Source organism: Methylobacterium sp. D54C, assembly GCF_053345595.1.
Genome location: NZ_JBKFAK010000016.1, coordinates 55,222 through 109,938 on the forward strand (window position 1 = coordinate 55,222; position 54,717 = coordinate 109,938).

Sequence of the window (54,717 nt, forward strand, 5' to 3'; positions counted from 1 at the left end):
GCGGTTTGAGCCGTGCCCGGTCCAGGATCTCGGACAGTGGCAGGCCGGTCCACTTGCCGATGCAGCTCCACCCCTCGACGCAGTCATGCCGGGTGATCTGCGTCCGGCAAGAAAGCTTGCGCAGCTCGGCCAGGGAGAGCTTCAGCGGGGTCTCGACGAGGCCGCCCACCTCCAGCCGGTAGTCTGCGAACTTGCGCCGCGCCAGCGCCTTGTAGGCCTTGTCGGGCGGGTCGTCGGTGCCGTTCGGCTTGAACCATGGTGAGATGTCCGCCTCGGCGTACTCGGGCGCGAGCGTCCGCTCAGTGAGGAGCAGCCGTTGCACGAACTGGTTGGCGTCCTCGCCGGTTTTGAGCGTGCGCCGGAACCAGTCGGCCTCGCCGAGGCGGTCGCAGCCCCCAAGCATCGCGGTGCCGGCCGCGGCGGTGGCGCCGAGCAGGAGAGAGCGTCGGCTGGGAGGCTGGATCATGCGCGGTGCTCCCGGACATCATCCCCCGCCGCGGGCTCGATCCGACGCTCGATCACGAACCAGCCGGTGAGCATGCCGCGCATGTTGTTCCAGAAGCCCGACAGCACGACGAGGGCGACGTGGACGACGACGAACAGGACCAGCAGGGCCGCGACGACAAAGTGGACGGTCCGCGCCGACTGCCGCCCGTCGAACAGCGTCAACAGGAACGGGAACGCCGCGTCCATCGCGGGCGACATCGCCAGGCCGGCCAACACCTGCACCGGCAGCAGCACGAACAGGACGACGGCGTAGGTGAGCTTCTGGATGACGTTGTAGCGCTTAGCCTCGTCCCCTTCAGGGAAGCGCAGCGTCAGGTGCTCGCGAACCGAGACGGCGAAAAATGCCGGACCTGGTCGCGCTGCGGGACGACGCGGAAGCGCAACTGCCCGCTGAACAGGCCGTAGAGCAGGTAAAGGGTGCCGTTCAGGACGAAAGCCCAGGCGAAGAAGAAGTGCCAACTGCGGCTGCCGGTGAGGTCCTGGTCGCTCGGCAGCGTCAGCCACGACGGGAAGCCGCGGTCGGCCGCCTCGCCGTCCGCGCTGGTCGATGAGCCGAGATAACCGGTGGTGTCGAACGTGTGGCCCAAGACCGTCGTCACGCCCTTGGGCGGGTCGTCATCGGTCTGGGACATCGCCAGCAGCGGCGTGTCGAAGGTCGAGACCTTGCCCCAATACAGGGCCGGGTGGGCGTTGAAGATCTGCAGGCCGCTCGTCAGCAGAACGAGGAGGCAGAGGGCGTTGACCCAGTGGGTGATCCGGATGACGGCGGGGTGCCGGAACATCCAGCGCCGATGCTCGACCTCGCCGGTGTCAGGGGCGGAGCGCGTCAGGTAGGTCCGTGGCACGTGGGCGACGTATCCTGGTGAACCGCGGGGCGCGGCGACCGGCCCGAAGGTCGAGCCGCCGCGTGCGGGATGGTTACTTACATGCGGTTCATCATCATCTTCCGCTTCATCATCCGGCGCTTCATCATCTTCTTATGCATCATGCGCTTCTTCATCATCATGCGCTCGCTGTGCGTCATGCGGACCTGGGTGACGCCGGCGGGGGCCGCCTGAAGGCCGTTCGGGCCCATCGGGGCGGCCGAGGCGGCACCGGTGCCGAGCGCGAGGCCGCCGAGGACCGAGGCGGCGAGGGCGAGGGCGGTGATCTTCATTCGATGTCTCCTGTACGGGGAAGGAATCCCCTGTCGCACAGGGAGGCAAGGCGATGCACCCGCCGTAAGTTCCTGATTTTCTGAATAAATTACCTGCGGACGATGGCCGTCAGGCACGGTTTTGGGGGCGCCGAAGCGAAGCCTCGCGCCGCGCCCTGGCCGGGCGTATGCCCGCCCGTACGAAGGCGTGTCCTGAAAGGTTTCAGCTTGGGCCGGGAAAGGCGTCCCTGCCGTCATGCCGACGGTGGCATGACGGTGGGATCAGGTCCCGACCCGCCGTGCGCGGCGTCATGCCAGTTCGATGGGGGCCAGGACGCGCCAATCGGTGCGGATGCGCCGTCCCGCCTCGATCCGCACCGTGAACCCCCGTCCATCGAAGAACTCCAGGAGCGGCATGGTCAGGTTGCGGCCGATGCCGGCCGTCTCGCGAAATCGCCCGACCGTCAGCAGGCCCTCGGGATGCTCCCGCGCCACCGCGTCCGCGATGCGCGCCAGTTCGGCGACGGCCTCCGGCAGCGCGTAGTAGCTCTTCGAGACACGCACGAGCCAGCCGAGGCGGCCGACCTTGTCGAGGAGGCGGCGGAGTTCGTCGGGCTGGCGGCCCACGCGCTCGGCGAGCACGGTGAGGCGGGGCTGGTCCAAGCCCGCCTCCTCCAGCACGGCGCGAACGGTATCGTAGACGACGGCGTCGGCCGGACGCAGGCGCGCCACGTGGCCGGGCAGGTGCAGGAGCGCGCCGCGTCGCAGGACCCGTTCCGTCCGGACGAGGCCGTCGAGGGCGGCCGGGAGGGCCGGACGGTCCCCGGCCTCCAGCGTCGATGCGATCTCGTCGTGAGCGAGCCCGGGGTTGTCGGGCTGTGCCATGTGGGTCCGGGCGAGTTCGGACACCACGCGCGCGGCCAGCGCGGCGATCCGCGAACCCTGGAACGCGAGCCGCGAGCCATCCTCCGCGACGACCGCCCCCGCATCCGCGACGAGGGCGTCCAGCGTCGCCGCGGGCAAATTGCGCAGTCGGGCGAGGCGGGCGAGGTCGACCCCGGGTCCGGAGGTGGCGAGGAGGCCTCGGAGGGCGCGGCCGTCATCCACGGTGTCGAGCGCCGCGACGACCGCCCGGCGTTCCGGCGTCCAGAGGCCCCGGCGCGGTCCGTCCACGTCGAGCACCCGACCGCCCCCGAGCGTACGCACGGCCGAGACGTCGCGCAGGACGAAGCGGTCCCCGGCCAGGGCGCCGATCTCGCGGTCGAGCGTGATCACCGCCCGGGCGGTCGCGCCCGGTTCGACCGACCCAGTCCCGGGGAGCAACAACCGTCCCGTCACCGCGGCCGCCCCGAGATGGAGATGCACCGAGGTACGGTGGCGCAGGGGCCGACCCTCGTGCGGCAGCACGCGCACGGAGACGTCGAGGCGGGTCGCCGGGCCGTGCAGGTCCGGCGCCAGGACCCATGTGCCCCGACCCACGTCGTCGAGGGACAACCGGGGACCGGCCAGGTTCAGGGCGCAGCGCTCCCCGGCGCGCGCTGTCTCGGCCACCGCGTCGTGCACGCGCACGCCGCGCACCCGGACCTCGCGCCCGCCGGGGGAGACGAGGAGCCGGTCGCCCACGTGGACCGTGCCGGCATGCACCGCGCCGGTCACGACCAAGCCGGCACCGGGCACGGTGAAGTGCCGGTCGACGGCGAGCCGAAAGCCGCGGTCAGCACCGGTCGGGACGCGGGAACCAGCCGTGGCCTCCAGCAGGCGTGCGAGGTCGTCGATGCCCGACCCCGTCAGCGCCGAGCAGGCGACGACCGGTGCCTCCGCGAGCCCGGTGCCGGCGAGGAGGGCGTGGATCTCCGCGGTCACCGCCGCGATGCGCTCCGGGTCGGCGCGGTCGGCCTTCGTCACGGCGACGATGCCGCGGTCGAGGCCGAGAAGGTCGAGGATGACGGCGTGCTCGCAGGTCTGCGGCATCACCCCGTCGTCGGCCGCGACCACCAGCAGTGCGCAGGACACACCGGTGGCGCCCGCCACCATGGTGCGTACCAGGCGTTCATGCCCCGGCACGTCGACGAAGCCGAGCGGGACCCGCAGGCGACCGTCCCGCGGCGCGTAGGCGAAGCCGAGGTCGAGGGTGATGCCCCGGGCCTTCTCCTCGGGCAGCCGGTCGGCGTCGATGCCGGTGAGCGCCTTCACCAACGCGGTCTTGCCGTGGTCGATGTGGCCGGCGGTGGCGACGATCATGCGGCCTTCTCGTCCGCGGAAGGAGGCGGCGCGGGAGCCCCCCGCGCCGCCTTCCGCCTCAACCCTTGATCCGGGTCTCGGCGAGTTCGGACATGCAGGTGTCGTAGGGCGTGAACGCCACCCGGTCCGACACCGCGAACAGGGTGAACGGCGAGTACAGGAACAGGGCCTTGGCCTCTTCCTGTAGGTAGCGCTCCACCTCGCGCACCACACCCTCCGTCCCGGTCTCCGGCGTATGCAGGAGCTTGTCGTAGAGGGCATCGAACCTCGGGTCCTCCGGACCCTGGCGCAGGGTCGCGTCCTTCCCGAAGAACTCCCGGTGCACGCAGGCCACCGGATATTGCGGCGTCCAGTCGAAGTACCATTCGAGCTTGACGTCGAACTCCTCCGGCAGGTTGCCCCGGTCGCTGACGAAGCGGCAGCCCAGGCCGACCTTGGCGAGGCACTGGCCGATGGCCTCCACCACGCCCTTCCAGGCGGGCGAGGCCACGAAGACCAACTCCCGCCCCCCGAGGCCCAGGCCGTCGAGTGTGCGCTTGGCACCCTCGGGGTCGTGTAGCATCGGCTTCATGTCCGGGTCCGCGCCGTAGCGGCCGGGCTGGATGAAGGCCGGGATCACCGTGCCGTAGCCGTGCGCTCCGTGCTCCAGCACGAAGGCCTGGTCGATGGCGAGGTTGAGCGCCCGGCGGGCCTCCGGGTTGCGCCAGGGCGAGTCCGGACGGTTCTCGTTGAAGACGCCCGTCAGGATCGTCTTCGCCTTCTTCGTCTGGATCTTGCCGTGCTCGCTGGCCGGGAAGGCGTGCGCCTCCTCCGGCGTCAGGTCGAACACCACGTCGACCCGGCCGTCACCGGCCGCCACCGACTTGATGCCCTCGGCCTTGCCGATGACGTTGTCGTAGACGATCCGGACCGTCGGCCTGCGGGCCGGGTTCCAGTACGTCGGGTTGGGCTCCATGACCACGCGGTCGGAGCGGCTATCGATGAGCGAGACGCCCTCGGTGAGCACGAACGGGCCAGTCCCCCACGGACCAGGCGCGTCGATGACTCACCAATGACCTTCGGCCGAACCCGTCTTCGGGTCGACGAAGCCCCACTCGTTCCAGAACCGCGTAGACGGTAGGTGCATGCCGCGCAGCTTCATCAGCGCCGCGGAGTCCCCGCCGGGGAAGCGCATGCGGATGGTGCGGTCGTCCACCGCCTCGCAGGTCACGTCCCGGGCAAAGTTAAGGAAGGCGCCCGGCGGGTGCGGGTTGGTCCATTCCTGGACCTTGTCGAAGCCGAGCTTGAACATCGCCGCGTTGAACGGCTCGCCGTCCTGGTAGACCGCGTCCCGCATCGTGAGTTCGAGGGTCTCTCCGTCGAGCCAGCGCCAGCTCTCGGCGAGGCTCGGCTGGCCGATGCCGTTGTGGTCGACGCGGTTGGCCTCCTCCATCGTGTTCCAGGTGATGGAAAGCCAATTCACCGGCGACGGGTCGACCACCGTCACCGTGTTGTGGGGCCACCAGGGCTGGCCGCCCCCCGGATCCCCGGTCGCTTGCGCTTCCATGTCTCCTCCTGTGTTCGACCCGCGTGGCGTGCGGGCATCGTCCGGCCCATCGCGAGCCGACAAGTTGGAGGGCACCGGCAATCACGCAGGGCCCTCGATAGATCCGCCCGGGTCGCCGGCCATCCCGCCGTCGAACCCACGCAGGAAAAGTTCGCCTCCGCAGGGAGCATCGCCGCCTGCGCGCGATGCATCCTCAGTCCGGGTCGTCGTCCCGCGCCATGCCCGTCGCGGCGACGCGGTCGGCGAGCTCCTTCAACTCCTGGCGCAGGTCGGCGAGGTCGCGGTCGCCTAGCCCGGTGCGGCAGACGACGGCCTGCTGAGCCTCCGAGACCCTGACCTCCAACAACCGGCCCGTCTCCGTCAGGGCGACGAGGACGATGCGCCGGTCCTCGGCACGGGCGCGAGTGACGAAACCCGCCGCCTCCAACCGGTCGACCAGGGGCGTGATCGCGCTGGACGTGAGTTGCAGCCGGGCAGCCAGGTCATGCACCGCCGTAACGCCGTCCTGCCACAGCGCCAGCATGACGAGGTATTGCGGGTAGGTCAGCCCGAGTTCGCCCAGCAGCGGGCGGTAGGCGCGCACGACAGCGTTCGTCGCGGCGTAGAGGGCGAAGCAGAGCTGGTCGTCAAGCCTGAGCCCAGGCTGCTTAGTCGATGTCGCCATTGAGCGGCGCTCCGTTCAGACCTGAATCATTCACGCGTGAACGATGCTGTCAACCCGTCGGTTTCCCTGGCCGCACCCGAGAACGACACCGGCGCGCAGATCGCCCGAATGCGCGGCGATTGGGTCGGCAGGACCGGAAATGGTGAAAGCTTGGCACGAGAGAGCAGGGAGATGGATTAAAGGCCAGCCTGAGACGTTTATATTGCCCTCAAATAGATACGGCAATGTCGTTGCCGTCTTCCGGTCGGCTCTACTTAGTCTAGCCGGCATCAGAAAATGACTTGAAGCAGCTTTGGTTCGGGATGTGACTTGGATGGTACATCGGCGCGCTGCGTTATTGTCTAACTTGCGGCGCGATTGGTGTCAGGAACAAGAGATTGCTGTGATTAAAAACCTGCTTGGTATTCTGGTTGCGAGCACTGCTCTGACCGGCGCCGCCTCGGCCGCCGACCTGCCGCGCCGCGCCGCCCCGCCGCCGGTGTTCACCCCTGTCCCGGTCTTCACCTGGACCGGCGCTTACTTCGGTATCAACGCCGGCTACGCCTACACCGAGTCGGACACGATCCGGACCGTCGGCATCGGCGCCCTTCAGAGCAACGTGAACAACCTGCTGCGCAGCCCGGCCGTCCGCCTGCCGCAGGACGGTTTCTCTGCCGGTGGTCAGGTCGGGTACAATTATCAGTTCACCCCCGGCTCCGGCATCGTCGTCGGTATCGAGGCTGACGCCCAGTACATGGATCTGCAGCGCACCGGCGTGCAGTCGATCTTCCGTCCGGCCTTCAACCCGAACGTCCTGACCAACACGTACCGGACGGACCTGAGCTTCCTCGGCACCGTCCGCGGCCGGGTCGGCTACGCCTTCGACCGCGTGTTCGTCTATGGCACCGGCGGCTTCGCCTACGGCGACGTGACCCAGCGCGTCGGCTTCCAGACCGCCGCGCCGCTGACCTATTTCGGCAGCCGCTCGCGGATCGATACCGGCTACGCCTACGGCGGCGGCATCGAATACGCCTTGCCCACCGACTCGTTCCTGAACTTCTTCCGGTCGAACGCCGTGACGATCAAGGCCGAGTACCTGCGCTACGACCTCGGCAGCCACAACCTGCTGGTCGGCTCCGTCGGCGGCCCGGGCGTCGGCTACATCTCCCGCTTCCGGACCGAGGGCGCCATCGCCCGCGCCGGCCTGAACTTCAAGTTCGGCTCCTACTGAGATCCGGTCGAGCTGCTCCCGGCCTGCGCGCCGGGAGATGCGACGGTGGGCGAGGGGTAGTTGGTCCTCCTCGTCGCCTTCCGCCGCATGAGAGCAGCCCTCCGGCTGACCTTCGTATCCCCAGCCCGATCAAACTGGCCGCGAGGTCGGCTACACCCTGGGAGCCCCCGCTCTTGGGGTGCTTTTTGATACGACTACTTTCCAGTCGGGGCCGCATATGCCGAACGAGTGCTCGGGAGCGGTCGCGAAGGGCTATGGCCGATCAATCGCTGGTGGCCTGCTCCAGTTGATCCCAGAGCGTCCGCTTCGTCCGGGCCTGCGCCGGAAAGCGTCTCGGCCGTAATCCACCCTGAACGGCCATCTTGCTTCCGACCCAATCCAGTCGAAAAGCTCGATCCGCCTCGGCCAAGAAAGCAGACACCCCACGCCCAAGTCACAGCCGACCTGCGGCCGCCAAGCTGGCACGGTCAACGATTTCGATTGCGCCCCGACGAAGTTCGATCAGGCCCGCCTCAGCCCATTGCCCCAGGAGACGGCTGACGACCTCACGAACGCTGCCGACGTCGTCCGCGAGCTTCTGATGGGTCACCGCGGCGACACCCCGCGGATCGGCCTCGGCCAGGAGTCGTTGCGCGAGGCGCTGCTTCAGCGGCGCGAATGCGACCTCATCGATCAGCGTGAACAGGCCCGACATCAGCCGCGTGTAGTCGTCCATGACGAAGCTGCGGAACGCGGCGCTCTCGCCCATCAGGTGCTGGAACGTGCCCACCGGCAACGCCGCCAACTCGGTCTTCTCCTCGGCCACGCTCTGCGCCGGGAACGTGCCGCCGGACAGCAGGCACTGCGTGGTCAGGGCACAGGTGCCGCCGGGGCCGACCTTGTAGATCAGCACCTCGCGCCCGCCCTCGGACATCCGGAAGATGCGCGTGCGGCCTTCCAGGCACATCAAGTAGTTGGCGCACTCGCCATCGAGTTCGTAGGCGATGGCGCCGGCGTCCAGGACCGGGAAGTGGACGGTTCCCCGGGCGATCTGCAGGTGCGCCGGGCTGAGCGCTTGAAGCAGCGGAAACCGGTCGATCCAACGTTCGACCTTCTGGGCATCCGTCATGGCGGCGCAGTCCCCCCGGCCATGACGACGGGCTGATCGTCCGGCTCGCGTTGCGTTTTTCTCCCGCCGCGCCGGACTTGTGTGACCTGGGTCACCGACCGGGTGCAGCGGGCCGGCATAGCATCGCGCCACAACGAACACGATACGGCGCCCGCCATGTGTGGCGCCGCCGGGAGTGAACCGATGCGCCGCCTCGTCCTCAGCTTCATGCTCGCCGTCCTCGCCGCCGGCCCCGCCTCGGCCGAACAGGACCTGCTGCTCGGAGCGGACATGTCCTCGCCCGCCATGACCAAGGCCGAGATGAGCCGCGCCGACGTCGAGGCGATGATCAAGGCCGCGGACGGCAAGCCGGTCGACCTGCACGACAAGTCCCTCTCCGGGCTCGATCTCTCGGGACTGAACCTCCGGGGCGTCAACCTACGGACGGCGCGCCTTAACAAGGCCAACCTCCATGGCGCAGACCTCAGCGGCGCGAACCTCGAACAGGCGTGGTTCCTGAAGGCCGACCTGTCCGGCGCCAAGCTCGCGGACGCGAAGATGTTCGGCATCACCGCTCGCGACGCGAACTTTAGCGGGGCCGATCTCAGCCGATCAATGTCCATCGGCGACTTCAAGGGTGCCAACATGAGCGGCGCGACGTTGGTCGATCTCAAGGGCGGCGCCGATATCAAGAACCAGTCCATGGGCCTGATGCGGGCGGTGTTCACCTCGGTGAACCTCTCGGGCGCAAAGCTCCGGGGTGCCAATCTCGGACGGTCTCGCTTGGAATATGCCGACCTCAAGGATGCCGACCTCACCGACGTGGTGCTGATGGGCTCGGACCTGTCAGGCGCCAATCTAACCGGCGCCACAGTCACGGGCGCGGACTTCAAGAACGTCGACGTCAGCGGAGCCCGGTTGATCGACCTCAAGGGTCAGGCCGAGGCCAAGGATTGGGCGGAAAGGGTGAACGTCGACCGCGCCGTTACCCAGGCGACCAATTGAGCCGACTATCTGCCTAGACGCATCACCAAGGAGACAGACAGTCCATGACCACCCGTCGCTTACTTCTCGGCGCCCTGGCCGCCGCTCCCCTGCTGTTCGGTGCCGCCGCGAATGCCGCCGAGGCGGTCTTCAGCCCCGAGGCCTTCGAGGCGGCGCAGAAGGCGGGCAAGCCGATTCTCGTCCATGTCACCGCGCCGTGGTGCACTGTTTGTGCGGCGCAGAAGCCGATCCTGGCTAAGCTGGAAGCCCAGCCTCGGTTCAAGGACCTACAGGTGTTCGACGTTGACTTCGACAGCCGGAAGGACGTGCTGAAGCGGTTTGGCGTGACGAGGCAGAGCACCCTGATCACCTTCAAGGGTGAGAAGGAGACGGGTCGTTCGGTCGGCGATACCCAGCCGGAGTGGATCGAGGGCGCCGTCGAGAAGGCGTTGTAGGTCGGTCGTGGCCACGACGTTCGGCCTCGCGTTCCTCGCCGGCATCCTCTCGGTGCTGTCACCCTGTGTGCTGCCCTTGCTGCCGCTGGTGCTTGGTGCCGCGGCATCGGAGCACCGGCTCGGCCCCGCAGCCCTCGCCGCCGGCCTCGCGCTGTCCTTCGTGGCTATCGGGCTGTTCGTGGCGACCGTGGGGTTCGCCATCGGTCTCGACGGCGATGTCTTCCGTACCGTCGCGGCCATAATGCTGGTCCTGATCGGGCTCGTCCTGATGGTTCCGGCCGCCCAGACCCAGCTCGCCGTCACCGCCGGTCCGGTGAGCAACTGGATCGAGAGCCGGTTCGGCGGTTTCTCGACAGCCGGGCTCCTTGGCCAGTTCGGGGTCGGGCTGCTGCTCGGGGTAGTCTGGAGCCCCTGCGTTGGGCCAACCCTGGGCGCCGCGTCCCTCCTCGCCGATCAGGGGCGGGACCTGGGCACGGCGGCGCTTACGATGCTCCTGTTCGGTCTCGGCGCCGCCCTGCCGCTCCTGCTCCTCGGCGCGCTCTCGCGCGAGGTGCTGATGCGCTGGCGCGACCGGATGATGGGGCTCGGCAAGGGGCTCAAGGTCGCCCTGGGCGCCATCCTCGTGGCCACCGGCCTGATGATCGCCACGGGCTACGACAAGGCTGCGGAGACCGTCCTGGTCAACGCCTCGCCGGCCTGGCTTACGAACCTGACCACCCGGCTTTGATGGCGGGCACGCCGTAGACACTCTTCGTCAAACCGTGCTTGGGCCGGCAAAAGGCGAGCGGCGGTGAGAGGGTATCGCGGCCGATGGCGGGCGCCGCGCGAACCCTTCTGACGGCTCGCACGTGTCCCTCCGGACGAAGCCATGCCATAGCTATATCCTGAACCGGCCGATGCGCCGGAGCCCGCCGGAATTCGCTTTCCCGCGGCAAGGGAGGAACCGTGCCGAACGTGGGGACTCCTGCAAACGCGGACCTCGCGCGGCTGATCGCGGCCGTGGCCACGGGCGACCGCCTGGCCCTGCGCGCGCTCTATGACGCCGCCGCCCCGAAACTTCTCGGGATCATCCTCCGTATCCTGAGGGACAGGGACGCGGCCGAGGATGCGTTGCAGGAGGTGTTCGTGCGCATATGGCAGCGTGCAAGCACCTATGATCCGAGGACCGGGCCCGCGACCGCATGGCTCGGCGCCATCGCCCGGCACAAGGCCATCGACCGCCTTCGGCAGGACCATGCCACCCGCCTGACCCAGGCCGACGAGGACTGGTTCGAACGCCTCGCCGATACAAGCGACGGCGAGGCGGACCTCGCCCGCCGTGACGCCCTCGCGCATTGCCTCGAAGCCGTCGAGCCCGCCCAGCGCGACTGCCTCGTCCTCGCCTATTGCGAGGGCTGGTCACGCGAGGAATTGGCGGCACGGCACGACCGCCCCGTCAACACGGTCAAGACGTGGCTGCGCCGCGGCCTCATGAGCCTGCGCGGCTGCCTGGAGGCGACATGAGCGGCGATGTTGGCACGGGCGCCGCGCCCTTCTGGGCGGAGGACCCCAGCGGCGCAGCTGGGGAGTACGTCCTCGGGACCTTAGCCGCCGACGAGCGCGCCGCCTTCGCCTCGGCGATGGAACGGGACGCTTCCCTTCGCGCGGCGGTAGCCGACTGGGAGGCGCGGCTCGCGCCGCTCACGGCGACGGCCCCATCGGTCAAGCCCGCGCCCGACGTATGGGATGCAATCGAGGCCAGGATCGGGACGGCTCGCTCACCTGAGGTCGATGCCGGTGGCGCGACTGTCCGCAGGCTGGAGCGCGGGCTGCGGATCTGGCGGTCTGCCGCGGGGGCTGCGACCGCGCTCGCGGCCGGCCTCGCCCTCTGGCTCGCAGTCGGGCCGCGGCCTTCCGCCACCGACCGTCAGTACCTCGCCGTGGTCGACCGCGGCGGCACCCTGCCGGCGCTGATCGTGCGCGTCGATCTCGACGGCGGCACCGTTCAGGTCCGCAGTCTCTCGGCGGAGACCCCGCCGGACCGCAGCCTGGAACTCTGGTTCGTGGGGGCGAATGCCGCGCCGCGCTCGCTGGGCCTCGTCACTGACCCGGCGGCACGCCTGCCCGTGCCGGCCGCCCTCCGTGCCGGTGCGGAGGGTGCGACCCTCGCGGTGTCGGTTGAGCCGAAGGGCGGCTCGCCGACCGGTGCGCCAACAGGCCCGGTCGTCTATTCCGGAAAGCTCCTGCGCGAATGAGGCGGGCTCCGGCCTCCGCCGGCGCCCGCCCCCCGCGATCAGGGCATCAGCACGCCGCTGACGACGTGGATGACGCCGTTCGACTGCATGACGTTCGGGATGGTCACCGGAACGGTGTTGCCCTTCACATCGGTGACGTAGACTTTCTTGCCCCTGGCCGAGACGGCGAGCGGTTCGCCCTCGACGGTGGTGAGCTGGTTCTGTCCCTCGGGCTTCTTGGCGAGCGCCATCAGGTCCTTGGCGGTGTAGACGCCCGGGACGACGTGGTAGGTCAGGATCTTCGTCAGCGTCGCCTTGTTCTGCGGCTGCACGAGGTTTTCCACCGTGCCCGGCGGCAGCTTGGCGAAGGCGGCGTTGGTCGGCGCGAACACCGTGAACGGGCCCGGGCCGTTCAGCGTGTCGACAAGGCCGGCGGCCTTCACGGCGGCGACCAGGGTGGTGTGATCCTTCGAGTTGACCGCGTTCTCCACGATAGTCTTTTGGGCGTACATCGGCGCGCCTCCGACCATCGGGTTCTTGGCGAGCGCCGGCGCAGCGACGAGACTGAGGCCGAGAGCGAGGCTTAGAAGGGTCTTGGACATGGTGTCTCCCTGATACTGCGCCCCTCCAGGGGCGTCGCAGGGTCCTACGGGGATGGGCGGGGGAAAAGTTTCAGGCCTGCCCGACGCCGCCGTGAATACGTTCGAAACCGCGGGTCACTTCGATTGCAGTGATCCGGCGGTATCGGTCAAACTCGACCGAAGCGGGTTTGAAGGCATCTCCTCGGCAAGCGCCAATTTTCTTTATCCACAGGCGTCCACATAGGCTCATTGTCGCAAGCTCGGCCGCTTGCGAGGAACCGTCGCCGCATGTTCCTATTTTGTTCTGTCAGGTTCGCGGAGCAAAAACATGCAAGCCAGCGGCATTACCATTGGCCTGCCCATGCCGGTGCCCCTTCTGGCTCGACCGGTCAGAGCAGGCTTCCCGAGCCCGGCGGACGATTTCATCGAGGATGAGATCGACCTTCAGCGTCTGCTCATCGCCAACAGGCCGGCGACCTTCCTGGTGCGGGTGGCCGGCGATAGCATGGTGCTGGCCCGCCTTTTCGATGGGGACCTAGCGGTGGTCGACCGCTCGCTCACGCCGCGAAACGGCGACATCGTCGTGGTCGACATCAACGGCGAGCGCTCTTTCAAGGTCTGGCGCCGCCAGGGCCATCGGGTAGTCCTGGCGTTCGCCAACCCGCGCTTCCCCGAGTTCCGGTTATCGCCCGGCGCAGAGATCGAGGTCTGGGGCGTCGTCTCCGGCTCGATCAACCCGAGGCGCCGGAGCGAGTGAGCGCCCGGGCCTACGCCCTCTCCGACGGCAACTCTTTCTACTGCTCCTGCGAGCGGGTGTTCGACGCCCGGCTGGCCCGCGTGCCCGTGATCGTGCTGTCGAACAACGACGGCTGCGCAATCGCCCGCACCGCCGAGGCCAAGGCCCTCGGCATCCGCATGGGCGAGCCGTACTTCAAGATCCGCGACATGTGCCGATCCCAAGGCGTGCGAGTCTACTCGTCGAACTACGCCCTTTACGGCGACATGTCGGCCCGGGTGAACACGGTCTACCGGAGCTTCTCGCCGCGCATCGAGATCTACTCCATCGATGAGAGCTTCCTCGACCTCTCGGACGTCCGGGAGCGGGACCGGGTGCCGCTCGCCCGGGACATGCGCGAGACCGTGCGGGCCTGGACGGGCATCCCGACCTGCGTCGGGATCGGCCCGACCAAGACACTGGCGAAGCTCGCCAACCACGTCGCCAAGAAGGTGCCGGAGCTCGGCGGGGTCTGCGACCTGACAGACCCGGTCCAGTACGAGCACTGGATGGTCCGCATCCCGCCGGAGGACATCTGGGGCGTTGGGCCGGCGAACGCTCGCAAACTCCAGGCGCTCGACTGTGAGAGCGCGGCCGACGTGCGCGATCTCGACACCCGTGCCGTCCGCAAGGCCATGACCGTGGTGGGTGAACGTCTGGTGCATGAACTTCGCGGCGTGCCCTGCCTCGATTTGGAGGAGATGGCGCCGACCCGGAAGGGATGCGCGGTGACCCGGAGCTTCTCCGACCGCGTCGAAGACCTCGCCACCATGGAGCAGTCGGTCGCCACGCATGCCGCCCGGCTCGGGGAGAAGCTCCGACGCGAGGGGCTCGGGACCGACCACGTCACGGTCTTCTTCCACACCTCGGAGCATGACCGCGACAGGCCGCAACGGTCGGTGTCAACGGTGGTGACGCTTCCGGAAGCCTCGAACGACACCCGGGTCCTCGTGAAGGCGTGCCTGCACGGCGTGAGGAAGGCCTGGCGCAACGGCTTCCGCTACTCGAAATCCGGCGTGGTCACGACCGACCTCGTCCCACTGGGCGCCTCTCAGCGGGCCATCCCCGGCCTTGGCCAGCTCGACCGCGAGCAGGGCGCGGCGCTCATGGCGGCGCTGGATGCCTGTAATGCGCGTTTCGGCCGAGGCGCTGTCGTGCCGGCTGCGGCAGGGTTCGCGCGCAAACGGGTGTGGTCCACCAAATTCGAGATGCGCTCGCCCCGGTACACCACCCGGATCGACGAACTCCCGACAGTGGCGGCGGCCTAGGCCGGGCCCGATTGGGAGCCGAGAGGGTGGATCTGACCCCAGCTGGTCTTGCGAGCCTCGAAGCCCGGTGCGATCACCGCAGACTTAGCCGAGCGGCCGCCAGTTCGGCAGCGAGGGACGCATCTGATCATTCAGGGCCTCGGTCTAAGCTCTCAGGTCCGCGAACTCTGGCGTCACACTTCCGTCTCTGCCTGTCGGTGTTCGCTCCGTCCGACCTGTGGAGGCGCGGACACTTCCATAGGCACGCCGATTACCGCGTCGGGCGCAGCCGCATCGTCTGCAACGCGTGCGGCCATGCTGACGAGGACACTGGTTTCCAGCCAGGGGGATCGTCACCGCCACGACGAACGCCAAACATTCGTAACGCGTCGAGCGGATTGCTCATCTGTCAATTCATGTGATGTAGTCAGCGTCAGAAGTCGGTGTTTCCACGTCGGATGATACTGCGGGGGGCTTCTCCGGCCGGGGCGAGTGTTGGGCTCGCTGTTGACCCCGAACCGCCGCCGATGGGGGCCGGACGCTGTGTCTCCGTGAGCATATCCCGCGTTGCCCGGGCAGCCGACATCGACTTCTCGCTTAGGCCTGCGACGACCCAGGCCTCCTGCTCCTTGTCGTCGTAGCCGCTCTCAAGCACGACGACGCCGCTGAGCGTCCCCGAGGCCATCGACGAGCTCAGCTCGGTCAATGACTGTCCAATGGTGCGCTGGTCCACTGTGCTGATGCTCTTGCCCTCGCCAGCCTTTTCCTGCGTCGTCTTCGATACGGTGTTCTCGAACTCGTTGACGACACGGCCGGTGGCGACCTCCTGTTTCAGGAAGCGGACGATCTCCCCCTTGGCCTTTTCCTCGGCGATGACGGTCGCCGTATGCACACCCCGCTTGTCAGCGATAGTCACAGGGTGGCTGTACTTCGAGTAGATCCGCCGGACGCCGCCATTGGGGTTGAACTCCAGCGTCACGCCATTGATGCCGGCTTTCCATTCGACGGTGCCATCCGGCCGCTTCTCGACGCTCTGAGCGCTGGCGGCGCCTATCAGCGCCGCATACAACGTGGCCGCGGCCGCAAGCCTGACGATGCCCATCCGATAATCCTCCCTCATGACACGTCCCTCGCGATGCGGGCGCGCACAGACGCGATGCGCGCGATGGTGGCGTTCGGCAGGAGCAGGTTCAGGTAGCCCCGGACTCGGCTGCCGCGTTCCGGGAAGACCAGGACATCACCGAACGACGTCCCCATGGCGTGGCTGGCGACGGCGAAGAACGGGTCCTGCTGAGTCGGCACGCAGTAATTGAAGAACCCTCGCTCCTGGCCCTGCGGGGCCGTCCGGGAAACGTCGGCCTGAAGGGCGGGGTAGCTCCTGAAGGGCTGTCGCGACGCGAAGACCACGGTGCCGTCCTTATCGAGGAACTCCACCACGAGCCTCAGCCGTTGCGCCCTTTGGTCGAAGTGCAGGCACTGGCCCTCCGGAGGGCAGCGCTGGCTGTACCTCTCGTTAGTCACGAATGTCCGGCCCAGGCACTCGGCCATGACGCCGTCCGCGGTTTGGTAGGACGCGAAGCAGGCAGCAACTCCGAGTTGCTCGGAAGGCGTGCGCTCCGACAGGAATGTCCGCTGATCGCCCCCGAACCCCCGGGCGAAGCCGGCGTCGAAGGCTGGAGGCCGGCAATTCGATTGGCCGGACCGCCCCCGGTCCGCGCGGTCGAGCCTCACGAATACCTGCGCCCGCTTCTGCGCGATCAGGTCGAACTTGGCACGCCACTCACGGGCCGCGTCGTCATTCACGCTGTAGGTCAGCGGGATCCGTAGCCAAGCCTCGTCAGCCGAAGACGGCAGGCTTGCATCGACCTGTGGCGTGCCTACCCCAACGCGCACCAGGCCCTCGGCTTTGGCGACGAGGTCCGCATAAAGTTCGGTGGCAGCGGCCTTCTCCTGGCCAAGCGTCTCGACGGTACTGGCTGCCGTCGCGGTGTCGAAAGCCACGACTGGGACCGCGTTGTCCTGCAGCACCTTCAGGAGCGGCTTGACGGCGACGCCGACCCGCGCCGTCACCTCGTAGAGGCCGCCCCGCTGCTCCGTCCTGACCACCTCCAGCTTGCTGACGTAGGCGTTGGTGTAGGAGATCAGCTTCTCGTCGACGACCTCCGAGACCTTCCGGTCCGAGACATTGAGCTCAACCCGCCGGCGGTTGTCGACGAATACGCCGACCACCTGCTGGATGGCCAGCCGCGCGGCGTCCTTGCGCGCCGCGTCCGGGTCGTCGCCGGTCCCCTTGACCTCCACCGTCCGGACCCCAGGATCAGCCTCTGGCGCGGGACGAGGGCCCAACGGCGCCGCTAGGACCGCGGTCTCACCGTCCGAGAACTCGGATGCTGGAGATGCGCCGGCTCGGGTTGGTCCCGGCGAGGGCCTGGCCGGATTGGCGGCGAAATGCCCCGCGTCGTCGAAATCGTCTCGGCCTCTCTCGGCGCGGAACATCGGCTCGCGTCGCCGCTCGGCGTAGTACGAGGGGGGCTGGCCACGCTGAGGTGCGCCGCCCAACATACCGATGATGATGCCAGGCAGGACGGCGCGCGGGTCGACTTGGGGGCCGCCCTGGCCCTGGTTGAAAGGGTCCCGCGCAAACCGAGGGTCGGGCAGAGACGGGCGCCCCTGCTGCGCAGCCTCGCCGAAGGGATTGCGTGCCCGGTCCTGACTAGCAGGGGCGGGGCGAAGCAGCGCCGCCCGCTCCTGCGCATCGAGGAAATCGGCCGGCGCATGGCCCAAAGTCTGGCGATAGGAACGGATCGCCTGACGCGTGCCAGCGCCGAACACCCCGTCGGCGTTGCCCACCATAAAGCCCATTGACACAAGCCGGCCTTGGATGGCCATCAATGCCTCGGGGCGCAAGGAAGCCTCGGCTCGCGCGTCGCCGGACAGCGTGTTCAGGTAGCCGGCCGCCCGCGCCCGGTAACGTTGGGCGATGCACGAAGCGGCCCGGCCCGAGTCTGCACTGACGTTCGCGGCTAGGCCGCAGCCGTCCTCGACCGTCTTGAACCACGCCACGTGCCCGTCCCGCAGCCTGACGCGGTCCGGGCCATCGACACTGAAATAGGCGGCCCAGTACGACGCGCTCAGGGCCCAGTCGGCGTCCCAGGTATTCGGGTCCTGACAGATGGCCCGGGACATAGCCGTCTGGGCGCGGCTGCAGTCAAAGGTTGGTCCCGAGGGCGTTTGGGCAGTCGCTGTGGCGCTGCACAGCAGAGCCGCGAACACACCATACGCGAACGCGCCGATGCGAAGCCTCACAGACCCGCTCTCCCATACCGCGCTGTTCGCTTGATGCCACCTTACGTGTGCATCGATGCCTCGCAAGAGATCAAGGCGTCGTCCATCAAGAGTTGTAGATTGTTACGTTCCGCACGAAGCTGCCCGACGCTTGACAACTCGGTTAACCCTGCGCCCAGCGTGTCACCTCTTGCATGGTCCCATGGATTGCGTACCACCTAGGATCATGTCGCGTACGCTGTCGCGGCGGAGGGATGGCATGTCCGAGTTCGATCAGGTCCCATTCGGTGCGGAGGAGTTCGCTGATAACCCCGAGCCCCGATGCCCATGCCTACTTCTGCTGGATACCTCCCACTCGATGCGTGGCCGGCCAATCGCAGAGCTGAACAACGGATTGGTGGCGTTTAAGGATGAGCTCGCCGCCGATACGCTGGCGATGAAGCGGGTCGAGATCGGGGTGGTGACTTTCGGCCCCGTATCGATGCTGAACGATTTCCAGACGCCGGATATGTTCACCCCACCGAGGCTCGAAACGACCGGGGACACGCCGATGGGGGCGGCCATCGAACGCGGCGTCGAGATGATCCGTCAGCGCAAGGACGCCTACCGGGCTAACGGCATCTCCTACTATCGCCCATGGGTGTTTCTCTTCACCGATGGCGGGCCGACCGACAGCTACACTCGTGCTGCCCAACTCGTGCGCGAAGGCGAGGAGACCAAGGCCTTCTCGTTCTTCGCCGTCGGCATGGAAGGGGCGAACATGGACGTCCTCGCCAGCATATCCAGCCGCCAGCCGCTCAAGTTGAGCGGCCTCCGTTTCCGTGAGCTTTTCTCCTGGCTTTCTTCGTCCTTGAGCGGGGTCTCGCGCTCGCAGGTCGGACAGACCGTCCCGCTGGCTGCCCCGACCGGATGGGCCGAGGTGTGAGCGATGGGGTCCACCCGTGGCGCTTCGCCTTCGCCGTCGCCGAGGGAACGTCGCACGCCACATCTAATACTCCCTGTCAGGACCAAGCCCTGTGCCGGGTGATCGACACAGCCGGAGGTGAAGTGCTGATCGGGGTCGTCTGCGACGGCGCCGGGAGCGCAGCCCATGCCGAGGTCGGGGCATGGCTCGCTGCTCAGACGATGTTGGAACTGGTCGATCTGCATTTCGAGGAAGGCGGCCGGATAACCGACGTGGACTTGGCGTGCGGCCGTGCTTGGGTCGCCCGGGTGGCCGATACGTTGACCCGTCATGCCGCGGCGGAAGGCCGTGCGGTCAGAGATTATGCCTGCACCCTACTCGCCGCCGTTGTTGGGACGACGGGCGCGGCCTTCGTCCAGGTCGGCGATGGCGCCATCGTCATATCTCGGGGTGAGGAAGAGGACTGGTCCTACGTGTTCTGGCCGCAGCACGGCGAGTTCGCCAACACCACGAACTTCGTCGTCTCTCACGATGCGACTGACTCTCTTGAATTCGCCTACGTGCCAGAACGGCTTCAAGAGGTGTCCCTATTCTCGGACGGCCTGGAGAACCTCGTCCTACACCATGCGACCAAAACGGTGTTCGAACCCTTCTTCCGCCGGATGGTCGCTCCGGTGCGTAGGCTCGTCGCGCCGGGCATGGATGCAGGCCTGTCGGCGACCTTGGCCGTTTACTTGGCCTCGCCGAGCGTCTGCGAGCGCACCGACGACGACAAGGCATTGATCCTCGCGTCGCGCCTGCCAGCCGCTTGACGGAACCGACATGAGCAAGGGGGTGCCTCAGGTGGTCGACGACGCAGGTCGACCGATCAGGCTCGGCGCGGTTCTGGGACAGGGTGGCGAAGGCGCCGTCTATGAGGTGGTTTCGCGGCCGGGACTCGTTGCGAAGGTCTACCATAAGCCACTGTCCGGTGAGCGGGCGGACAAGATCAGGGTCATGGGCCTCATGGGCAACGATGCCCTCGGTCGCCTGGCAGCCTGGCCCTCGGGACTTCTGATGGAGGGCAGCGGACGCGCGCCGGTCGGCCTCCTCATGCCGCGTGTCAGCGGCCGCAAGGACATCCACAACCTCTACAGCCCGAAGAGCCGTCGCTCCGAGTTCCTGCGGGCGGACTGGCGGTTCCTCGTGCGTGCGGCGGCCAACACCGCCCGGGCCTTTGCGGCGGTCCACGCGGCCGGCTGCGTCATCGGCGACGTCAATCACGGCGGCGTTCTCGTCGGACAGGACGCCACCGTCACCCTAATCGATTGCGACAGCTTCCAGGTGATGCACGGTGGCCGACGCTTCTTGTGCGAGGTGGGCGTTGAGACGTTCACCCCGCCGGAACTTCAGGGCCGGTCCTTCCAGGGCGTGGTGCGCGATGCGTCGCACGACGACTTCGGCCTGGCAGTGATGGTGTTCCTGCTGCTCTTTATGGGGCGCCACCCGTTCGCAGGCCGGTTCTCGGGCGCGGGAGACATGCCGATATCGCGCGCCATCGAGGAGCACCGCTTCGCCTACGGGCGTCGGCGGTCGATGCTCCAGATGACCCAGCCACCCGGCACTCCGCCTTTGTCCATCGTGGGGCCTCAGGTCGAGTTGCTGTTCGAGAAGGCATTCGCGTCCGATGCGCGACAGGTTGGTCGGCCGGCCGCCCGGGATTGGATCACGGCGCTTGAAGGCCTAGAAGCCGACCTGAAGCAATGCGGCGTCAATCCTTCGCATTGGCATAGCCGCTCGACGGCATGCCCGTGGTGCCCGATGGAAGGCGCAACGGGGGTCGCCCTGTTCCCGGTGGTCGTTCAGAGTGCCGCCGGCACGATGTTCGACATGGCCCGGCTGTGGCAGGAGGTCGAAGCCATCCGGCACCCAGGGGGCGCACCCGCCATAGAGGTTCCGATGCCCGAGCCCAGCGCCGAGGCTCGGAAGCTCGCCGGTCGGACGACCAAACGTCATGCGATGGCTGCGACCGCAGCCGCAATGGTAGCGGTATTAGGCATCGCGTTGGGGCCCGTGATGCTTCTGGCCGCCTGCGTGATGTACCTCGTGGTCCTTGCAGCCAATGGCGGGACCGACAAGCTTCGTCCCATCATTGAGGCCTACGACGCAGCCACTGCGAGATGGGAGAAAGCCGAAAAGGAGTGGCTGCAGAAGGCCGGCCCTGCCCTGTACGATCAGCGTAAGACCGTATTGGTGAGCCTTCGCGAGGAGTGGAACCAAGTACCGACCCTCAGGCTGAAGAAACTCGCCGAGTTGGACAGGGACCGCGAACGGGCTCAGCGCCTCCGCTTTCTGGATGCGTTCGAGATTGAGAAGGCTAAGATCGAGGGAGTCGGCAAGGGGCGTAAGCTGACACTGGCGTCCTATGGTATCGAGACCGCCGCGGACGTCACCCAGGGGAAGCTGACCCAGGTGCCGGGCTTCGGACCCAAGATGCAGGCGCGGATGCTGGCCTGGCGGTCATCCATCGAGAAACGCTTCGTCTTCGATGCGACCCAGCATGTGGACCCGCGCGACACTGCTCGGGTGGAGCAAGACATCCTCGCCAAAAAGACGGAGATCGAGCGACGTATGAACGTCAGCTTGGCCGAATTACGCCAAGCTAGCGCTCAAATCTTGTCGGCTCGCCAACACATGCACAGCCAAATGTTGACGGTTCGCGGGGAGTTCTTGCAGGCATCAGCTAACAAGCAGGCAGTTTCGTAGGTCCAGCCTATTTAAAATCCCACCCAACCACGACATCATTTTCAAGCATAACTCGTCTACTAAATCTGTTCTTGCCTGTTTGTCCGTATTTATAAGTATGATTAGTCTTGGTTTTTAACACCTTCCTATCGATGGCGACTGGGTTTCCGAGAGCATCCACCAGATGATCGACGGTCATGCCTTGCCATACCATTTTGTTCATTATTCTATCGACGATCTCAGCGTCGCCATATTTTTCCGTCAATCTTTTTCGGCGTGCCTGTTGCATTAAATGCCTAATCGCGAATGCCCCGACCGCGATCAATACGACGATGGTTATGAATTCCAAGCGCTTCCCCTCCATCGCCGCGCTCCCTCTATCCTGCCTAAGCAGTAAGGAGCGTCGTAAGTAGCCTTCGAACAAGAGATTATAACCGAGGCCGGAAAGACAACGCTACCTTACGTTTGGGATCTGCGTCGAAAAGGGCAGCGCTGGTGGCTACCTCGCAACACGAATTTAAGGCCGCGAGAGGGCTCACCGGTGCGTTTCCCCTCGACGCTGCATCCCGGGCTGTCCCCATCCGCATCGCCGCGACCGCCCGTCTCGCGCGCCTGGAAACCATAACGCTTCACGGGTCAGGTTACCCGAAACGCGTACGCCACCGAGCCGAACCGCCACCGTCCCGGGCGGCCGACCCGGCGCTCGGGGTTATCCCCCTAACGATGCGGAACAAAACAGGTTCGGCGCGCATGAATCCGGAACTTGGCCCGCAACTTGACGGGGGCTTCCATGCGCGCCCGCGCCCGCACGTACACCGAGAAGCCTAGCTCTGCTTCGAAGACGCCAGCCAAGGCGAAGCCTGGGCCCCGCTCCCCGGCTCGGCCGGCGGCTCCGCGACCGAAGCCGGAGAAACCCGAGGTCCGGATCTTCGTCTCCTACTCGCACCGGGACGCCGACGCCCGCCAGCGGCTGGAGACCCACCTCGCACCCTAAAGCGCGAAGGTGTCACGACCTGGTTCGACGGTGACATGAATGCCGGCGACAAGCTCGATACCGAGATCGCGCGGGAGTTGCGCAAGGCGCACGTCTTCGTAGGCCTGCTCAGCCCCGACTACCTCGCGAGCAACTACTGCTGGAAGATCGAGTACAAGCGCGCCATGGGCCGCCGCGCGAACGGCACGATGCGCGTCGTCGCCGTCGTGCTGCGCCCCTGCGACTGGAAATCAACTACCGCGGCGGGCTTCAAGTTGCTGCCCGAGGATGGGCGCGAAGTCACCCGCTGGCGCAGCGCCGACGAGGCCTTCCTCAACGTCGCTCAAGGCATCCGGCGCGTCGTTGCCGAGGTCCGCAAGACGTTGGCTGGGGCAGCACCCAAGCCGGCCCGAAAGAGGCCAGCCGCCTCGAAACCCGCGACGCGGCCGCCGACAAAGCCCGATCCGAAGCCCCGTCAGAAGCCGGGCCCGAAGCCTGGGATGGTTCGCAGAGGTGCAGGCACGACCGCAGGGACGCGCCGCCCGCCGGCCAAGGGGCGTAAGTCCTCGCCGAGGCCTTCGCGACCATGAAGAGGCACCAATACACGAGGATGGATCTTCCGCAGCCGGCCATACCAGCCATCGGTGCCGAGGAAGGCATCGCGAAACTCGCCGCGCTGACTGTCACGTTCGAGAGGGAAGCGTCGTTTCCCTGCCCTGCATCGAACATAGCCGGGTTCGCGGTCGAGGACTTCCACACACTCTCGGAAGCCCTTCGGAAGCACTGACGCCCTCGCATCGCACGTCGAAGCGGGACGTGCCCGGTACGGCGGTGCTTGCCCGCGGCAGGCGCCTCCAAGTCACGGTGCACCGGGTCGCCGGTGGACAGGTGCGTCCGGCCGGGCGCCGAGCCGTCAGGCCGGTCCGACTTTCGGAGCCGGCCCGATGCCGTCGAGAAGGTCCGGACCCTGACGAGCCTTCCATTTCCGGAAGACCGCCAGGGCGGACTTGTCGGTGATCCCGTGCCGGGCCGGGTTGTTCTCGTCCAGCACGCGGCGCAACCTTTCCGGCACCTCCCGGTGCCAGAACTTGGTGTGGTTGGGGCCGACGTCGCGTCCGAGTTCCTGGTAGGCGCCGTTGCCGGCCCAGCGGAGTCCCTTGGCGCCGAGGAGCACCCCGATCTCGCTGGCCCGGAACCCAAGCTGGCTGCCGATGCTTGCCGCGGTGCAGGTGTAGATCACCGCTGCCTCGGCCGAGACGGTCGGCAGGTCGGGGGACGCTCCGCTCCCGGCGACCCGGGCGAACGCCTCCTCCGCCTTGCCGGTCCTCAGACCATGCAACTCGGTGACGAGGAGCTCGACCCCCCGGGTGAGACGCTCGATCATCTCGCCCTGGCGCTGCAGGCGCTCGCCCTGTTCCCGGACCCGGGCGTCCTGTTCCTGCCGCTCGGCCCGCAGGATCTCGTTCTGCTCCCGGAAGTGCGCCGCGATGGTCTCCCCCACGTCGCGTGCGAACTCCTCCATCCCGCTGAGGGGCTTCCTCGGCGGGAGGTGATGCAACACGCCCATGGTGGGACGCTCGTCGGTCATGCGGCGGCGGCCTCAGGCTCGGCCCGATGGACGGCGTCGAAGGCCACGTCCGCGGCGAGCGCGGCGATGCCGTCACGGTCCACGTCCGGGCGATGCGAGAGTTTCTCCCGCAAGGTGGCATGGGCACGCCGGCGGTCGTCGCGCTCGATCTGGGCGAAGACCTCCTCGGCCTCCGGGTTCTTGATCCCAGCGGCGAGCATCTGGCGCCGGGCCAGGTACGGGTCGCTCGCCAGCGCGCGGATGAACCTGTCGGCGACCTTGCTCTGCGGGACCTTGCCGCGCTCCCAGCGCGTCCAGGTCTTCGGGCCGGTCGAGAGGATCAGCTCCATGTCGGTCTGGCGGAGCTTGTACTTCAGGCGGATCGCGCAGAGCTCCTCGGCGGACAGCAGGCCTTCCAACTCGCGCACGGCCGCGGCATGCGCGAGCTCGTGCTGCGAGATCTGGGAGCCGCGATAGCTGACGTTGCCGCAGGCGGCGCACACCATGCGCCGGTCCTCGAACGTGACCTTTCGCCCGGACCGCTCGACGACGAACGGCTCGACGCGCTCCGAGACCGAGATTTCCTCGCAGGCCTGGCAGGGCTCAAGTGTCATCGGTCGATATCCTTCTTGAACGACGTGACGACCAGGAACTCGGTGCCGTCGCTGGCGGTGGCGACGAGCAGTTTCAGGAACATCCAGTCGGAGCAGTCATCGACCCAGATCGAGTAGTAGTCCGACACCGTGGTCGGGTGGTGCTTCCGGGTCTGCTCGGACTTGGTGAAATGGGCCTCCCCGAGCTCGGTCTGGATGATTGCGTAAAGATCATCCGAGTCCAGGTTGCGGCGCTGGAGCTCGTCGAGGACGGGGGTGAAGAGCTGGCATCCCTCCTCCTCGCAAGCCAGGCGCCTGACCTTTTCAAGCGGATTGTGTGGCGCCATCCAGCCTCCAAGAGGTAGCACCGTGCTACCCGAACTTCAACCGCGACATAGTGCTGAGGTTTCCGCATTCCCGCCTACGGTTCGCCGATGATGGGCGGGACGCGGAGAATTTTACGCGCCTCGTGTGGCGCGGTTCCCAGCGCCGCACGCGGGTTCGCCGATCATGTAGCGACGCGATTCGGTGCAGTTTCGGCGGTCGGGCCCGCCATCCCGGCACGACCGGCACCATGGAGGCGGGCAGGTCTCCCAGGAACTGCCGGGACGTGTTGATCCAGCGCAAGGCCTCCCGAGCCGGGCCAGCCTCATCTCGGAGGTCGGAACGGTCGAGAATGGACATGACGACGGCTGCCGTGGACTTGCCCGGGACGAAACGACCGGCGGCCGCGGCATGGCTGTCGGGCCTGCGCGGGTGGTTGGCCGTCCTGCCGCTCGCCGCTCTCTGCGCCGGCCTCGCCGCGCAGGCCTCCGGCCGGGCGGACATCGCCGCGTCGGCCTGGACCCTTGCGACGCTGGCGGTCCTCGGGGTCCTGATGATCCATGTCGTGACGAGCTTGGCGAAGGAGGACGTCGGCCTCGACCTCGTCGCCCTGCTCTCTATGGGCGGCGCGCTCGCGCTTTCGCAGCCGCTGGCCGGCGCCGTCATTGCCCTGATGTACGCGGGCGGCCAGTCGCTGGAGGCGTACGCGTCCGGCCGCGCCGGCAGGGCGATGACGGCGCTGATCGCGCGCCAGCCGCGAACCGCCCTGCGCGAGGACGGCGGCGTTCTGACGGAGGTGTCCCTCGCGGCGTTGGTCCCGGGGGACCGCATCCTGGTGCGCGTCGGCGACGTCGTGCCGGTCGACGGGCGGGTCGCCGCAGGCCGCGCCGTGCTCGACCGTTCGAGCCTCACCGGCGAGGCGCTGCCGGTCACGGCCCTCACGAACGAGACCGTGCTGAGCGGGACCGTGAACGCGGGCACGCCGTTCACCTTGGTGGCGGAGCGGCCCGCGGCCGGGAGCACGTATGCCGGGATCATCCGCCTCGTCGAGGCGGCGCAGGCCCGGAAAGCGCCGATGGCCCGCTTGGCGGACCGGTACGGGCTCGCCTTCCTCGTGCTCACGCTGCTGATGGCCGGGGGCGCCTGGCTCGCCACCGGCGACCCGCTGCGGGCGCTGGCCGTGCTGGTCGTCGCCACCCCGTGCCCGCTAATCCTGGCGGTCCCCGTCGCCCTCGTCTCCGGCCTCTCGCGCGCAGCCGGCATCGGCGTGCTGATCAAGGGCGGGGGCGCCCTTGAGATGCTGGCCAAGGTGCGCGTGCTGGTGGTCGACAAGACCGGCACGCTCACCCACGGCAACGCCCGGTTGACCTCCGCGCGCATCCTCGGCGCCCGCGACGAAGGCGAGGTCCTGAGGCTCGCGGCGTCCCTCGAACAAGCCTCCGGCCACCCGCTGGCCCGGGCCCTGATCGATGAGGCGGCCCGGCGCAGCCTGCCACTCGCGCAACCCGAGGGCGTCGAGGAAATGCCCGGGGAAGGCGTGTCCGGCTCGGTGGAGGGGCGCTCGGTCGCCGTCGGGGGGCCGCATCTCATGCAAACGCATGGAATCGGCTTCCCGGCACCGGCCGAGCCAGGAAGCATCTCAGCGGTCACGTCGACGGTGCTGATTGCCATCGACGGTGCCCCGGCCGCCGTGTTGGCGTTCGCCGATCCGCTGCGGGCGGACGGCGGCAACGCGCTCCTGGAACTGCGCGCGTGCGGCATCGAGCGTGTGGTGCTCGCGACCGGGGACCGACGGGCCGTCGCGGAGGCGCTCGTCGCCGGGCTGCCGGTCGACGCGGTCGTCGCCGACCTCGACCCTGTGGCCAAGACCGAGACCGTCGCAGCCGAGCGACGGAACGGACCGGTGATGATGGTCGGCGACGGGGTCAACGACGCGCCTGCCCTGGCGGCCGCCGATCTCGGCGTGGCCCTCGGAGCCCGGGGCGCGGCGGCGGCTGCCGAGGCGGCCGACATCGTCCTGCTGGTCGACAGCCTGGCGCCCCTGCCACGGGCCATCCGCATCGCCAACCGGGCCCGCGCCATCGCGCTCCAGAGTGTGTGGGTCGGTCTCGGCCTCTCGCTGGCCGGCATGGTCGCGGCGGCCCTGGGATACCTCTCACCCCTTCAGGGAGCGCTCCTCCAGGAAGCCATCGACGTCGCCGTGATCCTCAACGCCATGCGCGCGCTCGGCGGTACCGGTCACGGGCGCGCGCACGACGCATCGACGGCCCCGGACCTTCCGTAAGGCTCGCGGAGCGGCACCGGCGGGCTTGCGCTGGATCAAGGTCGGTCGATCCGCCCCGGGCCAGGCTTCCCGCGCCGGGACCGGCGCACGGTGGAGGTGGCCATGGACTTCGCGAACATCCTCGTTTCCGCCGACCTCGGCGACGCGGCACCGGACCGGGTGCGCCTGGCTGCAGGATTGGCGCGACGCTTCGAGGCGACCCTCACGGGCGTGGCGGCCCATCAGGTGCCGGTCCCCATCCTGGTGCGAGACGTCTACGACGCCACTCGACAGGAAGAGCGCAACAAGGCGCTGGTCCGCGAGATCCTCGAACAGGCCCACGACATGTTCGACCGCAGCGCCGGGGAGGAAATCCGCACGGAGTGGCAGGCCGCGCTCGCCGGGCCGATCACGCATCTCGTCGAACAGGCGCGCGCCGCCGACCTCGTCGTCGTGGGCCGGCGCGGGCGGGGCGACGACGACCCGGGTCCGCTTGGCGTGCCGCCCGGGCCGGTGCTGATGGAGGCGGGACGGCCCGTCCTCGTCGTACCGCCCCGACTCGTGCACTTGCATGCGGCCCGCATCGTCGTCGCCTGGAAGGACGGTCCAGAGGCGCGGCGGGCCGTATCGGCGGTGCTTCCCTTCCTTCACGGTGCCGACGAGGTCGCGGTCGTGACGGTCGGTGGCGACGGGCGGCACGAAGGGACGAAGGCCGTGGCCAGTCATCTCGCGCGGCACGGCGCGCACGTGACGACCCACTTCCTGGAGGCGACAGACAGCGACGGCGACGAGATCCTGGACTTCGCCCTGCGGCAGGACGCCGACCTCATCGTCATGGGCGCCTACGGCCATTCGCGCCTGCGGGAATGGATCTTCGGGGGCGTCACGCGCGAAGTCCTCGAACGCGCGCAGGTCTGTTGCCTGATGTGCCACTGATGCGCTGGTCCCCCGCCATCCTCAGGGTATCGGCGCCGATCATCCTGGCCCTCGTCGCGCCCCAGGCCTCGGCCTCCCCGGCGGACCGCGGCCTGGCATTCGCCCGGGTGTATTGCGGGCGCTGCCACGCGGTCGGCTTGAGGCGGACCAGCCCGATGCGCGAGGCGCCGTCCTTCCGCAGCCTCGCCGACCACTTCCCCGTCGGCGACCTCGCTGATGTCCTCGTGGAGGGCGTGGACCGCCGGCATCCGGCCATGCCCGACTTTCGGCTCAGCCCCGCCGATGCCGCCGACCTAACGGCCTATCTCGAAGGACTGCGCCATGGATGGCGCCCGTGACAGAGGCCGTCGCGGATGCGGTCCGCGGCGGCCTCGACTACGGCGTGCACCTCACTCGACGAAGCCCCAGCCAGCCTCCAGCGCGGCGCGCTCCTCCTCGTTCAGCGGGCCCGGCCATTCGATCCTGTTAGGTGCCCGCACCTGGGGAGGTGCCCCATCGGTCTTCGACTGCGCCGCAGCCGGCTCGGACAGGCGACCGCGTTTCCGCGACCGCAATGCCCGGTCGGTCGCGACGCTCCGAGGAGGATCTCGCTCCGTCATCGTCAGCCTCCCGGCTTCAGCGGGACAGGAACAGGGGTGCCGGGCTGCCCCTGAGGAATGAGCGCGTCACGCCGCCGAAGAAGTATTCGCGGGTCGGGGAGTGCCGGTAGGCACCCATCACGATCATGTCCGCCCGGAACAGCCCGGCCTGGGCACGCAACGTGTCGGCGATGCTATCCCGCTTCGGAAGATCGTTGACGCTGACGTTGACCCCGTGCCGGGCAAGATGGGGCGCGAACTCGGCGCCCGGCACCGCTCCGTGGATCTCCGCTTCGGTGCCGACCGAGACGATCTCGACCGCTTCTGCCGCGCGCAGGAACGGCAGGGCGTCGTTGGTGGCCCGGGCGGCCTGGGCGCTGCCGTCCCAGGCGACGATGATCCGCCGCGCCGCGAAGGCGTCGTGTCCCGGCGGTACGGCGATGACCGGCCGGCCGCTGTGGAACAGCGCCTTCTCGATCATCTCACGGTCGATGTCGTACGTGCGCGGACCGATGTCCAGGACCGTCAGGTCGTGCAGGCGCGCACGGGCGGCGAGACGGCTCACGATCTCCGGATACGGCAGGCTCGGCGCCTCGGTCGTGCAGACGACGCCAGCCTGCGCGGCATCCCCAGCCGAGCGCTCGGCGACGGAGCGGGCCAACGCGTCGAGCCGGCGGTCCATGACCGAGACGCCTTCGTAGTCGAACTCGCCGAGCCAGGCGTCGTCGCCCGAGAGGCGCCACGAGGCCGACTGGACGGTGAGGTGGGCGCCTGCGGCCTTGGCCAAGGTCAAGCCGTAACCGATGGCCGACGAGGCCTCCTCGCGCTCGCCTTCCACGGCGGTCCCGACGAGGACGTCGCGGATGCCCGCCAGGGGCGAAGGACTGGGTCTGGACATGGGAGTTCTCCGGGTTGAGCCGACCCAAAGGTTCCTCCCGTCGTGGCGACACCGCGTTGATCCACCTCAAGCGGCTCGGGCGGCGCGGTATCAGTGGCGGCTCGGACCAAAGAACTACTCTGCGTCGGCCGCGAATACGCACCGGCGGCTGTTCCCCGTAGCGGAATCGCAGTAATGACCGGATGCGCGATGCAGACGCCCTACGGGTGGACACAGGCGAGTTCCAAGACGGCCGCGCGCAGGACCTTTCCGGGTGCGCTTGATGACGGACCCCGTCGACATGCCCAGCGCCGACCGTTGGCGTGACGCCACGCAGGCGAACGACGAACTTCGTCAGACCCTCGACGAGGTCGGCATCTGCGTCTGGTCGCTGGATATCCCGACCGGACGCGCCACCGTCTCGCCGACCTGCGCACGCCTGTTCGGGGTGCCGCCCGAGCGGCTCACCACCTTCGCCGACTCACAGGCGCTGGTGCATCCGGACGACCGGCAGGCCCGCGCTGACGCCATCCAGCGGGCGTTGCGTGAGGGCGGAAGCTACGAGGCCGACTACCGCGTCGTTCGTCCCGATGGGTCCGTCTGCTGGCTGCGCTCGCGCGGGCGGGTGAGCTTCGACGACGCCGGCCGGCCGGCACGGCATCGCGGGGTGGTCCTGAGCATCGACGAGCAGAAGCGGGCCGAGGAGGACATCCGGGCCCGCGAGGCGCATCTGCGCTCGATCCTCGACACCGTGCCCGAGGCGATGGTCGTCATCGACGAGACGGGCCTGATCCACTCGTTCAGCGCCGCGGCCGAGCGCCTGTTCGGCTACGCGGCCGGCGAGGCGGTCGGGCGGAACGTCCGCATCCTGATGCCGGAGCCGATGCAGGGCGAGCACGACGGCTACCTCGACCGCTACCGCCGGACCCGGGAACGCCGCATCATCGGCACCAACCGGGTCGTGACCGGCCGGAGGCGGGACGGCTCCACCTTCCCGATGGAGCTCGCCATCGGCGAGATGCGCTCGGGCGAGCAGGTCTACTTCACCGGCTTCATCAACGACCTCACCGAGCACCAGCGCACCCAGGCCCGCCTCCAGGAGCTCCAGTCCGAGCTCGCCCACGTCTCCCGGCTCAGCGCGATGGGCGAGATGGCCTCCGCGCTCGCACACGAACTGAACCAGCCGCTCGGCGCCATCGCGAACTACACCAAGGGCTGCCGCCGCCTGCTGGCACGCCCTGGCCCCGAGGCCATCGCCAAGACGGTGGAGGTTCTCGGCAAGGCCGCCGAGCAGGCGCTGCGGGCCGGCCAGATCATCCGGCGCCTGCGCGAGTTCGTCGCTCGCGGCGAAACCGAAAGGCGGGTCGAGCCGGTCGCGAGGCTGATCGAAGAGGCCAGCGCGCTGGCGCTGGTTGGAGCCCGCGAGCAGGGCATCGTCGCGCGCGTCGTCGTCGACCCGCGGGTCGGCTCCGTCCTCGCCGACCGGGTGCAGGTGCAGCAGGTCTTGGTGAACCTCCTGCGCAACGCCCGCGAGGCCATGCAGCAGGGCGACAGGCGCGAACTGACCGTCGAGGCGAGGCCAATCGGCGGGGAGACGGTCGAGATCATTGTATCGGATACCGGGCCCGGCATCGCCGCGGAGGTCGCCGACAGGCTGTTCCAACCGTTCGTCACCACGAAGCGGAGCGGCATGGGCGTCGGGCTCTCGATCTGCCGCACCATTGTCGAGGCGCATGGCGGGCGCCTCGACGTCGAACGCAACGGCACCGGCGGGGCGACCTTCCGGCTGACGCTCCCGGCCGCCCGTGTGGGGGACCTGCCCGATGGCGACTGACGTGGTGCACGTCGTGGACGACGACCTGGCCATGCGGGACTCCCTCGGCTTCCTGCTCGGGACCGAGGGGTTTGAGGTCCGGCTCTACGAGGCCGGGGCGGACCTGCTCGACGGGCTGAAGAAGCCGGCCGCGGGATGCGTCCTGACCGACATCCGCATGCCCGGCATCGACGGGCTGGAACTGCTGCGCCGCCTGCGGGCTGCGGGGCACGCCTTGCCGGTGGTGATGATGACGGGGCACGGGGACGTGCCTCTCGCGGTGGAGGCGATGAAGCTCGGCGCCTGCGACTTCATCGAGAAGCCGTTCGACGACGAGGCGCTCATCCAGGCGCTGAGGTCGGCCTTGGAGCGTGGCGGGATCGCCGGAGCGGTCGACCCGACGCTGCGCGAGTTCGTGCGTCGCGTCGGAACCTTGAGCGAGCGCGAGCGGCAGGTCCTGGACCACCTCGTCGCCGGCCGCACCAGCAAGGAGATCGGCCGGACGCTCGACATCAGTCCGCGCACCGTCGAGATCTACCGGGCCAAGCTCATGGCCAAGACGCGGGCGGAGAGCCTACAGGAACTGGTGCGCTGGTCGGTGCTGGGCGGGCTCGCCTGACGCCGGCTTGAGGCAGGTCAAGGCGAGCGCCCGATCCACCCACGCATGATGGCGGCTTCGATAGAGCGCCACACCGAAGGGCGACCGCCATGCCATCGGCCCCTCAGAACCTCATCTACGTCGTGGACGACGACCCGGCCGTCCTGCACTCCACGCGCTTCCTGATCGAGTGCGAAGGCCACCGCGTCGAGACCTTCGCCGACGGCAGCGAATTGTTGGCGGCCTTTCCCGGCCCGCGACCGGCCTTGGTACTACTTGACCAGGTCATGGCGGGGATGGACGGCCTTGAGGTGTTCGGCCGCCTGCGCAACCTCGACGCGCATGTCCCGGTCGTGCTGATCACCGGCCATCCCGACCCGGGCATCCGGACGCGAGCCAGGGTCGCGGGCATTCCCTTGATCGATAAGCCACTGATGTTCGACGCGCTGCTTGGCCTGCTCGCCGACAAAGTCGCCGGTGTTTCGGTCTCCCGAGCCTGAGGAAGGGCGCCCAAACGGGCACCTGTCAACCAAGGCGCCGTCGAAAGTTCGAATCGCAGCAGGCTGCAAAATCGCCTGACGCCCGCGAAACAGGTTCCGGGCCGGGCAAGCCATCGATGTTCGAGGTTGCGCACATCGTGCTGCCCCATGGCGGCGGCACGGCGCTTGGTACGCCTGCGCGGGGCGCCCCTCACCGCGCGGGGGTCGCTGAGCCTTCGGGCGATGGTTTTCTGGGCGTGCTGCCCGTCCGTGCACCCTTCGATGCCCACTCGGGATCGGAGTGCGGACCGCCGGGACCGTCGGTCGGCCCCTGGACCTGGCCGGGGACGACGTCGGCCACACGCTTCCATGACTGCGAGGCGCAGAACACCAGCATGCAGCCTTTGACGGTCAGCGTCGACGGATGGTCGCTCCACACCGTCACGTCGTAGGACTTGCCGTTGTCGGCGTTGTAGATCCTGCCCTCGAAGTGCCCCTCCGCGTTCGGCTTCAGGCCGAGCAACATCTGGTGGCCGAGTTGGGGTCGGGCCTGGAACGCCGGGTTCGGGTTGTACCGGTCGATTTTCGGCTTGCCGTCCTTGTCCAGCGGCTCGCGACCCCAGACCACGAAGCCGCAAAGGCGTGTCGCGTCGGACCCGCAGCGTTCGGTCCTGATGCGGGCGCGACCATCCTCCGTGAGCCAGGTCCCGTACGGTTCGGCGGCGGTGGCGGCGTTCGGCCGTCCGCACGTGACGGTCGCGACGGCGACCACCAGGGCGGCCGTGGCCAAGCGGTAGACTGGAAAAGTCATCGGATTCCTTCTGCGGGTTTCACGAGATCGAAGTCTCAGGGTGCGGTCACGGCATGCCCGGCCGCGTCGTCGCTCGGTCCGACGAACCGTCCGAGCACGCGCCCGATAAGATTGCCGAGGCTGTCCATCAGCAGGAACACGGCCGGCACGAAGACGAGGGAGAGCAGGGTCGAGACGATCAGGCCAGCGATGACCGCCACCGCCATCGGCGCCCGGAACTCGCCGCCGACCCCGAACGCCATCGCGGACGGGACCATGCCGGCGGCCATCGCGATGGTCGTCATCACGATGGGCCGCGCCCGCTTGCGGCCGGCCTCGACGATGGCGGTGACCCGGTCGACGCCGCGGCCCATCTCCTCGACCGCGAAGTCGACCAGCATGATCGCGTTCTTCGTGACCAGTCCCATCAGCATCAGGATGCCGATGACGACCGGCATCGAGATTGGCATCTGGCAAATAAGCAGGCCGAGGATGGCGCCGCCGATGGAGAGCGGCAGCGAGAACAGGATGGTCAGCGGCTGCAGGAACGAGCCGAACAGCAGGACCAGCACGGCGTAGACCATCATGATCCCGGCGCCCATCGCCATCAGGAAGCCCGAGAACACCTCCTGCATGATCTCGGCGTCGCCGGTCTGCTTGATGGTCACCCCCGGCGGCAGGTTCCGCGCGGTGGGGGTCTGCAGGGCCTCGGCGATGAGGGAGCCCAGCGCCTCCGAGCCCTCCATGTTGGCCTCGACGGCGACGCGCACCGCTCGGTCGTAGCGGTCGATGGCGCCGGGTCCCTGGTCGAGCTCGATGTCGGCCACGACCGCCAGCGGCACGGCGGAGCCGTCCTTGGCGGGCACCTTCAGGCTCTCAAGCCGTGAGACCGCGCCGCGGGCGCTCTCGGGGAGCTGCACGCGGATCGGCACTTGGCGGTCGACGGCGTTGAACTTCGCGAGGTTCAGGCCGATGTCGCCGATGGTGCCGACGCGGACGGTCTCCGCGATGGCGTCGGTCGAGACGCCGAGATCGGCCGCAACCCCCTCCTTCGGCCGGATGCGGACCTCCGTCCGGTTCAGCGGCGCCGTCGACATCACCGAGACGAGGTGCGGGATTGCAGCCATGTCGCGCTGCAGGCGCGCGGCGACCTCGGTGACCACGTCGGCGTCGGGGCCGCTCACCACCAGGGCGAGGTCGCGCTGGCCGCTGTCCCGCAGGGTCCAGGACCGGATGTCGGGCTCCTCGGCGAGAAGGGCCGCGATCTCGGCCTCGACCGTCCATTGGCGCTTGGTCCGCGAGGCCTTCGGCGTCAGGTTGACGGTCAGGGTCGCGAGCCGGGTCTCCTTCTTGCCGCCGACCTGCCGGCCGCCGTCGACGAAGACCGAATTCACCTCGGGCAGCGCCCGGATGCGCGAGACCACGCGGTCGGACACCGCGACCGTGTCGGCGAGCTTCGCGCCCGGCGCCAGCTCGACCATGAACAGGGTGCGGGCATTGTCCTGCTTCGGGATGAAGCCCGAGGGCAGCAGGCCGGTCGACACGATGGAGGCGGCGAACAGCGCGAGGCCCGCGAACAGGGTGATCACCCGATGGCGCACCGACCAGCCGACGAGGCGCGAGTAGGCGCGCATCACCGGCCCCTCGCGCTCCTCGGCATGGCCGTGGTCGCGCAGGAAGTAGGCGGCGAGCATCGGGGTGATCAGGCGCGCCACGAGCAGCGACATGAACACCGAGACCGCGATGGTCAGGCCGAACTGGATGAAGTAGCGCCCGGCGATGCCCGGCATGAACGAGACCGGGGCGAACACCGCGATCAGGGTCGCGGTGATGGCGATGACCGCCAGTCCGATCTCGTCGGCGCCCTCGATGGCCGCCTGGTAGGGCGACTTGCCAAGCCGCATGTGCCGGACGACGTTCTCGATCTCGACGATGGCGTCGTCCACGAGGATGCCGGTCACAAGCGTGATCGCGAGCAGGCTGATGCCGTTGAGCGTGAAGCCGAGCGCGTCCATCGCCCAGAAGGTCGGGAACACCGAGAGCGGCAGCGCCACCGCCGCGATGAGCGTGGCGCGCCAGTCGCGCAAGAACAGGAACACCACGATGACCGCGAGGAGCGCCCCCTCAATCAGGGTGTGCATGGCGGAATCGTACGAGCCGATGGTCGAGGAGACCGAGGAGTCGATCAACTCGAACTGCAGGTCGGGATAGCTCGCCTGAAACTCGGCGATCTTCCTCTCGACCCCGGCCGCTACTTCGGCGTCGCTGGCCCCCGACCCGCGCGAGACCGCGAAGGCGACGACAGGCTCGCCGTTGAAGCGGGCGAAGGTGCGCGGCTCCTCGATGCCGTCCTCGACCCTGGCGAGGTCGTCGAGGCGGACCTTGCGGCCGCCGGGCAGGACGATGGAGGTGGCCTTGAGGTCGCGCAGGGTGCGCGAGGCGGCGAGCGTGCGGATCGACTGCTCGCGCCCGCCGACCTCGCCGCGCCCGCCCGCCATGTCGGCTGAGGTGAGGCGCAGTTGCCGGTTCACGTCGGCGGCGGTGATGCCAAGCGCCAGCAGCCTGTCCGGCTGGAGCACGACCCGGACCTCGCGCGCAACACCGCCGACCCGCTCGACGCCGCCCACGCCCTTCACGCCCTGGAGCGCGCGGGCGATCTTGTCCTCGACCAGCCAGGAGAGTTCGGCGGGCGTCATCGCGGGCGCCTTCACGCCGTAGACGAGGATGGGCAGACCGGCGACCTCGACGCGGCTGATCACCGGCTCGTCGATGGTGCGCGGCAGGTTGATGCGGATCTTCGAGACCGCATCCTTCACGTCGTTGACGGCGCGGTCGGTGTTCACCTCCAGCCGGAACTCGACCGTGGTCACCGAGGAGCCCTCGGTGATGGCCGAGGTGATGTGCTTGACACCCCGGACGCCGGCGACCGCGTCCTCGACCCACTTTGTCACCTGGGTCTGGAGCTCGGACGGTGCCGCGCCAGACTGGGTGATGGCCACCGAGACGATCGGAACGTCGACGTTCGGCATCTTCGTCACCGCGAGCCCGCGGAAGCTGACGAGGCCGAGCACGACCAGCACCAGGAACAGGACGAGGGGCGCGATGGGGTTGCGGATCGCCCATGCGGAGACGTTCAGGCGCATCGGTCTGCCCTGGCTTTCATGTCGTCGGGGTGGTGTCGGGGTGCGACGGCTTAAGGCACGCCTGCTTCGGCGGTGTCCCGGGGCGCGGGCACCGCGGCGACCGCGGGCGTGGCGGGCGGGGCTTCGAGCACCGGGCGGACCCGGTCGCCGTCGCGCAGGAACGAGCCGGCCCGGGCCACGACCCGCTCGCCTTCGTTGAGGCCCGTGCGGACCTCGACGGTGTCCTCGTCGGCGATGCCGGTGCGAACGGTGCGGTCCTCGACACGGTCGCCGGTCACGACGAGGACGCTGCGGCGACCGCCGCCGTAGAGCACCGAAGCCTGGGGGACGCTGACGCCGCGGCTGCGGGCGAGCTCGACGGCGCCGCGGGCGAAGGTGCCGATGCGCAGGCGGGGGTCGGGGTCGAGGCGCACGCGCACCTTGCCCAGGCGCGTCGCCTTGTCGACCTCGGGGTAGACGGCGCGCACGCTGCCGGCGACGCGGGTGCCCTCACCCATGTCAATCCACGCCGGGGCGCCCTCGCGCAACAGCGGCAGTTTGGTCTCGACGACCTCACCCTCCAACTCGATCTCGCCACGCGCGATCAGGCGGAACAGCGGCTCGGAAGACGCCGAGGCGGCGAGGCCGACGCGGGCCGTGCGGCGGCTGACGATGCCGGCCTCCGGAGCCCGGATCTCGGTGCGGGCGAGCCGTAGGGACAGCTCGTCCCGCACGGCGCGGACCTGGGCGAGGTCGGCCTTGGCCATGGCAAGCCCGTTGCGGGCGAAGGCGAGCTTGCCCTCCGCCTGGCGCAGGGCGGAGGTGCGGGTCTCCATCACCACCGCCGTGGTGTTGCCGGTCGCCATGAGCGAGCGCGCCCGCTCAAGCCCCAGCCGAGCCTCGGTCTCGGCAGCCTCGGCCTGCTCGATGTTGCTCTGGGCCTGGGGCACGGCGGCCTCGGCCTTGGCCACCACCGCGTCCTGCTGCGCGATCTGACGGTCGATGAGGTCGCGCGACAGGCGCGCCAGCACCTGGCCCTTGGCGACCCGCGCGCCCTCTTCTACCACCACCTCGATGACCCGGTAACCGTCGATCTCGGGCGTTACCAAGATCTCGTCGCGGGGCACCAGGGTGCCGGTCACCGCCACAGTCTCAACGGTCTCGCGCCGCGTCGCCTCGACGACGCTGACGGCGGGCGCGAGGAGCGGCTTGGTCGTCGCTGGTGCCTCGTCGCGGGCGAGGGAGGCCGAAAGGCCGAGGGTGAGCAGCGTGGTTCCGGCAAGTAGGACGGCGCGGATCATCGGCTGGTCTCCGGAAGGGCCTCGGCCGCTCGGGGCAGCGAGCCGCGCAGGCCGGCTTCGATGAGGGCTTGGAGATGCGCGACCGCGGTGGAAGGGTCGTACCCGGGCAGCGTCGCCCGGCTCACGATGATGCCCTTCATCAGCGGGTTGAGCGCGTCGAACATGGCCCTGGGGTCGCAATCGGGCGACGTGGCGAGCGTCGCGAACATCCCGCACAGCCACTCGCGGGCTTCCGCCTCGCCCCGTTCGATCAGCGTTGCGATGGCGGGATTACGGGTTGCTTCCGACCAAAGATCCACGCGCAGGACCGCAGCCGAACGGGTGAGATCCGTGAAATAGCGCGTGAGGATGCCGGTAAGGACGGCGCGCTGGCCGCCTTCCCGCTCAAGGTCGGCGAGCATGGTCGCGCCGCGCGCCCTGTCGCGCTCGGCCATCGCGAGGACGATGTCCTCCTTGGCGGCGAAGTAGCGATAGAAGTTTCCTTGGCTCATCGCGGCCTCGCGGGCGAGGTCCGAGATGGTGGTGCGGTGGAAGCCGTTCCGGACGAAGCAGGCCTCGGCGGCATCGAGGATCTCCTCGCGACGCGAGACCTGCGCGTCGCGGACCCCGACGACGTTTCCGGTCCCGATGCTCACGATGCTTGCTCCGCCGTATGGGGGACGACCCGGCTGGCGTCCTTAGCCCGGGTTGCCGTGACGCAAGCGTGCGCCGACGGGGCGAGGCTGGCGCACGTGCGGGCCTGCCAGCCACCGGGGCCGTTTCCGGTCCAGGAAATCAGCGCCGCCCAGCCCAGGATCACCAAGAGGGCGGCGAGCAGGTTGGCTGGGCGCAGGAGTGACATGGCTTCGGCGGCCACACCAGGCCGGTGCGTCGATGCCTGGAGTCCTGGTGCCATTCTCGTTCCTCGCTGCGTCGTCAGATGTGTTAGTGAGCGTTCATTCACATGTCAATGAACGCTCATTCACACCCCCCGGCGACTGGGATTTGGCGTCGGGTGAGACATGAGACACATGCGGGTGGAGCGGCCAAAGTCTTCACTGGAACCGGAAGTGGGTCCGCGTCATGGCTTGATCCTGCGTGCAGCCAGCAAACTCGGACGGCGCCGGCCGCCCCCAGCGGGGGCAGATGGCTAGCGATGCGGGAGGCAGGCCCTTCGATTTCCGCCAAGCCCGGCCGCTCCCGCCAGCCATGCGTTCGCCAACGGCAACACCGTCACGAGCGGTGGCCCTCACAAGCTTCGTCTTGAAACGCTGACAGGATGCACGGGCTATCGCGGCGGGAGCGGGAGCAAGGCCATGACCGCTTCCCGGGCGCCCCGACGATATGCCTGTCACCGACTTTGGTTTGGAGCGGACCCGGGCATAGGTTCGAGCCGTCAGGTTTCCGCCACCGGCATGCTCCCGGCCTGATCCACGCGTCCTCGGTGCTGGTCGGCTTGCGTCAGATCAAGGTCGCTCGGCGGCATTTGCGTCAACCTGTTAGCCAGCCGGAACGGGGAAGGCGCACGCGGTCCCCTCTACGTGGGCCCTGGGCCGTTCCGCGTAAGCCGCCGCGCCCGCGAAGTCCCGCGGCGGGCTGCACGGGTAGGTGCCGAAAGTCGTGGGCATGATCAGGCGCGCGCCGGAACGCCGGCTTCACGCAGGTCGAGAAGCTGCGGGATGGGATGACGGACACCCCTCGCTCTCCTTGAGCCACATCAAGGCTTCGATGCGACGTTGCCGGATGCTCGGCGTCAGGAGGTGGCAGGCCGTCTGCCGCCAAGGGCCCGGCATTCGGCGTCCCCGGCTCCGGTGCCCCCGTTCCAAGGAGGCGACGATGCGGACCATCGAGAACCGGATGGAGGACATGATCCCGAACGCGCTGAACGCGCTGCTGGGCGTCGCGCTCCTCATGGCGCCCTGGTACCTGGGACTCGGCAGCGAGACCGCAGCGGCGCGCAATGCCTTCGTCTGCGGCGGCGCCATCACCGTCGTCGCGGCGCTCGCCCTCGCCAAGTCCTACGACTGGGAGGAATACATCAACCTCGCCGCCGGCCTCTGGGTGTCCATCGCCCCGTGGGCGCTCGGCTTCGCGGACCTGCGGTACCCGGTGTGGCTGCACGTGGGCATCGGGCTCGCAGTGGCCGTCCTCGCCGCGTTCGAGCTCTGGCGGCTTTTCGTTTCGCCCCTGGCGCGTTCGGTCTGAGGCATCTTTCATCGCCGGAGGGGCCGCGGAAGCCCATCGCTTGGCCGCGGCCCCTCCCAGGACCATCGGACCAACCGCGTTCCGGAGCGGCGCGATGCCTCTCGACCCCTTGGCGATCCTCGTGGCGTCGTCGTTCACCGCCGGCTGCGTCGCCATTCACGCCCTCAGGCGTCGCGCCGACTCCGTGACGCTGGTTCTGGGCGTCGTCGCCTATGGGCTTGCCACGGCCCTGTGCTCGCTGGCCGCGGGCCGCAACGGCGTCTTCGTGCTGCACGATCCCATACACGCATGGGGCCTCGTGACTGTCGCGCACCCCTGATCGCCGAGCACGCATACGTAATTGCCCTTAAGCGGACCTGCTTAAGCGACCGACCGGAATTTTTCATGACGCCCGGCCCCGGCAATCTCCCGCCATCCGATTTCGGACGAGGAGAGATGCGATGGCCGCCGAGATCACCCTGTCCCCGACCTCGCCCTCGACCGCGAACGTCACCGTCGGCGGCAAACCCGGTACCGCCCTTTTCGCCGGCTGCCCCGAGCTCATCGGCACCCCGTTCGCCTATGACCGCGAGGAAGAGATCTACGGCGAGGGCGAGGAAGCCGAGTTCGTCTACAAGGTCGTCCGCGGCGCGGTGCGCACCCACAAGGTCCTGAACGACGGGCGGCGCCAGATCACCGGCTTCCACCTGCCCGGCGACCTGTTCGGCCTGGAGCAGGGCGAGACGCATCGGCACACGGCCGAGGCCCTGTCGGACACCCAGGTGGTGATCTTCAAGCGTCGCGGGATCGAACGCGCCGCGGCCCGCAGCGCTGAGGTGGCCTGCCAGCTCTGGACCATGGCGGCGAGCGGCCTTCGCTACGCCCAGGACCACATGCTGCTGCTCGGTCGGCGTTCGGCGGTGGAGCGCGTCGCGACCTTCCTGATGGAGGTCGACGAGCGTCTCGGCGGCACGGGCACCTTCGCGCTGCCGATGACCCGACGCGACATCGCGGATCATCTCGGCCTGACCATCGAGACCGTGTCGCGGACCTTCTCGCAACTGGAGGAGGACGGGGCGCTGCTTCGCGCGGGCGGACGTCAGGTCAGCCTCCGACGCGCCCGGCTCCGACGCGTTGTCGAGGATTAAAGACAGCCCAAGCCGGTATCGGGGAGGAGACCATGGCCACGACATTCGACGAGCGCGAGCGGGCCTACGAGCAACGTTTCGTCCTGGAGGAGGAGGCGCGCTTCCACACCCGCAACAGGCGCAACCGGCTCCTGGCTAGCTGGGCCTGCGAACGGATGGCCCTGAGCGGGCCGGCGGCCGAAGCGTACGTCACCGCCTTCACGGATTGTGCCGTCGTGGCCGACGACGAGACGATGATCACGCGGCTCCAATCGGACCTGGCGGCCGCGGGCATCGGGGCGACGCTTCCGCACCTGCGGAAGGAGACGGAGCGCTGCGCCGCACTGGCTAGGGCCGAGCGCCGCGTGGGTGTTGCGCTGGATCAAGGCTCCTCCGTCTAGGCCGGGCAGGATCACCCGGCCGCTGCCCACCACGCCATCCGGCATGAACGGGAGAGAGGCCATGAGGAGAAGCGCCATGACCGACAAGGACCTGCGCCGCGACGTTCTCGACGAGCTCGACTTCGACCCCAGCCTCGACGCGGGCGACATCGGCGTCGCCGTCTCGGACGGCGTCGTGACGCTCACCGGCCACGTCGGCAGCTACGCCGAGAAGGTCGAGGCCGAGCGCGCCGTCCGGCGCGTCCGGGGCGTGCGCGCCATCGCCCAGGAGATCCAGGTCCGATACGCGGACGCGAAGAAGGTCGCCGACGACCAGATCGCCGCGCGGGCGCTGGCCATCATCGACTGGTCCGTCCACCTGCCGAAGCGGGCCATCCAGGTGACGGTCGCCGGTGGCTGGGTCACCCTCACCGGCGCGGTTCACTGGCAGTACCAGTCGGCGGGCGCCGAGGCGGCGGTCCGCAAGCTCACCGGTGTGCACGGGGTGACGAACCACATCGAGGTCAGGCCCGAGGCCCGCCCGGATGCGGTCAAGGACAAGATCCTGGAGGCGTTCCGGCGCAGCGTCATGTTCGAGGCGGACGGGATCAAGGTCACCGTCACGGGCGACAAGGTCACGCTGGAGGGGGCGGTATCGGCCTGGACGGAGCGCGACGCCGCCGAGCGCGCGGCCTGGTCGGTGCCGGGCGTCCGCGCCGTCGAGGACCGCATCGTCGCCCTGAGTTGAGGAGGTCCACCATGTCCGTAGAGATGCACGGGTCCGATGCAGTCGCACCGCCGCTCGGGCCGCGGCCCGAGACCGGGGCTGCCCCGGCCGCGATGTTCTGCGTGACCCTGACGCTGGCGCGCTGCCCGGAGCATCCGGATGGCAGCGTAGGGCGGGGCTACCAGATCGTTGCTCCGCTCGGACCGGACGGGCGCCTCGACGCGGCGCTCTGGCGCGAGACCCGGGACCACTGCCGGGTGCGACGGTTCTGGGTCGGCGAGCGCGACCGCCATGGCCGCCTCGTCCACCGCGCCGGCGGAGAGGGCGGGGCGACCTGGCTGATCGACTATGCCGACTGGACGAACGAGGACGACGAGCCCGGTTACCACCTCGGCACACACGCCTTCGTCGAGGGCGAGTACGTCTCGATCCGCGATGCCGGCGACGAGACCTACCGCACCTTCAGGGTCTCCCACGTCAGCCGCGTCGAGGTGGGGGCTTAGGCCATGAGGCAGGCATCGACGACCCTTCCGTCCCACCCTCCGCGCTCGGATTTCGAGCTCGCGGAGAATGCCCTGCTGACGCTGTGGCGCACCTTCTGGCTCGACCTCCCGCTCGCCTGGGCGGGCGAGGTCGACCGGCTCCTGTATCGATGGGCGCAGCCGGTCGATATGGGTGACTGCCTCTTCGGCCTCGACGTCGGTCACGGGGACGGCGAGCGCGAACGGGCGCCGGGTCGGAGCCCGGACACGGTTTAGGCGCCCTTCCGCCGCCGACCGTCAGGCCGGCCTGCGGGGAATGCCGCCGGACCGGGTTCGGGCCAGGCAGGGCGGACGGTGGTCCGGACCGATTTTTTGATTCACCGCAAAGCGGGGTCGCATCGAGCCGGCAACTTGTCTTCCGTTACGTGGAACTAGGGGGCGCATCATGTCCATGGCCGACGGGGAGATACGTTCGAGGACGAACCAACCGAATGCCTACGACCGGCGCGAGCCACCTCCCGGCCCGACGTATCCGTCGACGCCGCCGCGAGGGCCGCAACCGGGCAATGGGAAGACCGTTCGCGGTCCGATCCATGCGTCAGGCGTGGACTGGACCTTAACCTTCAGGCGCAAGCTGGATCGGTCCGGTGTTCCGGCCCACGAGGCCGATGCCCTCGCCGCGTCCGTGTCACGGGTCGTCACGGTCGAGGCCGACCGGGAGATCGTGCGCGAGGACGACGAACCGGCCGAATGCCGGCTCCTCCTGGATGGCTGGACCTGCCGGTACATCCCCCTGGAGACCGCCCGGCCCCAGATCCTCGCCCTGCAGCTTCCCGGGGATTTCCTGGACCTGCAGGGCCTCGTCCGTCGGCGGGTGGGCCACGTGGTCGCCTCGCTCACGCCCTGTCGCGTCGCGGTCATCCCGCACGATGCCTTGCGGGACCTCATGGAGCGGCATTCCGGCATCGGCCGCATGGTGCATTTCGAAACGGCGGTCGAGCTGGCCACCGCCCGCCGCTGGCTCCTGAACGCAGCCCACCGCCCGGCGTACGAAGGGTTCGCGCACCTGATTTGCGAACTCTTCACGCGGGCGGCGGCCGCCGGCATCGCCGAGGCGTCCCGGTTTCCCATGCCGTTGACGCAGGCGGAATTCGGCAGCGCCATGGGCCTGACGTCGGTCCACGCGAACCGCACCCTGAAGAGGCTTCGCCAGGCCGGGCTAATCTCGTGGCGATGCCGGTGGATGACCATCGAGGATTGGGACGGGCTGGCCGAGGTCGCCGAGTTCGATCCCGCTTACCTGAAGGGCGAACACCCGACGTCCTGACCGGGAAGTCTCGCAGTGGCTTGCCCGGCGACAGGCGCGCTCACGTCAGGGCGAGCGCTTCGGTCACCGACAGGGCGATCTCGCGCTCCTCGTTCGCGGGCACGATGCGGATCGTGACCGCCGAGCCGGGCGCCTCGATCCTCGCCTCGCCGCCGGCATTGGCCACGTCGTCGAGCGCGACGCCCGCGAATGCAAGCCCGCGACAGACCGCGACGCGGACCTGCGCGGCATGCTCGCCGATGCCGCCGGTGAAGACGACGGCGTCGACCCCGCCGAGTGCGGCGATGAGGGAGCCCGCTTCCCGCACGATCCGGTAAGCGAACAGGTCCAGGGCCTCACGCGCTCCCGGCGCGTCGCTCGCCTCCAGGACCCGCACGTCGTCGCTAATACCGGAGACGCCGAGAAGGCCCGACCGCTCGTTCAGGAGCTCGGCCACCGCGTCGGGCGACAGGCCACGCTCCCGGATCAGGTGCAGCACGAGGCCGGGGTCGACCGCCCCGCTGCGGGTGCCCATCATCACCCCATCGAGCGTCGTGAAGCCCATCGTCGTGGCGACGCTGCGTCCGTCCCGGATCGCGCACAGGCTCGCCCCGTGCCCGAGATGGGCGGCCAGTAGCCGCCCTGTCGGATAACTTCGGGCGAGATGGGCGTAGGACAGCCCGTGGAAGCCGAAGCGCACGAGCCCCACATCGAGGAGGGCGCGCGGCAGCGGGTAGAGTTGGGCGAGCCGATCCTGCGTCCTGTGGAAGGCCGTATCGAAACAGGCGACCTGCGGCAGGCGCGGCCACGTCTCCCCGACCGCCCGGATGCAGGCCAGGGCCTGCGGCTGGTGCGCCGGTGCCAGCGGCACCAGTCCCTCCAACGTGACCATGACGTCCGCATCGAGGCGGACCGGCGCCGCGTGGCGCAAGCCGCCATGGACGACGCGGTGACCGGCCGCCGTCGGCGCGTAGGGCAGTCGGTCGAACAGCCAGCGGGCGACGGTCGCGTGGTCACCCTGTGGTGGCCGTTCGCCGACCACCGGCTCGCCATCGACCGACAGCTTCGGGTGCGTCCCGGTGCCGGCGACGTGGGTGCGCCAGACCGGTGCGTCGACGCCGGGCCGGAACAGGGCACAGCGCAGGCTGGACGATCCGGCGTTGAGAACGAGGATCATCGTGCGCTCTCAGGTGACGACCGTCCAACCGTCCACGGTGCCCGACCGGCCGGGCTCGTCCGCGTCGGTCGGGCCGCACTGCATGATGTCACCCTCGATCCGGCGGTCGTGGTCCTCGGGCGCGTGCCGTCCCGACCAGGTCCAGTCCCGCACCTCCGGCAGGTCGTCGCCTGTCCGGCGGACGTGCTCGCGATGGGCGGCCAACGCGTCCCGGAGCGCCTCCTCGGCATGCGCGGCGCGGGCGCCCAGTCGTGCCACGGACCGGATCGCGGCCTGGGCGAGGTGGAACCGGTCGAGCCGGTTCAGCACGCACATGTCGAAGGGCGTCGTCGTCGTGCCCTCCTCGATGAAGCCGTGGACGTGGAAGTTTCCGTGGTTCGTACGCTTGTAGGTCAGCCTGTGGATCAGCCACGGATAGCCGTGGTAGGCGAACACCACCGGCCGGTCGCGCGTGAACAGGCTGTCGAAGGTCGGGTCGTCGAGCCCGTGCGGGTGCGTCCCGGGCGCCGGCAGCGTCATCAGGTCGACCACGTTGACGACCCGGACCCGCATCTCCGGGACGTGCCGGCGCAGCCAGTCCACCGCGGCGAGCGTCTCCTGGGTCGGGACGTCGCCGGCGCAGGCCATCACCACGTCGGGCTCCGCCTCGCCCTCGTTCGAGGCCCAATCCCAGGTCCCGACGCCGGCGGCGCAGTGCCGGACGGCCTCGTCCAGGCTCAGCCACTGCAGGGCGGGCTGCTTACCGGCCACGACGACGTTGATGCGGTCGTGGGTCCGCAGGCAGTGGTCCATGGCGCAGAGAAGCGTGTTCGCGTCCGGCGGCAGGTAGATCCGCGCCGTGTCCCCACGCTTGTTCGCCACGAAGTCGATGAAGCCCGGGTCCTGGTGGCTGAAGCCGTTGTGGTCCTGCCGCCAGACGTGGGACGAGAGTAGGATGTTCAGGGACGGGACCGGCCGGCGCCAGGGCAGGTCGCGCGAGGACTTCAGCCACTTGGCGTGCTGGTTCACCATGGAATCGACGACGTGGGCGAAGGCCTCGTAGGTGGCGAACAGGCCGTGCCGCCCGGTCAGCACGTAACCCTCCAGCCAGCCCTCGCAGAGGTGTTCGCTCAGCACCTCCATGACTCGGCCGTCGCGCCGGAGGTGGTCGTCGCCGGGGACGATCTCCCCCTGCCAGGCCCGGCCGGTCACCTCGAAGACCGCGTCGAGGCGGTTCGAGGCGGTCTCGTCCGGCCCCATCAGGCGGAAGTTCCGGCTCCGCGCGTTCAGCGTCATCACCTCCCGAAGGTAGGTCCCGAGCGCGCGGGTGGCCTCGCCCCTGGTGCGGCCGGGTTCCGGCACGGCAACGGCGACGCGGCCTAGGTCCGGTAGGCGTAGCGGGGCGCTCCCGTGCGCGTTGGCGTGCGGGTTGGCCGATATGCGCCGCGCTCCTTTGGGCGGAAGTGTCGCGAGGTCGGGTACGAGCGAGCCGTCCTCGGCGAACAACTCCTCCGGCCTGTAGGAGCGCAGCCAAGCCTCCAGGATCGCGCGGTGCTCCGCGTCATCCCGCACGGCCGCCACGGGCACTTGGTGCGAGCGCCAGGTGCCCTCGACGGGCTTGCCGTCCACCCGGTCCGGCCCCGTCCAGCCCTTGGGGCTGCGCAGCACGATCATGGGCCACCGCGGACGCCCTGGCTCGCCGCGGACGGCGCGCCTGCGGATCTCCGCGATGGCGTCGAAGGACGCATCGAGGGCGGTGGCCATGGCTTGGTGCATCGGGGCCGGCTCGTCGCCCTCGACGAAGGTCGGCTCGTAGCCGTAGCCGACGAGGAGGCTGCGCAACTCGGCCCCGGGCATGCGCGCGAGGAGCGTCGGGTTGGCGATCTTGTAGCCGTTGAGGTGCAGGATCGGCAGGACGGTGCCGTCCGTCACCGGGTCCAGGAACTTGTTCGAGTGCCAGGAGGCGGCGAGCGGCCCGGTCTCGGCCTCGCCGTCGCCGACCACGCAGGCGACGGTGAGGCCGGGATTGTCGAGGGCTGCCCCGAACGCGTGAGCCAAGGAATAGCCGAGCTCGCCGCCCTCGTGGATGGAGCCCGGCAGCTCCGGCGAGGCGTGGCTCGGGATGCCCCCGGGAAACGAGAACTGCCGGAACAGGCGCGCCAAGCCGTCGAGGTCCCGGGCGACGTCGGGGTAGATCTCGCTGTAGGTGCCCTCCAGGTACGCGTTCGCCACGAGCCCCGGCGCGCCGTGACCCGGTCCCCAGACCGCGATCATGTCGAGATCGCGCTGGCTGATGACCCGGTTCAGGTGCGCGTAGATGAAGTTGAGGCCTGGCGTCGTGCCCCAGTGGCCGAGGAGCCGCGGCTTGACGTGCTCGGGTTGCAGCGGCTCGCGCAGGAGCGGGTTGGCCATGAGGTAGATCTGGCCGACCGACAGGTAGTTCGCGGCCCGCCAGTAGGCGTCGATCCTCAGGAGGCTGTCAGGTCCGAGCGGTCCCGGCACGAACGTCGGCGCGCGCCGGTCGCCTCGATGTCCGCCTTCTTGGCGCTCACTCGTTCCGTGCGTCGCGTCCATGCCGGCCTCCGGCGGGTGCTGATCCCGGCGTAGACCGTGCCGGCGGACCGGACCGGCGGCGTTGAGGTGGATCAAAGCGCGCCCGGCGAGGGCCGGCAGGATGTCTCCCGTCAGGCAAGACGGGAGCGAACGATGACCCTGGTGCTTCGAACCACCCAAATCCGGACGGTACGCCGCGTGCGGGTACCGGTCGGACTGGCGCCGCTGAACGACGCGGGCCAACGGGTGGTCACCGATGGCTACCGCTACCGGAGCATCGGAAGCCTGCAGGCCCTGGCCCTGGCCATTGCGGCGTCGGCGGTGACGCCGGCGCTGCTTTGGCTCACCCTCTGAACCCCGACGGAGCGAGGAGACCGGCGATGGACGACATCACCGTGCACCGGCACGTGCTCGACGAGTTGGAGTACGCCCCGATGATCGACGCGGCGCAGATCGGCGTCACGGTCGAGAACGGCATCGTGACGCTGACCGGGCATGTCCGGAACTACGCCGAGAAGGGCATCGCCGAACGCGTCACGCTCCGGGTCCGAGGCGTACGCGGCGTGGTAGAGCGGATCACGGTCCGTTACCCTGACGACCCGGCCGTCGGCGACGAGGCCTTGGCCGAACGCTGCGCCCGGGTGATCGAGTGGGACGCGCGCGTCCCCCGGGACTCGGTCACGCTCAAGGTCGAGAAGGGCTGCGTCACGCTGCAGGGTTGCGTGCCGTACTACCACCAGAAGGCGGCCGTCGATAAGGCGCTGCGGCGGCTGGCCGGCGTCACCGACATCGTCAACCTCATAGCGGTGAAGCCGCCGGCACGCGCCGCCGAGGTGAAGGACAGGATCCTCGCGGCCCTGCGGCGCAGCGCCCGGGACCCGGACACGATCCGCGTGCACGTCGACGGCGACAAGGTCACCCTCGACGGGTGCGTCGATGTCTGGCGCGAGCGCGAACTCGCCGAGCGGGCCGCGTGGTCGGCCCCGGGGGTCCGGGCCGTCGACGACCGCCTGACGCTCGCCTGCTGAGGTTGGATCCCGGCCAGTCGCGCCCCTTGAGATGGATCAAGGCCGACGCGGTGCCCCGGGGCCACGCTACCCAAACGGAGCCGGATTTCCGGCGGGGGGAGGCGGTCATGAAGATCACCAACATCATGGTCTCGGTCGACCTCGGGGCCGCCGCGGCGGACCGCGTCCAACTGGCGGCGAGCCTCGCCGAGCGTTTCGAGGCCAAGCTGACAGGCGTCGCGGCGCGTCCGGTCCTGGCTCCCATGCCGGTCGGCGATATGATCGAGGTCGAGCGCGTCTGGGCCATCGAGGAGCGCTTGGCGGACGAGCAGCTCGCGGCGGCCAAGGCCCTGTTCGAGCGCGAGGCCGGGGCGGCGCAAAGGACGGACTGGCGCTCGGCCCCGACCAGCCCTTTAGCCTACCTCGCCGCGCAGGCACGCGCCGCGGACATCGTCGTCGTCGGACGGCATGGTCCTGCGGACGGCGACCCAGGTCCGATGACCGTTCCGACCGGGGCGCTCCTGATGGAGGTCGGGCGGCCGGTGCTGATCGCGCCGCCGGGCGTGGAATGCCTCGCAGCGAGGCGGGTCGTCGTGGCCTGGAAGGACACGCGCGAGGCGCGCCGGGCCGTTCACGACGCGCTGCCGTTCCTGACCCGGGCCGAGGAGGTCCATGTGGCGGTCGTGGGCCCCGGGGCCGACGACGAGGGCGCCGAGGACGTCACCGCTTACCTCTCCGGGCACTGCGTCTCCGTCACCACACATCTGCTGCACACGCCGGAGGTCGGCGCCGCGGATGAGATCCTGCGGTTCGCCCGGCGCGAGGACGCCGACCTGATCGTGATGGGCGCCTACGGGCACAGCCGACTGCGCGAATGGATCTTCGGAGGGGCCACCCGCGACGTCCTCACGACGACGCCCGTCTGCTGCCTGATGAGCCATTGATGCGCCAGGCAACCATCCTTCCGGCGGGCGCCCTGGCGTTGCTCGCCATCCTTCTCCCGGTCGAGGGCGCCACGGCCTGGGACCGGCAGGTCAAACAGGGCGAGACGCTCGCCCGGACCAACTGCGCCCGCTGCCACGCTGTCGGGCGGGCCGGCGCGAGCCCCCTGCGGGTGGCGCCGCCCTTCCGGGAGTTGCACACGCGCTACCCCGTCGAGGACCTCGGCGAGGCGCTCGCGGAGGGCATCCGCACGGGCCACCCTAGCATGCCGGAGTTCCGGTTCGATCCGGACCAGGCCGAGGCCCTGATCGCCTACCTCAAAAGCCTCGAACGCTGAGCGAGGAGACCCCGATGTTCCTGCGCTGCCTCCTTGTCCCCACCGCTCCGGGCATCGACCCGACCAAACGGCTCGAAGCGGCCCTGAGGCTCGGTCGGCCGCTGCACGCGCATATCGGCGTCAGCTTCATGGCGCCGGGCCCGGAGCACGTGCTCGCCGGGATGGCGGGCCTCGTGCCGATGGATTGCGCGACCATCGAGGCCATCGAGCGGGGCGTGCGGGAGTCCGCGGCCGAGGCTCAGGCGGCCTTGCGCGCGTGGTGCGCCCGTGAGGGGGTGGCATTCGGGATGTCGGGCGGGCGGCTGGACGCCACCTTCGCGACCTGGACCGAACTGTCGGGCGAGGTCGAACCGCTCCTGACCCTGGCGGGCCGCGTCAGCGACCTCGTCATCATCGACCGGCCCGACCCGGCGCATCCGTTCACCGGGCGGGCGCTCGACACGGCGCTGTTCTCGGTGGGGCGCCCGACGCTGATGGTCGGCGAGACCGTCCCGTACGACCTGCTGGACCACGTCATGATCGCCTGGAACGGTAGCCTGGAAGCGACGCGCCTGATCGGGCAGTCCATCACGCTGCTGCACGAGGCCGCCCGGGTCACCGTGGTCCACGCGCGGACCGAGCGCTTCGAGGAGGCGCGGGCGGCGGACCTGTGCGGATACCTGCGCTGGCACGGCATCGTGGCGGAAGCCGTCCCCCTCGACGTCGGGGACGGGCCCTCGGTCGGCGCCGCCATCCTGGCCGAGGCGGGGCGGCGGGACGCCTCGATGTTGGCGCTGGGGGCCTACACCCATAGCCGCGTGCGCGCGTTGCTGCTCGGCGGTGTGACCCGCCACGTTGTCGAGCGGGCCCGCATCCCGGTGCTCATGGCGCACTGAGCCCGGCTTCGGCAGCGGTGCCCGCATCCGGAGTGGGTAACGGAAGAAGCCGCCCCCGGGTCGGGGGCGGCTCGCGGTCGTGTCGGCGGATGTGCGTATCAGTGGACGGTCTGTCGGGCCAGGGCCCGTTCCCGCATGACCTGCCGGGCATACGCGGTTGCGATCATCCGGAGCTCGACATCATCCGGGATCACGTGGACGTAGTACCGTCGCGTCAGCTCGATGCTGGAGTGACCGAGGAACTTCGAGACCGCCGCGATGTCGCCGGTCGCCCGGTACATCCGCTCGCCCGCCGTGCGGCGCAGGTCGTGCAAGGTCAGGTTCTCGATCCGGGCCAAGCGGAGGATGCGCTTGAACTGATGCAACGACGATCCGTAGCTGATCGGAACCCGGCGTCCTGTGAACTCCCCGCGCAGAACGGCGCATTGCCAGACGAATTCAGGGTGTCCGTCCTCGGCCGCGGCGTCGAGGAGGGCCCGGATGTCGTCGGTGATCACCACCTCGTGGTCCTTTCCGCCCTTCATCCTGACCCGGATGACGTTGGCCTCGTAGTCGACCTGGCTCCAGCGGATCAGCGCATCCCTGCGGCGCAAGCCGGTCAGCAGGATGAACAGGATGAAGGGCCAGAAGTCGGCGGCCCACTTCTCGAAGGCCAACTCCTCGGCCACCGTCATCGTCCTGACCCGCCGCCGCTCCGGCGCCAGGTGCGACGTCCACTTCGGCTCGTCGGGCAACCGCACCTTCCATGTCTTGGCTCGCGAGAGCAGCGCACGGAGGCGCTTGACGACGCAGCAGTTGACGGTCGTCTTCGAGACGAACTCTTCTTCCTCGCGACCGTACTTGCGCTCCCCGCCGCGCAGGGCGACGAGTTGTGCGAGCATGTCGTCGTCGATCTCGGACAGCAGGGTATTCGGCCCGATGTTGTCCACCAACCAATCGAAGTTGCTCTCGTAGTCCCCTGAGTTCACGTAGCCGTCGCCGACCTCGCGCATGTAGCGGGTGACGGCATCGATGAGGGTCATCTCCCCCGCGGGGTTGGAGGCCGCCTTCTTGATCTTCTCGACCTCGCTCTCCTTCCACCGGCGGGCGAACGAGATGGCTTCCTTCTTGGAGGCCAGCTTCGTCGAGCCGTTGAAGCGGTTACCCGCGACGGTGAAGGAGCAGTAGTAGAACTTGGAGTTTTGCGGCTTCCAGACGCCATGGCTCTCTGACATGTCTTCGTCCCTCTTTCGCTGGATTGATGGGTTTCGGGTTTGCTGACGCGAATGCTTTTGGAACTTGAAGGGGTGAGGTCGGGGGCTGGTGGCCCCCGGGGGAGCGGGCGGAATTCCCGGGGCACGGCTCAGGGCTTCCGGCGGGCCAGCCGGGCTGCGCGCCGCTCGGCGTAGCCGGGGTTGGCCGAGGGGGTCTTCGTCCGCCCGGCCAGCGCGTTGGGGAAAGGCGCCACCTTCTTCACCGCGATCCGTTGGCGCTTCACGAAGCCTTCCAGGTCGTCGGGCAGGACGCGCAGGCTGCGACGTACGTCTCCCCGTCCGACGTTGATGACGACGAGGCTGCCGTCGTCGACGTGTCCCTGGACGAGGCGCGGGCAGATGCCGAGCCGCTCGGCGACCTCCTGCAAGGTCAGTGCGCCCTGCAACAGCAGCGCGGTCTCCCCGGCCTCGGCCGGTTGGTCCTCATGGTCGTGGATACGCAACATCACGTCCTCTTTCGAAGCTGCGGAAAGGTCTCGGAGGGGGCGGATCGGCCGACACGAGGCATGGGTGTCCGGCCGGGCTACCGGGGGTAGCCGCGCCTCTTCGACGTTCCTGGTTGGAGGTTGGGTCTCAGGCCGGTCGGGAGTGGTGACCCGGCCTACGAGGCGGCGTCGGCCAGCCTCGGCTCAGTCGTTCGGTTTGGTCCCCGCGGACCGGATACGCGCGGCATGGACGGCACGGTCAATCATGTCGGCCTCGTCCGTGGGGAACAGCGTCGTTCCGGCGTCGGGCCGCGTGATCTCCACCAGAACCAAGGCGAACTCGTCCGTCGGGTTGAGACCGTCGACCGTCACCGCCGCCGACGCGCCGGCATCTACGACGCCCTGCATCAGCCGTCGGATGAGGGCCAGCCGCGCCGGGCTCGACGCATTTCGGTCGCCCCCTCCTGTGGATCCCGGGTATCCGATGCCCCCGGCGCTGGAAGCGCGTTGCCTTACGTGCCTGCTCATCTTACCGAGTCCTTCTCTCTGCTGGTTTCGACCCGGACGTCATGCCGGATCGACTTCTCTGCGGGTGGTGACCCGGGCGTAATGGACCCGGGGTTGAAGTGTTTGCTGACGTCGCCCGGGCTTAACGCACCCGGGTCTGAACTCTGCGGGCGGGGCTTCTTTTGAAGTCCCGCCCGCCCCTTGGGGCCCCGGCCCGGAAGCCTCTCGGCGGCGACATCCGCCGAGGGGCTTCCTTTTGCCCGGGCCGTGTGCCCGGGCGGCGAGCCCGACCGGGGCCTGCTTGTTTCCGTCGAGGTGGCGTCTGCCGCTCGGCGTTGCATTCTGATGCCGCAAGTCGACCCGAAGTACAACGCCTCGTATTCGGCCGGTCCGGCGGCGAAACGCGAGTCCCGAGAGTCGCTTAACCTAGAATTTGTCAAGGGTTGGACGGGTTTTTGAGGGGCAAACTACATCAAGGATACTTGCCTCAGTCCTTATGATTTCGACCTCAAGGATTGAATAGGCAATTCAATGAGCGCCCGGAACGGGAGTCGCCGGAAGCCAGCTGGCGGTAAGGGATTTTCCGGCGGAAGGCCCGTCGACATCCAGGGTCCTTCGCGACCCTGGGCTATCCTTGCGCCGGCTCGGTCCAGGCTCCGGGGCCGCTTGACGGCCTTGCCGCCTTTTTGGGCGTCCGCGGCTGTCAATGGCCCGGGATTCACCCCTGGAAACGATGTGGACTTATCCACAGAAAGCGCTTCCGGGGGTCGTTCCGTCCCATTTCAGGATCCATCCCGGGCGTCGGTCGGGGACGGGCACGCCCCCGGCACGCGGCCTCGGGCGAACGGAACCACGTTGCCGGGGCGCCCGGCCCAGGCCGTTCTCCGAGCTTCCTCCTCAAGGAGCGCCACCGCGATCTCGCCGGCGACGTTCTCAAGGAGGTCGTCGAGGCGCTCCGGCCCGAGCGACCGGGCGGCTTGAACGAGGGCAACGACGGTTGCCCCCAGGCGCGCATCCACGTCACGCATCGCGCGCCTCCTTGGGCAGGGCGCCGCCCGAGGCGGGAATGCAGTCGGCGACGATGTGACGGACTTCGTCGCCGGACAGCACGCGCGAGCGCACGAGGCGGGCGGCGACCGCGTCGATGGTCGCGGCGTTTTCCCGGACGAGCCGGTCGGCCCGCGCCTGCAGCGCGGACAGGTCGGCTTCGATGCGACGCCTGAAGACCTCGTCCGTCCGGGCGAGCCGCATCGCCTCGTCCTCGTCCCCGAGCCACGCGAGGCTTCCGCCGAGACCGTAGGATGCATGCGCGGCGGCGACGAGCCGCGTCGCGGCCGCGAGGTCCGAGCCGGGCTGGCCCGCCGATCCACTGTGGACGCTGCCCCAGAGGGCATCGGCCGCCCGGCCTGCCAGAAGCGTCACCACGAAGTCGTCGAGATCCCGCCTGCTGACGTTGGACCTGCGGCGAACCCGGCTGCGCGTAAGACCGGCGTAGGGACCGTTGGGCACCGTCGAGACGGTCTCGACCTCGGAACTGCCGGTCACCAGCCCGATCACGCAGTGGCTTGCCTCATGTCGTGCCACCCCGAGGATCTCGTCGGCGTCGCGCGTGTCCGGAGGGGCGACCTGCGCCACGAGGTCGGCGCGGGTCATCGGCCGGCCCGCGGCCCGGGCCGCGCCGCGGGCCCGCTTCGCCCACCCGGCG

At 69.0% G+C, this 54,717-nt stretch carries 56 protein-coding genes and 2 pseudogenes (2 of these 58 cut by a window edge); 32 read left to right on the plus strand and 26 right to left on the minus strand.

All coding sequences use genetic code 11. The annotated features are described in order from the left end of the window. The 6 genes and pseudogenes from ACLBYB_RS23700 to ACLBYB_RS23725 all read right to left on the minus strand — a co-directional run. Positions 1-466, minus strand: the 5' portion of a protein-coding gene (locus tag ACLBYB_RS23700) for a molybdopterin-binding protein (RefSeq protein ID WP_447700247.1). It extends 455 nt beyond the left edge of the window; 466 of the gene's 921 nt are visible here — the first part of the coding sequence; it begins with the start codon at positions 464-466; its stop codon lies off the left edge, out of view. Continuing rightward, a pseudogene (locus ACLBYB_RS23705) lies at positions 463-1,289 on the minus strand (cytochrome b/b6 domain-containing protein). The gene ACLBYB_RS23700 and the pseudogene ACLBYB_RS23705 overlap by 4 nt, the downstream one beginning before the upstream one ends. A 140-nt stretch (positions 1,290-1,429) precedes the next feature. Further along, positions 1,430-1,663, minus strand: coding sequence for a hypothetical protein (locus tag ACLBYB_RS23710; protein WP_042672433.1), 234 nt, complete (start codon positions 1,661-1,663; stop codon positions 1,430-1,432). A gap of 288 nt (positions 1,664-1,951) precedes the next feature. Further along, positions 1,952-3,883, minus strand: a complete 1,932-nt coding sequence (gene selB, locus ACLBYB_RS23715) for a selenocysteine-specific translation elongation factor (RefSeq protein WP_447700248.1) — start codon at positions 3,881-3,883, stop codon at positions 1,952-1,954. A gap of 58 nt (positions 3,884-3,941) precedes the next feature. Then, positions 3,942-5,429: pseudogene (locus tag ACLBYB_RS23720) on the minus strand (ABC transporter substrate-binding protein). Positions 5,430-5,622: 193 nt separating this feature from the next. Continuing rightward, the gene (locus tag ACLBYB_RS23725; RefSeq protein ID WP_132368173.1) at positions 5,623-6,093 is read right to left on the minus strand and encodes a MarR family transcriptional regulator; all 471 of its coding nucleotides are present in this window, start codon (positions 6,091-6,093) and stop codon (positions 5,623-5,625) included. Positions 6,094-6,475: 382 nt separating this feature from the next. Between ACLBYB_RS23725 and ACLBYB_RS23730 the strand changes: the two genes are divergently transcribed. Further along, positions 6,476-7,303, plus strand: coding sequence for an outer membrane protein (locus ACLBYB_RS23730; RefSeq protein ID WP_447700249.1), 828 nt, complete (start codon positions 6,476-6,478; stop codon positions 7,301-7,303). A 433-nt stretch (positions 7,304-7,736) separates the two neighbouring features. Here ACLBYB_RS23730 and ACLBYB_RS23735 read toward each other — a convergent pair whose 3' ends face one another. Beyond that, positions 7,737-8,411 (minus strand): Crp/Fnr family transcriptional regulator, encoded by a 675-nt coding sequence (locus ACLBYB_RS23735; protein WP_132368175.1) that lies wholly within the window; start codon positions 8,409-8,411, stop codon positions 7,737-7,739. Between the two features lie 183 nt (positions 8,412-8,594). Here ACLBYB_RS23735 and ACLBYB_RS23740 point away from each other — a divergent pair, with 183 nt between their 5' ends. From ACLBYB_RS23740 to ACLBYB_RS23760, 5 genes are all read left to right on the plus strand, one after another. Then, positions 8,595-9,395: a pentapeptide repeat-containing protein gene (locus tag ACLBYB_RS23740; RefSeq protein ID WP_447700294.1), complete on the plus strand. Its 801-nt coding sequence runs from the start codon at positions 8,595-8,597 to the stop codon at positions 9,393-9,395. A gap of 44 nt (positions 9,396-9,439) precedes the next feature. After that, positions 9,440-9,829: a thioredoxin family protein gene (locus tag ACLBYB_RS23745; protein WP_447700250.1), complete on the plus strand. Its 390-nt coding sequence runs from the start codon at positions 9,440-9,442 to the stop codon at positions 9,827-9,829. Between the two features lie 7 nt (positions 9,830-9,836). After that, positions 9,837-10,556 carry a cytochrome c biogenesis CcdA family protein gene (locus ACLBYB_RS23750; RefSeq protein ID WP_182180417.1) on the plus strand — a complete coding sequence of 240 codons (720 nt, stop codon included), beginning with the start codon at positions 9,837-9,839 and terminating at the stop codon, positions 10,554-10,556. 218 nt (positions 10,557-10,774) lie between these two features. After that, positions 10,775-11,332 carry a sigma-70 family RNA polymerase sigma factor gene (locus tag ACLBYB_RS23755; protein ID WP_244633348.1) on the plus strand — a complete coding sequence of 186 codons (558 nt, stop codon included), beginning with the start codon at positions 10,775-10,777 and terminating at the stop codon, positions 11,330-11,332. Continuing rightward, on the plus strand, positions 11,329-12,063 hold the full coding sequence (locus ACLBYB_RS23760) for an anti-sigma factor (RefSeq protein WP_447700251.1): 735 nt from the start codon (positions 11,329-11,331) through the stop codon (positions 12,061-12,063). Before ACLBYB_RS23755 ends, ACLBYB_RS23760 begins: the two co-directional genes overlap by 4 nt. A 38-nt stretch (positions 12,064-12,101) precedes the next feature. Here ACLBYB_RS23760 and ACLBYB_RS23765 read toward each other — a convergent pair whose 3' ends face one another. Then, a complete protein-coding gene (locus tag ACLBYB_RS23765; protein ID WP_100253358.1) occupies positions 12,102-12,644 on the minus strand; it encodes a fasciclin domain-containing protein in 543 nt (180 codons plus the stop codon). Positions 12,645-12,951: 307 nt separating this feature from the next. Between ACLBYB_RS23765 and ACLBYB_RS23770 the strand changes: the two genes are divergently transcribed. After that, a complete protein-coding gene (locus ACLBYB_RS23770; protein WP_447700252.1) occupies positions 12,952-13,380 on the plus strand; it encodes a LexA family protein in 429 nt (142 codons plus the stop codon). Beyond that, positions 13,377-14,666, plus strand: coding sequence for a Y-family DNA polymerase (locus tag ACLBYB_RS23775; RefSeq protein WP_447700253.1), 1,290 nt, complete (start codon positions 13,377-13,379; stop codon positions 14,664-14,666). Before ACLBYB_RS23770 ends, ACLBYB_RS23775 begins: the two co-directional genes overlap by 4 nt. 412 nt (positions 14,667-15,078) lie before the next feature. Here the strand turns inward: ACLBYB_RS23775 and ACLBYB_RS23780 are convergent, their stop codons facing one another. Both ACLBYB_RS23780 and ACLBYB_RS23785 read right to left on the minus strand, forming a co-directional pair. Next, positions 15,079-15,747: a hypothetical protein gene (locus ACLBYB_RS23780; RefSeq protein ID WP_182180409.1), complete on the minus strand. Its 669-nt coding sequence runs from the start codon at positions 15,745-15,747 to the stop codon at positions 15,079-15,081. A 14-nt stretch (positions 15,748-15,761) separates the two neighbouring features. Beyond that, positions 15,762-17,831: a peptidoglycan-binding protein gene (locus tag ACLBYB_RS23785; RefSeq protein WP_447700254.1), complete on the minus strand. Its 2,070-nt coding sequence runs from the start codon at positions 17,829-17,831 to the stop codon at positions 15,762-15,764. Positions 17,832-18,189: 358 nt separating this feature from the next. On the opposite strand from ACLBYB_RS23785, the gene ACLBYB_RS23790 reads away from it, so the two are divergent. From ACLBYB_RS23790 to ACLBYB_RS23800, 3 genes are read left to right on the plus strand one after another with little or no spacing between them, the layout of a single operon-like run. Beyond that, on the plus strand, positions 18,190-18,855 hold the full coding sequence (locus ACLBYB_RS23790; RefSeq protein ID WP_447700255.1) for a vWA domain-containing protein: 666 nt from the start codon (positions 18,190-18,192) through the stop codon (positions 18,853-18,855). Beyond that, complete coding sequence (locus ACLBYB_RS23795) at positions 18,840-19,646, plus strand: PP2C family serine/threonine-protein phosphatase (protein ID WP_447700256.1); 807 nt, start codon at positions 18,840-18,842, stop codon at positions 19,644-19,646. Before ACLBYB_RS23790 ends, ACLBYB_RS23795 begins: the two co-directional genes overlap by 16 nt. A 10-nt stretch (positions 19,647-19,656) precedes the next feature. Next, complete coding sequence (locus ACLBYB_RS23800) at positions 19,657-21,579, plus strand: hypothetical protein (RefSeq protein WP_447700257.1); 1,923 nt, start codon at positions 19,657-19,659, stop codon at positions 21,577-21,579. 7 nt (positions 21,580-21,586) lie between these two features. Here the strand turns inward: ACLBYB_RS23800 and ACLBYB_RS23805 are convergent, their stop codons facing one another. Beyond that, positions 21,587-21,922, minus strand: a complete 336-nt coding sequence (locus ACLBYB_RS23805; protein WP_447700258.1) for a hypothetical protein — start codon at positions 21,920-21,922, stop codon at positions 21,587-21,589. 665 nt (positions 21,923-22,587) lie between these two features. On the opposite strand from ACLBYB_RS23805, the gene ACLBYB_RS23810 reads away from it, so the two are divergent. Both ACLBYB_RS23810 and ACLBYB_RS23815 read left to right on the plus strand, forming a co-directional pair. Then, the gene (locus ACLBYB_RS23810) at positions 22,588-23,121 is read left to right on the plus strand and encodes a TIR domain-containing protein (RefSeq protein WP_447700259.1); all 534 of its coding nucleotides are present in this window, start codon (positions 22,588-22,590) and stop codon (positions 23,119-23,121) included. Positions 23,122-23,141: 20 nt separating this feature from the next. After that, the gene (locus ACLBYB_RS23815) at positions 23,142-23,318 is read left to right on the plus strand and encodes a hypothetical protein (protein ID WP_447700260.1); all 177 of its coding nucleotides are present in this window, start codon (positions 23,142-23,144) and stop codon (positions 23,316-23,318) included. A gap of 126 nt (positions 23,319-23,444) precedes the next feature. Here ACLBYB_RS23815 and ACLBYB_RS23820 read toward each other — a convergent pair whose 3' ends face one another. The 3 genes from ACLBYB_RS23820 to ACLBYB_RS23830 are packed head-to-tail and all read right to left on the minus strand — an operon-like array spanning position 23,445 to position 25,038. After that, entirely contained in the window at positions 23,445-24,119 is a 675-nt protein-coding gene (locus ACLBYB_RS23820; protein WP_354456440.1) for a hypothetical protein, read from the minus strand. Next, positions 24,116-24,712 (minus strand): type II TA system antitoxin MqsA family protein, encoded by a 597-nt coding sequence (locus tag ACLBYB_RS23825; protein WP_354456441.1) that lies wholly within the window; start codon positions 24,710-24,712, stop codon positions 24,116-24,118. The genes ACLBYB_RS23820 and ACLBYB_RS23825 overlap by 4 nt, the downstream gene beginning before the upstream one ends. Further along, on the minus strand, positions 24,709-25,038 hold the full coding sequence (locus tag ACLBYB_RS23830; RefSeq protein WP_447700261.1) for a hypothetical protein: 330 nt from the start codon (positions 25,036-25,038) through the stop codon (positions 24,709-24,711). The genes ACLBYB_RS23825 and ACLBYB_RS23830 overlap by 4 nt, the downstream gene beginning before the upstream one ends. 335 nt (positions 25,039-25,373) lie before the next feature. Between ACLBYB_RS23830 and ACLBYB_RS23835 the strand changes: the two genes are divergently transcribed. The 3 genes from ACLBYB_RS23835 to ACLBYB_RS23845 all read left to right on the plus strand — a co-directional run bounded on the left by ACLBYB_RS23835 (position 25,374) and on the right by ACLBYB_RS23845 (position 28,552). After that, on the plus strand, positions 25,374-27,299 hold the full coding sequence (locus ACLBYB_RS23835; RefSeq protein WP_447700262.1) for a heavy metal translocating P-type ATPase: 1,926 nt from the start codon (positions 25,374-25,376) through the stop codon (positions 27,297-27,299). A 102-nt stretch (positions 27,300-27,401) separates the two neighbouring features. Further along, positions 27,402-28,214 carry a universal stress protein gene (locus tag ACLBYB_RS23840; RefSeq protein ID WP_354456444.1) on the plus strand — a complete coding sequence of 271 codons (813 nt, stop codon included), beginning with the start codon at positions 27,402-27,404 and terminating at the stop codon, positions 28,212-28,214. Then, positions 28,214-28,552: a c-type cytochrome gene (locus ACLBYB_RS23845; RefSeq protein WP_447700263.1), complete on the plus strand. Its 339-nt coding sequence runs from the start codon at positions 28,214-28,216 to the stop codon at positions 28,550-28,552. Before ACLBYB_RS23840 ends, ACLBYB_RS23845 begins: the two co-directional genes overlap by 1 nt. A gap of 277 nt (positions 28,553-28,829) precedes the next feature. On the opposite strand, the gene ACLBYB_RS23850 is transcribed toward ACLBYB_RS23845, so the two are convergent. After that, positions 28,830-29,690 (minus strand): universal stress protein, encoded by an 861-nt coding sequence (locus ACLBYB_RS23850; protein WP_447700264.1) that lies wholly within the window; start codon positions 29,688-29,690, stop codon positions 28,830-28,832. Between the two features lie 262 nt (positions 29,691-29,952). On the opposite strand from ACLBYB_RS23850, the gene ACLBYB_RS23855 reads away from it, so the two are divergent. The 3 genes from ACLBYB_RS23855 (at position 29,953) to ACLBYB_RS23865 (ending at position 32,580) form a co-directional block, all read left to right on the plus strand. Further along, positions 29,953-31,503, plus strand: a complete 1,551-nt coding sequence (locus ACLBYB_RS23855; protein WP_447700265.1) for a PAS domain-containing sensor histidine kinase — start codon at positions 29,953-29,955, stop codon at positions 31,501-31,503. Continuing rightward, positions 31,493-32,101, plus strand: a complete 609-nt coding sequence (gene fixJ, locus ACLBYB_RS23860) for a response regulator FixJ (RefSeq protein ID WP_354456448.1) — start codon at positions 31,493-31,495, stop codon at positions 32,099-32,101. The genes ACLBYB_RS23855 and fixJ overlap by 11 nt, the downstream gene beginning before the upstream one ends. 89 nt (positions 32,102-32,190) lie before the next feature. After that, positions 32,191-32,580 (plus strand): response regulator transcription factor, encoded by a 390-nt coding sequence (locus tag ACLBYB_RS23865; RefSeq protein WP_354456449.1) that lies wholly within the window; start codon positions 32,191-32,193, stop codon positions 32,578-32,580. A gap of 190 nt (positions 32,581-32,770) precedes the next feature. On the opposite strand, the gene ACLBYB_RS23870 is transcribed toward ACLBYB_RS23865, so the two are convergent. Genes ACLBYB_RS23870 through ACLBYB_RS23885 form a run of 4 tightly spaced genes read right to left on the minus strand, consistent with a single transcriptional unit; the run spans position 32,771 to position 38,407 of the window. Continuing rightward, positions 32,771-33,349: a DUF2147 domain-containing protein gene (locus ACLBYB_RS23870; protein ID WP_447700266.1), complete on the minus strand. Its 579-nt coding sequence runs from the start codon at positions 33,347-33,349 to the stop codon at positions 32,771-32,773. A 56-nt stretch (positions 33,350-33,405) separates the two neighbouring features. Further along, positions 33,406-36,492 carry an efflux RND transporter permease subunit gene (locus tag ACLBYB_RS23875; protein ID WP_447700267.1) on the minus strand — a complete coding sequence of 1,029 codons (3,087 nt, stop codon included), beginning with the start codon at positions 36,490-36,492 and terminating at the stop codon, positions 33,406-33,408. Positions 36,493-36,542: 50 nt separating this feature from the next. Further along, positions 36,543-37,772 carry an efflux RND transporter periplasmic adaptor subunit gene (locus ACLBYB_RS23880; protein ID WP_447700268.1) on the minus strand — a complete coding sequence of 410 codons (1,230 nt, stop codon included), beginning with the start codon at positions 37,770-37,772 and terminating at the stop codon, positions 36,543-36,545. After that, on the minus strand, positions 37,769-38,407 hold the full coding sequence (locus ACLBYB_RS23885; RefSeq protein WP_354456453.1) for a TetR/AcrR family transcriptional regulator: 639 nt from the start codon (positions 38,405-38,407) through the stop codon (positions 37,769-37,771). Before ACLBYB_RS23885 ends, ACLBYB_RS23880 begins: the two co-directional genes overlap by 4 nt. Before the next feature lie 1,180 nt (positions 38,408-39,587). Here ACLBYB_RS23885 and ACLBYB_RS23890 point away from each other — a divergent pair. The 8 genes from ACLBYB_RS23890 (at position 39,588) to ACLBYB_RS23925 (ending at position 43,978) form a co-directional block, all read left to right on the plus strand. Then, positions 39,588-39,956: an SPW repeat protein gene (locus ACLBYB_RS23890; RefSeq protein ID WP_238301173.1), complete on the plus strand. Its 369-nt coding sequence runs from the start codon at positions 39,588-39,590 to the stop codon at positions 39,954-39,956. A gap of 94 nt (positions 39,957-40,050) precedes the next feature. Continuing rightward, a complete protein-coding gene (locus tag ACLBYB_RS23895) occupies positions 40,051-40,275 on the plus strand; it encodes a hypothetical protein (protein ID WP_331327219.1) in 225 nt (74 codons plus the stop codon). 121 nt (positions 40,276-40,396) lie between these two features. Then, positions 40,397-41,083, plus strand: a complete 687-nt coding sequence (locus tag ACLBYB_RS23900; RefSeq protein ID WP_447700269.1) for a helix-turn-helix domain-containing protein — start codon at positions 40,397-40,399, stop codon at positions 41,081-41,083. A gap of 32 nt (positions 41,084-41,115) precedes the next feature. Next, a complete protein-coding gene (locus tag ACLBYB_RS23905) occupies positions 41,116-41,463 on the plus strand; it encodes a DUF1476 domain-containing protein (RefSeq protein WP_238301170.1) in 348 nt (115 codons plus the stop codon). A gap of 76 nt (positions 41,464-41,539) precedes the next feature. Next, a complete protein-coding gene (locus ACLBYB_RS23910) occupies positions 41,540-42,190 on the plus strand; it encodes a BON domain-containing protein (protein ID WP_234082837.1) in 651 nt (216 codons plus the stop codon). A gap of 11 nt (positions 42,191-42,201) precedes the next feature. Beyond that, on the plus strand, positions 42,202-42,672 hold the full coding sequence (locus ACLBYB_RS23915; protein WP_447700270.1) for a hypothetical protein: 471 nt from the start codon (positions 42,202-42,204) through the stop codon (positions 42,670-42,672). A 3-nt stretch (positions 42,673-42,675) separates the two neighbouring features. Further along, a complete protein-coding gene (locus ACLBYB_RS23920) occupies positions 42,676-42,927 on the plus strand; it encodes a hypothetical protein (RefSeq protein WP_447700271.1) in 252 nt (83 codons plus the stop codon). A 169-nt stretch (positions 42,928-43,096) separates the two neighbouring features. After that, positions 43,097-43,978, plus strand: coding sequence for a Crp/Fnr family transcriptional regulator (locus ACLBYB_RS23925; protein ID WP_447700272.1), 882 nt, complete (start codon positions 43,097-43,099; stop codon positions 43,976-43,978). 40 nt (positions 43,979-44,018) lie between these two features. Here ACLBYB_RS23925 and ACLBYB_RS23930 read toward each other — a convergent pair whose 3' ends face one another. Together ACLBYB_RS23930 and ACLBYB_RS23935 are read right to left on the minus strand one after the other, a co-directional pair. Beyond that, entirely contained in the window at positions 44,019-45,134 is a 1,116-nt protein-coding gene (locus ACLBYB_RS23930; protein ID WP_447700273.1) for an acetate/propionate family kinase, read from the minus strand. Between the two features lie 9 nt (positions 45,135-45,143). After that, positions 45,144-47,687 carry a phosphoketolase family protein gene (locus tag ACLBYB_RS23935; RefSeq protein ID WP_447700274.1) on the minus strand — a complete coding sequence of 848 codons (2,544 nt, stop codon included), beginning with the start codon at positions 47,685-47,687 and terminating at the stop codon, positions 45,144-45,146. Between the two features lie 132 nt (positions 47,688-47,819). On the opposite strand from ACLBYB_RS23935, the gene ACLBYB_RS23940 reads away from it, so the two are divergent. From ACLBYB_RS23940 to ACLBYB_RS23960, 5 genes are all read left to right on the plus strand, one after another. Next, the gene (locus tag ACLBYB_RS23940) at positions 47,820-48,020 is read left to right on the plus strand and encodes a hypothetical protein (RefSeq protein WP_447700275.1); all 201 of its coding nucleotides are present in this window, start codon (positions 47,820-47,822) and stop codon (positions 48,018-48,020) included. A gap of 26 nt (positions 48,021-48,046) precedes the next feature. Next, positions 48,047-48,694: a BON domain-containing protein gene (locus ACLBYB_RS23945; RefSeq protein WP_238301162.1), complete on the plus strand. Its 648-nt coding sequence runs from the start codon at positions 48,047-48,049 to the stop codon at positions 48,692-48,694. Positions 48,695-48,801: 107 nt separating this feature from the next. Beyond that, positions 48,802-49,617 (plus strand): universal stress protein, encoded by an 816-nt coding sequence (locus tag ACLBYB_RS23950; protein ID WP_447700276.1) that lies wholly within the window; start codon positions 48,802-48,804, stop codon positions 49,615-49,617. Further along, positions 49,617-49,952 (plus strand): c-type cytochrome, encoded by a 336-nt coding sequence (locus ACLBYB_RS23955; protein WP_447700277.1) that lies wholly within the window; start codon positions 49,617-49,619, stop codon positions 49,950-49,952. Before ACLBYB_RS23950 ends, ACLBYB_RS23955 begins: the two co-directional genes overlap by 1 nt. A gap of 14 nt (positions 49,953-49,966) precedes the next feature. Further along, a complete protein-coding gene (locus ACLBYB_RS23960) occupies positions 49,967-50,827 on the plus strand; it encodes a universal stress protein (protein ID WP_447700278.1) in 861 nt (286 codons plus the stop codon). Between the two features lie 98 nt (positions 50,828-50,925). Here the strand turns inward: ACLBYB_RS23960 and ACLBYB_RS23965 are convergent, their stop codons facing one another. From ACLBYB_RS23965 to ACLBYB_RS23985, 5 genes are all read right to left on the minus strand, one after another. After that, complete coding sequence (locus ACLBYB_RS23965; protein WP_447700279.1) at positions 50,926-52,041, minus strand: tyrosine-type recombinase/integrase; 1,116 nt, start codon at positions 52,039-52,041, stop codon at positions 50,926-50,928. Positions 52,042-52,169: 128 nt separating this feature from the next. Beyond that, on the minus strand, positions 52,170-52,526 hold the full coding sequence (locus ACLBYB_RS23970; protein ID WP_354456492.1) for a helix-turn-helix domain-containing protein: 357 nt from the start codon (positions 52,524-52,526) through the stop codon (positions 52,170-52,172). A gap of 183 nt (positions 52,527-52,709) precedes the next feature. Then, entirely contained in the window at positions 52,710-52,913 is a 204-nt protein-coding gene (locus ACLBYB_RS23975) for a hypothetical protein (protein ID WP_238301156.1), read from the minus strand. An 881-nt stretch (positions 52,914-53,794) separates the two neighbouring features. Beyond that, a complete protein-coding gene (locus ACLBYB_RS23980) occupies positions 53,795-54,040 on the minus strand; it encodes a hypothetical protein (protein ID WP_354456493.1) in 246 nt (81 codons plus the stop codon). Beyond that, positions 54,033-54,717: the end of an AAA family ATPase gene (locus ACLBYB_RS23985; RefSeq protein ID WP_447700280.1), read on the minus strand. It continues 1,337 nt past the right edge of the window; only the last 685 of its 2,022 coding nucleotides appear in the window; the start codon falls outside the window, past its right edge — the gene reads right to left on this strand; the stop codon is at positions 54,033-54,035. Before ACLBYB_RS23985 ends, ACLBYB_RS23980 begins: the two co-directional genes overlap by 8 nt.

Bases quoted from the DNA above. Each gene is read 5' to 3' on its own strand.
- ACLBYB_RS23710 (WP_042672433.1), bottom strand. From the start codon at position 1,663: ATGAAGATCACCGCCCTCGCCCTCGCCGCCTCGGTCCTCGGCGGCCTC.
- selB (WP_447700248.1), bottom strand. From the start codon at position 3,883: ATGATCGTCGCCACCGCCGGCCACATCGACCACGGCAAGACCGCGTTG.
- ACLBYB_RS23725 (WP_132368173.1), bottom strand. From the start codon at position 6,093: ATGGCGACATCGACTAAGCAGCCTGGGCTCAGGCTTGACGACCAGCTC.
- ACLBYB_RS23735 (WP_132368175.1), bottom strand. From the start codon at position 8,411: ATGACGGATGCCCAGAAGGTCGAACGTTGGATCGACCGGTTTCCGCTG.
- ACLBYB_RS23740 (WP_447700294.1), top strand. From the start codon at position 8,595: ATGCGCCGCCTCGTCCTCAGCTTCATGCTCGCCGTCCTCGCCGCCGGC.
- ACLBYB_RS23745 (WP_447700250.1), top strand. From the start codon at position 9,440: ATGACCACCCGTCGCTTACTTCTCGGCGCCCTGGCCGCCGCTCCCCTG.
- ACLBYB_RS23760 (WP_447700251.1), top strand. From the start codon at position 11,329: ATGAGCGGCGATGTTGGCACGGGCGCCGCGCCCTTCTGGGCGGAGGAC.
- ACLBYB_RS23765 (WP_100253358.1), bottom strand. From the start codon at position 12,644: ATGTCCAAGACCCTTCTAAGCCTCGCTCTCGGCCTCAGTCTCGTCGCT.
- ACLBYB_RS23770 (WP_447700252.1), top strand. From the start codon at position 12,952: ATGCAAGCCAGCGGCATTACCATTGGCCTGCCCATGCCGGTGCCCCTT.
- ACLBYB_RS23780 (WP_182180409.1), bottom strand. From the start codon at position 15,747: ATGGGCATCGTCAGGCTTGCGGCCGCGGCCACGTTGTATGCGGCGCTG.
- ACLBYB_RS23785 (WP_447700254.1), bottom strand. From the start codon at position 17,831: ATGTCCCGGGCCATCTGTCAGGACCCGAATACCTGGGACGCCGACTGG.
- ACLBYB_RS23790 (WP_447700255.1), top strand. From the start codon at position 18,190: ATGTCCGAGTTCGATCAGGTCCCATTCGGTGCGGAGGAGTTCGCTGAT.
- ACLBYB_RS23795 (WP_447700256.1), top strand. From the start codon at position 18,840: ATGGGCCGAGGTGTGAGCGATGGGGTCCACCCGTGGCGCTTCGCCTTC.
- ACLBYB_RS23800 (WP_447700257.1), top strand. From the start codon at position 19,657: ATGAGCAAGGGGGTGCCTCAGGTGGTCGACGACGCAGGTCGACCGATC.
- ACLBYB_RS23805 (WP_447700258.1), bottom strand. From the start codon at position 21,922: ATGGAGGGGAAGCGCTTGGAATTCATAACCATCGTCGTATTGATCGCG.
- ACLBYB_RS23810 (WP_447700259.1), top strand. From the start codon at position 22,588: ATGAATGCCGGCGACAAGCTCGATACCGAGATCGCGCGGGAGTTGCGC.
- ACLBYB_RS23815 (WP_447700260.1), top strand. From the start codon at position 23,142: ATGGATCTTCCGCAGCCGGCCATACCAGCCATCGGTGCCGAGGAAGGC.
- ACLBYB_RS23820 (WP_354456440.1), bottom strand. From the start codon at position 24,119: ATGACCGACGAGCGTCCCACCATGGGCGTGTTGCATCACCTCCCGCCG.
- ACLBYB_RS23825 (WP_354456441.1), bottom strand. From the start codon at position 24,712: ATGACACTTGAGCCCTGCCAGGCCTGCGAGGAAATCTCGGTCTCGGAG.
- ACLBYB_RS23830 (WP_447700261.1), bottom strand. From the start codon at position 25,038: ATGGCGCCACACAATCCGCTTGAAAAGGTCAGGCGCCTGGCTTGCGAG.
- ACLBYB_RS23835 (WP_447700262.1), top strand. From the start codon at position 25,374: ATGACGACGGCTGCCGTGGACTTGCCCGGGACGAAACGACCGGCGGCC.
- ACLBYB_RS23840 (WP_354456444.1), top strand. From the start codon at position 27,402: ATGGACTTCGCGAACATCCTCGTTTCCGCCGACCTCGGCGACGCGGCA.
- ACLBYB_RS23845 (WP_447700263.1), top strand. From the start codon at position 28,214: ATGCGCTGGTCCCCCGCCATCCTCAGGGTATCGGCGCCGATCATCCTG.
- ACLBYB_RS23850 (WP_447700264.1), bottom strand. From the start codon at position 29,690: ATGTCCAGACCCAGTCCTTCGCCCCTGGCGGGCATCCGCGACGTCCTC.
- ACLBYB_RS23855 (WP_447700265.1), top strand. From the start codon at position 29,953: ATGACGGACCCCGTCGACATGCCCAGCGCCGACCGTTGGCGTGACGCC.
- fixJ (WP_354456448.1), top strand. From the start codon at position 31,493: ATGGCGACTGACGTGGTGCACGTCGTGGACGACGACCTGGCCATGCGG.
- ACLBYB_RS23865 (WP_354456449.1), top strand. From the start codon at position 32,191: ATGCCATCGGCCCCTCAGAACCTCATCTACGTCGTGGACGACGACCCG.
- ACLBYB_RS23875 (WP_447700267.1), bottom strand. From the start codon at position 36,492: ATGCGCCTGAACGTCTCCGCATGGGCGATCCGCAACCCCATCGCGCCC.
- ACLBYB_RS23880 (WP_447700268.1), bottom strand. From the start codon at position 37,772: ATGATCCGCGCCGTCCTACTTGCCGGAACCACGCTGCTCACCCTCGGC.
- ACLBYB_RS23890 (WP_238301173.1), top strand. From the start codon at position 39,588: ATGCGGACCATCGAGAACCGGATGGAGGACATGATCCCGAACGCGCTG.
- ACLBYB_RS23895 (WP_331327219.1), top strand. From the start codon at position 40,051: ATGCCTCTCGACCCCTTGGCGATCCTCGTGGCGTCGTCGTTCACCGCC.
- ACLBYB_RS23900 (WP_447700269.1), top strand. From the start codon at position 40,397: ATGGCCGCCGAGATCACCCTGTCCCCGACCTCGCCCTCGACCGCGAAC.
- ACLBYB_RS23905 (WP_238301170.1), top strand. From the start codon at position 41,116: ATGGCCACGACATTCGACGAGCGCGAGCGGGCCTACGAGCAACGTTTC.
- ACLBYB_RS23910 (WP_234082837.1), top strand. From the start codon at position 41,540: ATGACCGACAAGGACCTGCGCCGCGACGTTCTCGACGAGCTCGACTTC.
- ACLBYB_RS23915 (WP_447700270.1), top strand. From the start codon at position 42,202: ATGTCCGTAGAGATGCACGGGTCCGATGCAGTCGCACCGCCGCTCGGG.
- ACLBYB_RS23920 (WP_447700271.1), top strand. From the start codon at position 42,676: ATGAGGCAGGCATCGACGACCCTTCCGTCCCACCCTCCGCGCTCGGAT.
- ACLBYB_RS23925 (WP_447700272.1), top strand. From the start codon at position 43,097: ATGTCCATGGCCGACGGGGAGATACGTTCGAGGACGAACCAACCGAAT.
- ACLBYB_RS23930 (WP_447700273.1), bottom strand. From the start codon at position 45,134: ATGATCCTCGTTCTCAACGCCGGATCGTCCAGCCTGCGCTGTGCCCTG.
- ACLBYB_RS23935 (WP_447700274.1), bottom strand. From the start codon at position 47,687: ATGGACGCGACGCACGGAACGAGTGAGCGCCAAGAAGGCGGACATCGA.
- ACLBYB_RS23940 (WP_447700275.1), top strand. From the start codon at position 47,820: ATGACCCTGGTGCTTCGAACCACCCAAATCCGGACGGTACGCCGCGTG.
- ACLBYB_RS23945 (WP_238301162.1), top strand. From the start codon at position 48,047: ATGGACGACATCACCGTGCACCGGCACGTGCTCGACGAGTTGGAGTAC.
- ACLBYB_RS23950 (WP_447700276.1), top strand. From the start codon at position 48,802: ATGAAGATCACCAACATCATGGTCTCGGTCGACCTCGGGGCCGCCGCG.
- ACLBYB_RS23955 (WP_447700277.1), top strand. From the start codon at position 49,617: ATGCGCCAGGCAACCATCCTTCCGGCGGGCGCCCTGGCGTTGCTCGCC.
- ACLBYB_RS23960 (WP_447700278.1), top strand. From the start codon at position 49,967: ATGTTCCTGCGCTGCCTCCTTGTCCCCACCGCTCCGGGCATCGACCCG.
- ACLBYB_RS23965 (WP_447700279.1), bottom strand. From the start codon at position 52,041: ATGTCAGAGAGCCATGGCGTCTGGAAGCCGCAAAACTCCAAGTTCTAC.
- ACLBYB_RS23970 (WP_354456492.1), bottom strand. From the start codon at position 52,526: ATGTTGCGTATCCACGACCATGAGGACCAACCGGCCGAGGCCGGGGAG.
- ACLBYB_RS23975 (WP_238301156.1), bottom strand. From the start codon at position 52,913: ATGCAGGGCGTCGTAGATGCCGGCGCGTCGGCGGCGGTGACGGTCGAC.
- ACLBYB_RS23980 (WP_354456493.1), bottom strand. From the start codon at position 54,040: ATGCGTGACGTGGATGCGCGCCTGGGGGCAACCGTCGTTGCCCTCGTT.